Genomic DNA, 55,917 nt, shown 5'->3' on the forward strand with positions numbered 1-55,917 from the left:
CAGCAGGTCGAAGCCGATGAGCATGTCAGCCGCCTCCCATCCGGGTGATGATCATCAAGGGGACCGCGGCGACCGCGGCGATCAAGACCACGATCAGGTACGCCACGCCCAGCACGTTGGCGAGCCGGCCGTTGACCCGGTCGCCGAGATAGCCGCGGTCGTTGGCCACCACGAGGATCGGCAGGTAGGTCAGCGGCAGCGCGACGGCGCTGAACAGCAGCGTGTACTCGGTGAGCTGGATCGGGTCGATCGTGGTGAACAGCACCGCCACCCCCACCAGGATGCCCACGATGACCACGGTGTGAAACCTGGCGGCCTCCCGCGGCCGGCGCAGCTTGCCCCAGTTCCAGCCCAGGTACTGCGCCACCGTGTAGCCGGTGGAGAGCGCGGTCTCCATCGCGGCGCCGAACGTGGCCGCGAAGAACCCGAGGATCGCCACCGCCAGGCCGATCTTGCCGAGCGCGATCGCGGCCGGCATCGCCGCCTGCGACAGCGTGTCCACCGAGGCGCCCAGTGGCTGGAAGACCGCCGCCGAGGTGAGCATCAGGGCGAACGCGAGCAGCCCGCCGAGCGGGAACCCGACGAAGACGTTGACCCGGGAGGTGATCAGATCCTTGCGGGTCCACCTCTCCTCCACCGCGCCCGAGGAGAAGAAGAAGACCTCGTACGGGGTGAGCGCCGACGCGAAGAGGGCGACCGCGAAGAACCAGTAGGTGCCCCAGTCCTCCCCCGGCGGCGGCCCGGGATGCCACAGCTCGCCCGGCGAGACACCCAGCCGGAAATACGCGATCACGAACACCACCAGGGCCAGCCCGGTCAGCCCGAACACGTTCTCCAGCACGCTGAACTTGGCCCGCCACAGCGCCGCCCAGAGCACGAACGCGACCAGCGGCACCCACAGCAGATAGCTCACGCTGGTGGCCAGCTGCAGGGCCAGCCCGACACCGCCGATCTCGGCGCCCAGGGTGAGCACGGTGACCAGCAGCGACCCGGCCAGATTGGCCAGCGCCACCCGCGGCCCGAGCCGCTCCCGCACCAGATCGAAGACCGGACGCCCGCTCACCGCGCTGACCCGGCCGCTCATTTCCGCGTACGCGCAGATGCCCACCACGCCGACCAGCAGCACCCACGCCAGGGCGATGCCGAACCGGGCGCCCGCCTCGGCGTTCGCCACGATGTCGCCGATGTCCACGAAACCGCCGATCGCGGTCAGGATCCCGAGCGCGACGGACAGGAGGCGTTTCATTGCGCGTACGCCGTGAGGAAGTCGTCGAACTTGCCGGCGAGCTCGTCCAACCGCCGCACCCCGTCCCGCAGCGCGGCGTCGTCCGGCGCCTCCGCGGTGTCCCCGAGCGCCACCACGGCCGCGGCCAGCAGCGGGCTCAGCCGGTCACGCAGCCCCGCCGACCGCTCGTCGGGCGGCCCCTGGCTCGCGAACTTCTGCTGCGCCCCCGCGAGAGCCTTGGCCGCGTCGTCGAACGAGGTCCGCGCGAACCACACGGTCACCTTCCCGGCCAGCTCCTGCTCACCGGTGAGCCGCCCGGTCTGCGCCGCGTCGTGCGCCGAACCGGCGACCTGCACCATCGTTCGCTCGTACGAGCGATAGTCGGCGGGTTTTGCCATGTTGTAGGCGAAGCCGGCCCACAGCGCCAGCACGGCGACCCCCGCGACCGCGACCCTGCCACGTCCGTTCACGCCGGCCGTATACCCACGCCTTCAGTGGATCTCACCTGCCGAGCACCGGAGGATCACCCGCGGCCGATTATGCGGGGCGGTCGATGGGTACGGGCAGGGCATGGCCGGCGGAAGCTACCGTACGGTGATCGTCGCGGTGGCCGCCAACCTCGCGATCGCCCTGGCAAAGATCGTGGCGGCGGTGCTGACCGGGTCGGCGTCGATGTGGGCCGAGGCGTTGCACTCGGTCGCCGACACCGGCAACGAGGTGCTTCTCTTCGTCGGGCTGCGCAAGTCGACCAAGGCGGCCGACCCGTCCCGGCCGTTCGGCTACGGGCAGGAACGCTACTTCTGGGCGTTCCTCGCCGCGCTCGGCATCTTCCTGATCGGCGGCGCGCTCTCGGTCGGCGAGGGCATCCGCAGCCTGCTGGTGCCCGAGCCGGTGGAGTCGCTGTGGGTCGGCATCGGCGTGCTGCTGGTGGCCGCCTGCTTCGAGGCGTTCTCCTGGCACACCGCGCGCAAGCAGCTGCGGCAGGAGTCCCGGGAGCGCCGCCGTTCGATGGCGCAACATCTCATCCGGGCCTCCGACCCGAGCGCGACCACGGTGTTCCTGGAGGACACCGCGGCGCTGATCGGCATCGCGCTGGCGCTGGCCGGGCTGGTCCTGCACGCGGTGACCGGCTGGGCGGCCTGGGACGCGATCGGCAGCATCCTGATCGGCGTCCTGCTGATCGCGGTGGCGTTCCTGCTGGCCCGCAAGTCGAAGGGGCTGCTGCTGGAGGAGGCCGCGCCGGAGGACGTGGTCGAGCCGATCCGCCGCCGGGTGGTGGAGACCGACTGGGTCGGCGAGCCGACCACCGTGCACGCCGTCTACGTCGGGCCGTCCAGCCTGCTGGTCAACGTCCTGGTCGCGCCGGTCCGGGACGGCGCCGGGGAGTCGGCGGCCGCGCTGATCGAGAAGGTCGACCGGCTCCGCTCGGAGCTCGAGGCCGACCCCTCGATCACGCAGGTGACGGTGACGGTCACCGCCTCCTGAACCCGACGGCCGAAACCCCGACCGCGGCGAGGGTGAAAGCCGCCGCGAGCAGGCCGTGGTGCTGCGACGCCCACACCTGGACGCTGCTGTCCTTCGCGTTCGCGTCGAACTCTCCGTGCGCGCCGTAGTCGTGCCCGTCCCCGGCGTCCGCGGGGTGCCACAGGTTGCCCGGGTCGTTCGGGTCGTGCGGCTGGTCGGTCTGCTGCGCCTGGAACCCGGTGCGCGCCAGGTACCGGTCGAGGATGCCGGGCGCGACCGCGTTCGCCAGCAGGGTGCCGGCCGTGGATGCGCCGACCCAGTACTCGCGGCGGCCGGGGTGCTCCGAGGCGTACACGATGGCCTTGGCCGCCACCTCGGGCTGGTAGATCGGCGGTACCGGCTGGGCGTGCCGGCGCAGCCGGGAGCGCAGCCAGGTGAACTGAGGGGTGTTCACGGCCGGCAGTTGCACCATCGTGGTGCGCACGGCGCTGTGCTCGTGCAGCAGCTCGCAGCGCAGCGCCTCGTTGAAGCCCTGGATGGCGTGCTTGGCCCCGCAGTACGCGGTCTGCAGCGGGATGCCGCGGTACGCCAGCGCGGAGCCGACCTGCACGATCGTCCCGCGGTTGCGCGGCTTCATCCGGCTCAGCGCGGCGCGCGTGCCGTGCACGTAGCCCAGGTAGCTGACCTCGGTGACCCGGCGGAACTCGCTCGGCTCGATCTGGTCGAACGGCGCGAACACCGAAGAGAACGCGGTGTTGACCCAGACGTCGATCGGGCCCAGCTCGGCCTCCGCCTTGGCCGCGGCCGTGTCGACCGCGTCGAAGTCGGCGACGTCGGCCGGCAGCGGCAGCGCCCGGCCGCCCGCCGCGGTGATCTCGTCGGCGGCGGCCCGGAGGCCCTTCTCACCCCGGGCCACCAGGGCGACACGGTCGCCGCGCGCGCCGAACCGGCGGGCCACCGCCCGGCCGACGCCGCCGCTCGCCCCGGTGACCACCACGACTCGTGCAGCGGACATGATGTTTCCTCCTCATCGGCTCGATGCCCCGGACGTACCCGAGGATTCGGGGTTTCACTCGCCCGCGATACCTCCCGTAGTCGTCCGATTTGCCGTAAATATGTAATAGGCTGCGAATTATGTTGTCAGCGAGTGCCCGGCAGGTCGTCGCCGCCACGCTTCCGGCGGTGGCCGCCAACATCGAAGAGATCGCCATCCGGTTCTACGCGCACATGTTCGCCGCGCATCCAGGGCTGATGGACGGCATGTTCAACCGGGGCAACCAGCGGGAGGGCTCGCAGCCGAAAGCCCTCGCCGGCTCGGTCGCGGTGTTCGCCTCGTCGCTGCTCACCGACCCGCCACAGCTCCCCGACCGGCTGCTGACCCGGATCGCGCACAAGCACGCCTCGCTCGGCCTGCGCGCCGACCAGTACCCGATCGTCCGCGACCACCTGATGTGGGCGATCGGCGACGTGCTCGGCGACGCGGTCACCCCCGAGGTCGCCGCGGCCTGGGAGGAGGTCTACTGGCTGATGGCGTACGCGCTGATCCATCAGGAGCGCGGCCTCTACAGCGCCCGCGGCGTCACCGCCGAGCGGGTCTGGCGCCGCTGGCGGGTGGTGCGCAAGATTCCGGAGACCGACGACGTGGTCACGTTCGTGATGCGCCGGATGGACGATCGCTCGGTGCGCACCTCGCTCCCCGGCCAGTACGTGAGCGTCATGGTTCGCATGCCGGACGGGATCCACCAGGCGCGCCAGTACAGCCTGGTCCGCGCCGACGACGGCGAGCACCGCTACTTCTCGGTCAAGCGGGTGCACGGCGGCGGCAAGCCCGACGGCGAGGTGTCCAATCTGCTGCACGACCACATCCACCACGGCGACGAGCTGACCCTGAGCGTCCCGTACGGCGACGTGACCCTCGACGACTCCGGCCGCCCGGTGGTCTTCGCCAGCGCCGGCATCGGCGTCACCCCGATGGCCGGCATGCTGTCCCACCTGGTCAAGGCCGGCTCGCACCTGGACGTCACGTTCCTGCACGCGGACGTCGAGGAGAAGGCGTTCCCGCTGCGCCGCCAGATCGTCGAGGACCTGGACCACATCCCGAAGTCGCGCCTCTACCTCTGGTACGAGAACGGCGCCGACTCCGATCTCCCGGCCGACGGCGTCTTCTCGGGCACGATCGACCTCGCCCAGGCCGACCTCCCGGACGAGGCGGTGTACTACCTGTGCGGCCCGATGCCGTTCCTGCAGTCGGTGCGCACCACGCTGATCGATCGCGGCGTCGTCCCGGCCGACATCCAGTACGAGATGTTCGGCCCCGACCTGTGGCTGGCCGACCGGGAGTGACCGCGGCGGTGTTCACCGCGGCGGTCAGCGCGCCTCGTACGCGGCCCGGCTCGCCTCGATCCGCGGCACGTGCTCCATCGCCCACCCGGCCAGCCCCAGCGCCGGCCCGAGCAGGCTGCGCCCCATCTCGGTCAGCGCATACTCCACCCGCGGCGGCACCTCGGCGTGCACCGTCCGCGACACCAGCCCGTCCCGCTCGAGGTTGCGCAGCGTCAGGGTCAGCATCCGCTGCGAGATCCCCGGGATCTGCTGGTGCAGCTCGGTGAACCGGATCGTGCTCCGATCGAGCGTCGCCACGATCAGAAGCGTCCACTTGTTGCAGATCTGATCGAGGATCCCGCGGATCGCCTTCCCGCCGTCCCCTCGGATCATGCAGGTGTGCCCGTACTCCTCCACGACAACCCCTTGTGCCTCACGCACATGAATGTGCCTTTTGTACCGCCGCCGACGGTGCCCCATGATGGGGCTGCTTCCGCACGGTAACCGTCCTGGTGAAGGGGCTGTCATGGAGATCGCGTACTGGGTCGTCGGGGGGTTGCTGGCGCTCTTCTACCTCTACGCGGGCGGCCTGAAGGTCACCCGCGGCAAGGAGCAGCTGCGCCCGATGATGGGCTGGGTCGACACCGTCCCGATGCCGCTGGTCCGCGCGATCGGCGTGGTGGAGCTGCTCGGCGCGATCGGCCTGATCCTGCCCCCGCTGACCGGCATCGCACCCGGCCTGGCCCTGGCCGCCGCGATCGGCTTCGTCGTCCTGCAGATCGGCGCCGCGGCCCTGCACCTCTCCCGGGGCGAGGGCCGCCTGATCGGCCTGAACGTCGTCGCCCTGCTGCTGGCCGCGGCGACCGCCTGGCTCGCCACCACCTGGCTCTGAGCGCCGGTCAGCCCTGCGGTGTCCAGTCGGTGTTGGCCCCGCAGATGATCAGGCAGGGCAGGTCACCGGTCACCCGGCCGGCCAGCCACGCCGCGAACGGGACCGCCGCCGCGGGCTCGACCGCGATCCGGAAGTGATCCCACAACAGGTCCCGCGCGACCAGCAGCTCCTTGTCGCTGACCAGCACCGACTCGACCGGCGCCGCGCGCAGGACCTGGTACGGCAGGTGCCCGACCCGGGTGGCGCCCAGCGCCGAGGCGGCGACCGAGTCGACCGGCGCGTCCACCGGCCGGCCCGCGGCGAGGGCTTCGGCCAGGCACCGGCACCCCTCCGGTTCGACCGCGACCGTGGTCCGGGTGCCGGCGGCCAAATCTCCGGCGGCCAGCGCCGTCCCGGCCGCCAGCCCGCCACCGCCGACCGCGACCACGAAGCTGTCCACCTCGGGCGCCTCCTCGACCACCTCGGCGGCAACCGTTCCCTGCCCCGCAATCACGGCCGGATCGTCGTACGCGTGCAGGTAACCGCGGCCGGGCCGGTCCGCGTCCTCGGTCGCCGCCGCGGCCGCCTCCGCGTACGTCGAACCGTGCCGGATCAGCCGCGCCCCGGCCGCCTCGATCCGCCGCGCCTTGCCGGCCGGCACGGTCACCGGCACGAACACCGTGGCCGCCCGGCCCAGCAGCCCCGCCGCCGTGGCCACGCCCAGCCCGTGGTTGCCGCCCGACGCGGTGACCACGTGCTCGCCGTCCGGCCGGGCGAGCAGCGCGTTGAGGGCGCCGCGCAGCTTGAACGACCCGCCCAGCTGCAGGTGCTCCAGCTTGAGCAGCAGCCGCCGGCCGTCGATCCGCGCGTCCAGCAGGGGTGTGTGCCGAATGTACGGGCGGATCGCGCGCGCCGCCCCGGCGATGTCGATCGAGTTCATGCCCTCGATGATGGGAAGCCCGCGGCGTTAAGCGCCAGCGCACAAATCTGGGGCCCGATTAGCATTGCTTAATGGCCTTGGACGTGGGACGGCTGCGGGTGCTGGTCGAGGTGGCGCGGGCGGGCTCGATCGCCGAGGCGGCGCGCCGGATGTCGTACACCCCGTCGGCGGTGTCCCAGCAGCTCAGCAAGCTCGAGGCGGAGCTGCGGGCCCGCCTGGTCGAGCGCAGCGGCACCGGCGTGCGGCTCACCGAGGCCGGCGCCGTCCTGGTCCACCACGGCGAGCGCGTCCTCGGCGAGCTCCGCGAGGCCGAGGCCGCCACCGCCGCCGCGCTCGGCGCCGGACAGCGGCGGATGGCGATCGGCACCTTCGCCACCGCCGGCGCCGCCCTGGTGCCGGCGGCGCTGACCGAGTTCCGCGAGCGCCACCCCGGCGTCCAGCTATCCCTGCGCGACCTGGAACCGCCCGACGGCTACGGCCTGGTCACCTCGGGCGACCTCGACCTGCTGATCACCCACCGCTACCCGGGCGTGCCGTCCGTGCCCACCGCCGGCCTGGTGCGCCGGCCGCTGCTGAAGGACCCGCTGCGCCTGGCCCTGCCGGCCACCCGCCCGGCGAACGCGAGGCTGGACCCGGCCGCCGAGCACTGGATCTCCGGCGGTCCCGGCGTGCCGAACCGCATCTGCCTCGACATGCTCGCCGGGCGACGGGGCTTCGTCCCGCGGATCAGCTACGAGACCGCGGACTACGCCCTGACGCTGGCCCTGGTCCGGGCCGGCCTGGGCATCGCCCTGGTGCCGGCGATGGTCTTGCGCGACCACCCGGGGCTGCGCGTCCGCGAGTGGGGAAGCGCCCGCCCGGCCCGCGAGGTGTGCGTCGTCCATCGCCGGCGCCCCACCCCGCTGGTGACCGAGCTGGTGAACCTGATCGGGCAGGCGGCACAGACCCACTGATCAGCGGTTACGCCACCGGGGCCGGCGCTTTTCGGCGAACGCCGTCAACCCCTCGATCGCGTCCTCGCTGATCATCAGCTCGTCGAGGGCCGGGCTGTGGTGGGTCACCGCGTCGACCACGTCCGGAATGCCGCGGGTCTCCTCCATCACCTGCAGCGAGATCCGCACCGACGTGGGCGAGCCGTCGAGGATCTCGGCGGCCAGCTGCCGCGCGCCGGCCAGCGCCTCGCCCGCCGGCGTCACCCGGTTGACCAGGCCGTGGGCGAGCCCCTCGGCCGCGGTCAGCCGGCGCCCGGTCAGGATCATCTCGTTGGCCAGCTTCGGCGGGAGCATGCGCGGCAGCCGCACCACTCCCCCGGCCCCGGCGATCAGGCCGACCCTGACCTCGCTGAGCGCGAACTTCGCCGTCTCGTCCGCGACCACCAGGTGGCAGGCCAGCGCGATCTCGCACCCGCCGCCCATCGCGAAGCCGTTGACGGCGGCGATGACCGGCTTGGTCATGCCGTGCCGGCTGGTCAGGCCCGCGAACCCGTTCTTGGGCACCCACATCGGCTTGCCGGACGCCGAGTAGATCAGGTCGTTGCCCGCGGAGAACGCCTTGTCCCCGGCCCCGGTCAGGATCGCCACCCACAGGTCGGGGTCGGCGAAGTACGCGGTGAACGCGTGATCGAGCTCGTCGTTCGCCATCGGGTGCAGGCTGTTGCGGGCCTCCGGGCGGTTGATCGTGACTTCCAGGAGGTGCCCGTCGCGGCGTACCAGAATGTGCTCGTATCGCTCGCCCAGCACCGCGGGTGACGCGGGGAAGAGCGCGTCCATCGCCTCCGGGGAGACCGCCACCCGGTTGCCGAAGCCGAACGACCGCACGTAGACCCGCTTGCCGATCGGCTCGTCGGCGCCGAGCAGCTCCACCATCGTGGCATCCCGATCATCAGTACGGGACACGAACCGTCGCCCGTCGGACTCGAGGCGCCCGATCACGATGCCGGTCCGCTTCCCGTCTCGGGCATGCCGGACGGTGTACGTCTCGATGGTCGCCCACCCGTCCGCCTGCCGCGCCTCGACGGGTGCCGGCCACGAGTCGATCTCCCGCTGCAGAGCCGCCGAGTCGTCGGGCCGCCAGGCCGACGGCGTCGTCGTGTAGACGCCGGCGGAGTACTTGCTCATCGTGCCGCCGTTGGCGCCGACGAACCCGTAGCTGCCCGGCGACCGGCGCGCCAGCTGCACGGTCGAGGCGATCGCGTGCATCGAGTAGTTGTTGCCGGCCCCGCCGAAGAACGGCAGCCCACCGGTCACGGTCAGCCCGCGCGGGTCGTCCGCGGCCAGTCCGAACGCGTCCGCGACGGTGAACACCGGCGCCGGGAAACAGCTGTACAGATCGATGGTGGCGACCTCGTCCATGCCGATGCCGGCCACCTCGAGGGCGTGCCGGGCGGCCAGCACCGACGCCGGGCCGGCCGAGAGGTCGGCCCGGTCCATCAGGTCGCGCTCCCGCAGGTCGGCGTGGCCGGGCAGGAACACCCACCGCTCGGCCGGGATGCCCAGTCGCCGCGCCGCGCCGACCGAGGTGAGCAGCACCGCCGCGCCCTGGTTCACCTTTTCCCGGGCGACCACATAGCGGGTGTACGGGTCGGCGATCGGCCGGTTGGCCGCGCTCGGCGTGACCAGCTCCGCCGCGCTGCGCTCGACCGGCGCCGCCGCGTGCGGGTTCGCCGCGGCTACCTTGGTGAACGGCTCGAACAGCGCGCCGATCGACGCCGCGTACTCCTGCCGGGTCTGCTTGAGCCGGGCCCGCCGTGCGTTGTCGAACAGCGCGTACTGGCTCGCCGCGTCGGTCAGCCCGTGCGCGGCCTGATGCATGCTGACCAGCCCGCGCAGCCCGTAGCCGCGGTCCTCCAGATCGCCGTCGACGTGCTCGGTGAAATCGGGCTTCTCCTCGGCCTTGGCGTACCTCTCGATGGTGGAGATCGCCTCCGATCCGAAGAGCAGGACCGCGTCGCAGGACCCCGCGGCGATGGCGGCCGCGAACTCGTTGACCAGGTGCTGCGGGCTCTGCCCACCCGCGACCTCGAGCACGGCACGGCGCGGCGCGACCCCGGCCCGCGCGGCAACCGAGCGCGGGAAGTTGTCCGACCGGCCGAGCGGCGCCCGCGCCATCGGCATCGAGTTCTCGAACTGCCGGGTGCCGGCCACGGTGTCGATCGCGGCGGCCACCGCGGCGGGATCGGCGCCGGTGTCGGCGATCGCCTCCGCGGCGGCGTCGGCGGCCAGCTCCACCGGCGACCGGCGCCGATAGCCGGGCTCGTCGAGGCGCTCGGCGGACTGACCGACGCCTACCACGATCGGTGTCCGCGGGTCGAGGTCGTGCGATGTCACGAAGGTCTCCAATACTGAACGCTTCCCGTTCACTTATCGCGACTGTATCCTGACGGAATCCGTTCAGCAATATGGAGATCGCGAATGACCGCACCGCCAACCGCACCCGGCCGGCCCCGCGACCCCGAGGTCGACCGCCGGATCGCCCGGGCCGCGCTGGACGTCTTCGGCGACACCGGCTGGGCCGGTTTCGCGATGGAGGCCGTCGCGAAGCGGGCCGGCGTCGGCAAGGCCTCGCTCTACCTGCGCTGGAGCAACAAGGAGGCGCTGCTCACCGACGCGCTGACGGCGGGCCTGCCACAGGTCAGCGACGTGGACACCGGCACCCTGCACGGCGACCTGGCCGAGCTCGCGACCCAGATCCTCGACCTCTACCTCGGCCCGGCCAGCCGCGCCGCGATGCGGCTCAACCTGGAAGCGCACACCATCCCCGGCGTCGCCGAGCACTATGAAGCCATGCGTACGGCTCAGGTGCTCGCCGCCCGCGCGATCGTCCGGCGCGGCATCGACCGGGGCGAACTGCCCGGCACGGTCGCGATCACGCTGCTGCTGGACACCCTCGTCGGCGGCGCGATGATGCACGCGATGACCACCCCGGCGGACAAGCGCGCCGCCCTGGCCGGCGACACCGCGTCGCACGCCCGGCGGCTGGTCGACTTCCTGCTGCACTCCGTCACCGCGGGCCGCGCATGATCGTCACCGGAGAGGCCCAGCACTGGGCCTGGCAGCAGCGCGTCCTCCCGCCGGTCGAGCAGGTCCGCCCCGGCGTCTGGTCGATCCCCGTCCCGATCCCGCACAACCCGCTGCGCTACACCCTGTGCTATGCGTTCCTCGACGACACCGGTGTGCTGCTGGTCGACCCGGGCTGGGAGTCCGCCGAGGGCCGCGACGCGGTGACCGCCGGGCTGCGCGCCGCCGGGGCCACGGTCGCCGACGTCACCGGCGCGCTGATCACCCACGTGCACCCCGACCACCACGGGCTCAGCGGGTGGCTGCGCTCGGTGTCCGGCGCCTGGATCGGCATGCACCCGCTGGAGGCCCGCTCGCTGCCCGGCCGGGTCTGGCGCGACCTCGACCCCGCCACCGACCGGGCCTGGCTGCTGCGCCACGGCGTACCGGAGGACGCGGCCGGGGCCCTGACCGTCGATCCGGAGCGGATGAGCCAGCTCCTCGGCATGGCGGAGCCCGACCGTACGTTCGAGGACGGCGACCTGCTGCCGCTGGCCAGGCACGAGCTGCGGGCGGTCTGGACACCCGGGCACACCCCGGGTCACCTCTGCCTGCACGACGCGGCCGCCGGCATCCTGCTCACCGGCGACCACCTGCTCCCCCGGATCAGCCCGAACATCGGCGTGCACCCGGGCGAGGAGGGCAACCCGCTCAGCACCTACCTGGCGTCGCTGGAGCAGACCGCCAAGTTCGCCGACGAGGAGGCGCTGCCCGCGCACGAGTACCGCTTCCGCGGCATCGACGCCCGCGCCGCCGGCCTGATCGCCCACCACGACGACCGCGGCCACGAGATCCTCGCCGTGCTCGGCACCCGCGGCGAGTCGACGGCCTGGGCGATCGCCGCCGAGCTGACCTGGTCGCGCGGCTGGGACGCGCTGCGCGGCATGCTGCGCCGGATGGCCCTCGGCGAGACCCTGGCCCACCTGCGCCACCTGGCCGCCACCGGCGCGGTCCGCTCGGACGGCGGCACCCCGGAGCTCTGGCGCCGCTAGATCTGCAATTCGCCGCGGGACCAGCGCTCGCGGACCGCCTCCACCAGGCCGGTGACCACCCGGTCGGCGACCCGCGCGCCCAGCCAGACCAGCCCGAGGTGGAACGGCGGCCCGTCGGCCAGCGGCACGATCGCGAACGCCGGGTCGTCGAAGATGCGGGCCGAGCCGCCGGTGTCCGGCGCCAGCGTGAAGGTCAGGTCGCCGGTGCGGCGCACGTGCCCGGCCAGCATCGCCGAGTCGGCGCCAGGCAGCATGCGCACCCGGCGCAGGCCGCGGCTCAGCAGCGCGTCCCGCATCTGCTCCATCGCCGCGGGCTGCAGGCTCAGCGGGAACGTCACCACGGTCCGGTCGGCCAGGTCGGCCAGCGACAGTTCGGCCCGCCCGGCCAGCGGGTCGTCCCGGCGCATCGCGACGAAGAAGCGGTACGCCGCCAGCGGCACCGCCTCGACCGCCGGGTCGTCGACCGGCAGGTGCACCACGGCCGCGTCCAGCTCGCCCCGGCTCAGCGCCGGCAGCAGCTCGGACGACGGCGCGAGGGTGACCTCCACGGTCCGGCCGGGGTTGCCCTTCTCCGCGCACTCGACCACCGCGTCCAGGATGGCCGGCGGCGACAGGTGCGAGCCGCCGAGCCGCACCACCCGGCTCTCCCCCGCCGCCACCAGCTGGATCTCGCTGCGCAACCGGTCGAACTCGGCGAGCAGCGGCGGAACGCGGCGGGCCAGCTCGCGCCCGGCCGGGGTGAGCTGGATGTGGTGGTAGCCGCGGACGAACAACTCCGCGCCCAGCTCGCGTTCCAGCTCCTTGACGATGCGGCTGACCGGGGAGGCGGTCATGTGCAGCCGCTCGGCCGCCCGGCCGAAATGCAGCTCCTCGGCGACCGCGAGAAAACAGCGCAGCTGGGCGACCTCCACGCACCCATCCTGCGGTGCACAACGATCACCCGGCAAGAAAGCGGGACGGCCACGTTGCGGCCGGCGGCACGTAACGTGCCGGAAACAGCGATTTACGGCCTTCGGGGCGCCCGGTCATCGTGTGAGCTACCGCACCGCACCCGCCGAGGAGGCCCGCCGTGGACGAGAACCTGCCGCTGACCGGAGTCCGGGTCGTCGAGCGCACCGACGGTCTCGGCGAGACGACCGGGCGGCTGCTCGCCGACCTGGGCGCCGACGTGATCCGGGCGGAGCCGGCCGGCGGCGCGGCGTCCCGGCGTCGGGAGCCGGTCGTCGACGGCGTGAGCCTCTACTACGCCACGCACAACGCCAACAAGCGGGCCGTGGTGGCCGACGGCGACGATCTGCGACGCCTGGTCGACACCGCCGACATCTACCTCACCGACGACGCCTCCTGGCTGCCGCCGCGCCGGCCGGGCCTGGTCATCGTGGCGGTCACCGACTTCGGGCTGACCGGGCCGTACCGGGACTGGCAGGCGACCGAGTGGACCCATCTCGCGCTCGGCGGCGTCCTCTCCCGCTCGGGCCTGCCCGGTCGCGCGCCGTTGCTGCCGCCGGGTTCCCTGGCGTACGAGTCGGCGGCCGCGCAGGCGGCGTGGGCGGCCCTGGTGGCCTACTTCGCCGGCACCGGCGACCTGGTCGACGTGTCCGTCTACGAGGCGACCGCCCAGGTGCTCGACCCCGGTTACGGCATCGGGGGCAGCGCGACCGGCGGCGTCCCGGCCGCCGACGGGCCGCGCGGGCGCCCCGACGCCCGGCACCTCTACCCGATCTTCCGGTGCGCCGACGGCTGGGTGCGCATCTGCGTCCTCGCCCCCCGCCAGTGGCAGGGCATGTTCACCTGGCTGGGCGAGCCGGCCGAGTTCGCCGACCCGGCCCTGGCCAACCTCCGCAAGCGTTTCGCGGCGGCGGGCCGGATCTACCCGGCGATCGGCCGCCTCTTCGCCGGCCGCACCCGGTCCCAGATCGTCGCCGAGGGCCAGCGCTTCGGCGTGCCCACCGCCGCACTGCTGGAGCCGACCGAGGTGTTGCACGCCGAACAGTTCGCCGCCCGCTCGGTCTTCACCGCAATTCCGTCGGTCCCCGGCGCCCTGATGCCCAACGGCTACCTGGAGGTGGACGGCCGCCGGGCCGGCATCCGCTTCCCCGCCCCCTCGCACGGCCAGCACACGGCCGAGGTCCTGGCGGCCGTCCCGGCGGCCCCCGCCGCTCCGGCCGGCCCGGGACGCTCCCGTCCGCTGGCCGGGCTGCGGGTGCTCGACCTCGGCGTCATCGTGGTCGGTGCCGAGCTGGGCCGCCTCTTCGCCGACCTGGGCGCCGAAGTGATCAAGGTGGAGAACAGGGCGTTCCCGGACGGCAGCCGGCAGACCTTCGACGGCTCCGCGCTCAGCCCGTCCTTCGCCTACGGCCATCGCAACAAGCTCGGGCTGGGCCTCGATCTGCGCGCGCCGGAGGGCATCGCGCTCTTCAAGCGGCTCGTCGCGGAGTCCGACGTGGTGCTCTCCAACTTCAAGCCCGGCACGATGGATTCGCTCGGCCTCGGCCACGACGAGCTCGCCGCGATCAACCCCGGCATCGTGGTCGCCGACTCCAGCGCGTTCGGGCCGACCGGCCCGTGGAGCAAGCGGATGGGGTACGGGCCGCTGGTCCGCGCCACCACCGGGCTCAGCGGGCTGTGGCGCTACCCCGGCGACGAGGCCGGGCACAGCGACGCGTCCACGATCTACCCCGACCACATCGCCGCCCGCGTCGAGGCGGTCGCCATCCTGGCCAAGCTGATCGCCCGGCGCCGGACCGGCCGCGGCGGCACGGTCAGCGTGGCCCAGGCCGAGATCATCCTGGGCCAGCTCGCCCACCAGCTCGCCCTCGAATCGGTACGCCCCGGCTCGCTCACCCCGGCCGAGGCCGCCGAGGACGCGCCGCGGGGGCTCTACCCCTGCGCGGGCGACGACGAGTGGTGCGTGGTGACCGTGCGCGGCGACGACGACTGGGTGCGGCTGGACGGCGTACTCGCCAGCGGTCTTGATCTGCCGACGGCCGGCGACCGGATCGCCCGGCGCGACCACCTCGATGCCCTGGTGTCGGCGTGGACGTCGAAGCGCGCGCCGCGCGAGGCGATGGCCGAGCTGCAGGCGGCCGGCGTGCCCGCGGCGATGATGCAGCGCGTCCCGGACCTGCCGCGCGACCCGCACCTGGCCGAGCGCGGCTTCTTCCGCACCATGCACCACCCGCGGATCGCCCAGCCGATGCCCACCGAGAACGCCCCCGCGGTCTTCGCGACCGTGCCGGACCCGACGCTCCACCCGGCCCCGCTCCCCGGTGAGCACTCGCGTGACGTGCTCGCCCGCGTGCTGGGCCTGTCCACCGAGGAGATCGACGCGCTGATCGCCGCCGGCGTGGTCGAGCAGTGGGCCGACGCGGAGTCGGTCAAGGAACGACGGTGACCGGCCAGCGGCCGCACCGGGTCAGCTTGACCGCGAGCGACCCCGCGATCCGGTGCAGCATCTTGCTGGACCGGCCGACGATGACCGCGTCCGGGTGGACCTCCTCGGCCACGTCGAGCAGCTCCGTGTACGGTTCGCCGCTGCGGACCACCAGCTGCACGTCGACGTCGAGGGCCACCACCCGATGCTCGATCGCCGAGCGCAGCTCCTGCTCCACCAGATCCTGGGCGGCGAGCACGGTGCCGGTCGCGCCGGGCACCGGCACCGCGTAGGCGCCCGGCTGCCGCACGTAGACCGCGACCAGCCGGCTGCGCTGCCGCCGCGCCATACCGGCGGCGTAGGCGGCCGCGCGCAGCGACGACGTCGACCCGTCGACGCCGACCAGAATGGTGGCCGGCCCGTCCTTGCACCGCTCGGGGGCGGCCTTGGTGCGCGGCAGCAGCGAGTCGTCAGTCATGCCCGGACCCTCCATTACTGAACGTTCATTGTTCAGCAACGTCCACTTTATGGCGACGGATACCGTTTCGGCAACGCCTCAGGCGCGCTGGACCTCGTGCTCGTAGTCGATCGCGTCCGGCGCCCCGCCGAACTCGTCGGCGACCTCCCCGGCCACGTCGTCGGCGCTGCCGTGCGGGCCGGCCGCCATCGCCGCGTCCGCCGCGGCGAGCGGCTTGTGCCCGGTGGCCAGCACGAGCACGCCCAGCACGACGGCGACCGCGCCGACCACGAACGGGACGTGGATGTTCCAGTGGTCGACCATCCTGCCGGCCGCGTACGGCGCCAGGCCGCCGCCGATGAACCGGACGAAGCCGTACGCGGCCGACGCGACCGGCCGCTCGACCGGCGAGACCAGCATGACGGCCTGCGTGGTGAGCGTGTTGTTGATGCCGGCCACGACACCCGAGGCGACCACGCAGACGATGACCGCCCAGCGGTTGCCGGTGAAGACCCCGATCAGCAGGATCAGGATCGCGAAGACGCTGAGCGCGCCGTACAGCGAGGGCGCGGTGCCGAACCGCCGCTGCAGCCACGGCGCGCCGGTGATCGAGAAGAAGGCGAGCAGCAGGCCCCAGGCGAAGAAGACGAAGCCGAGCTGGATCGCGGTGAGCTCCATCGGGTACGGCGCGAAGCCGAGCATGGTGAAGAAGCCCCAGTTGTACAGCAGCGCCGTGATGCCCATGGTCAGCAGGCTGCGGTGGCGCAGCGCCCGGATCGGGGCGAACAGCGAGGTCTTGCGGGCCGGCTTCGGCGTCTTCTCCAGCAGCGTGACCGTGGCCAGCAGGGCGATCGCCATCAGCACCGCCACGCCGAAGAACGGCCCGCGCCAGCTGATGTCGCCGAGCAGCCCGCCCAGCAGCGGCCCGGCCGCGATGCCGAGGCCGAGGGCCGCCTCGTACAGGACGATCGCGCCGGCGAAACCGCCGGACGCCGACGCCACGATGACGGCCAGGGAGGTGGCGATGAACAGCGCGTTCCCGAGCCCCCAGCCGGCCCGGAAGCCGACGATGCCGTTGATCGAGCCGGACAGCCCCGCCAGCGCGGCGAACACGACGATCAGCGCCAGGCCGGCGATCAGCGTCCGCTTCGGCCCGATCCGGCTGGAGACCCAGCCGGTGAACAGCATCGCCACCGCGGTGACGAGCAGATAGCTGGTGAACAGCAGGCTCACCTGGCTCGGCGTGGCGCTCAGCTGCTTCGACAGCGCCGGCAGGATCGGGTCGACCAGCCCGATGCCCATGAAGCTGACGACACAGGCGAACGCCACCGCGTAGACGGCCTTCGGCTGCTTGAACAGGACATTGCCACCGGTAGCACCGCTCACCGGTCACCTCCGTACGGGAAAAGGTCTGCGCTCATCACAGTAGCTGCATAATGCAGCTATTAAAATGAAGATGAGGTGTGATCGCGTTCTCACCGCGAAAGCTTGCGCAATGCGCAAACTTGGCTGACTCTGGATCCGTGACAAAGAAACTGCGGGCAGTGGGCATCGCAGCGGTGCTGATCCTGCTCGCGGTCGAGTTGGTCCTGGGCTGGCCCTCGCTCGCCGGTGCCCTGCGCCAGCTGCGCACGCCACACCTCGGCTGGCTCGCGCTGGCCACCCTCGTCGAACTGGCCGCGATGAACGCGTACGGCCGGATGCAACGCCAGCTGCTGCGCTCGGCCGGCGTCCGGGCCCCGATGATCGAGCACCTGCGGCTGGCCTACGCCGCCCACTCGCTGAGCGTCACCCTCCCCGGCGGCCCCGCCTTCTCCACCCGCTTCAACTACCAGCAGATGCGCCGCCTGGGCGCCAGCCCCGCCATCGCCTCCTGGGCGATCGTGCTCAGCGGCATCCTCTCCACCTGCGGCCTAGGCGTGGTCACGCTCGGCAGCGCCCTCGCCGCCGGCGGCGCCACCCACTGGCAACACCTGCTCTGGTGGCTGCTCGCGGCGGTCGCCCTGACCCTGGGCGTACGCCACCTGGCCCGCCACCCCGAGGTGCTGGGATCGCCCCTCGCGGTCGTCAACCGCCTGCGCCGCCGCCCCGCCGCGGCCGGCTCCGATCGCCTCAGCGGCTTCCTCGAGCAGCTGCGCGCCGCCCGCCTCACCCCCGGCCGGGGCGGCCTGGCCGCGCTCCTCGCCCTGGCCAACTGGCTGCTGGACGCCCTGTGCCTGTGGCTGTGCTTCCGCGCCGTCGGCGAGCAGCCGGCCCCACTCACCGTGGTCCTGCTCGCCTTCTGCGCCGCGATGGCCGCCGGCACCATCACGATCGTCCCCGGCGGCCTGGGCATCATCGACAGCGCCCTGATCCTCGGCCTGATCGCCGGCGGCGTCCCCACCGCGGCCGCGGTCGCCGCCGTAGTCCTCTACCGCGTGATCAGCTTCGGCTTCATCGTTGCCCTGGGCTGGCTCTCCTGGCTGGGCATGCGCGCCCCGCACGACACCACCGCAACCCCGGTCGCCCCGATCGTCGCCGACGCTCTCGCCTGATCCTCGCGCCGGCCTGTCGCCAACGTCTCCATTCCCCAGGGCGAAGACGAGATGTCGATGTGATGACATGGGATAGCCCCGTGGAACAGTCAGCAGCATCGGAGAAGCGCATGCAGTCGCGTACGGACCTAGTCGAAGACCTGATGGCCCGCTTCCCGCACGTCCCCCGCGAGGCCGTGATCAAGGAAGACCTGCTCCGCGGCGGCCTGGCCTTCGACGACTCCGCGCTGACCGACAACGAGAGCGGCGACGTCAAGCCCAAGTCGTACTTCATCTTCTCGTTCGACCACCGCACCCTGCCCGAGCTGGGCGAGGCCGCACTTCGCCGCCCCCCGGAGGAGATCGTCCTGCTCGGCGGCCCGTACGAGCTGCGCCGGACGGTCGTCTCCGTGCGCACGAACCCCGACTCCCCGTACCGGGTGAAAGCCGACGAAGACGGACAGCTGAAGCTGTTCCTCGACGGCCGCCCGATCGCCGAGGTCGGCCTGCCCCCGATGCCCGACTACTACCGGCACACGCTCGCCAACGGCAAGCAGGTCATGGAGGTGGCCCCGACGATCCAGTGGGGTTACCTCGTCTACCTCACCGTCTACCGGGTCTGCCAGTACTTCGGCGCCTCCGAGGAATGCCAGTACTGCGACATCAACCACAACTTCCGCCAGCACAAGGCGGCCGGGCGGCCATACACCGGGGTCAAGCCGGTCGAGGAGGTCCTCGAAGCGCTCGAACTGATCGACAAGTACGACACGGCCAAGTCCTCGCAGGCGTACACGCTGACCGGTGGCAGCGTCACGCGCAAGGTCGACGGGCTGGCCGAGGCCGACTTCTACGGCCGGTACGCGCAGGCGATCGAGGAGCGCTTCCCGGGCCGGTGGATCGGCAAGGTGGTCGCGCAGGCGCTGCCCCGGGCCGACGTGCAGCGGTTCAAGGACTACGGGATCAGCATCTACCACCCCAACTACGAGGTGTGGGACAAGCGCCTGTTCGAGCTGTACTGCCCGGGCAAGGAGCGCTACGTGGGCCGCGCGGAGTGGCACCGCCGGATCCTGGAGTCGGCCGAGGTGTTCGGCCCGCGCAACGTGATCCCGAACTTCGTGGCGGGTGTGGAGATGGCCGAGCCGTTCGGCTTCCGGACCGTGGACGAGGCGATCGAGTCGACCGCCGAGGGCCTGCAATATTTCATGTCGCGGGGGATCACGCCGCGGTTCACCACCTGGTGCCCCGAGCCGACCACCCCGCTGGGCAGGACGAACCCGAACGGCGCGCCGCTGGAATACCACATCCGCCTGCTCGAGGTGTACCGCGCGACGATGGAGGCGAACGGCCTGTCCAGCCCGCCGGGGTACGGCGAGCCCGGTGCCGGCCGCGCGGTCTTCTCGGTGAGCTCGTTCATGGACAGCCTGCCGCCGAACGACTGACCCGTGGTGTCCGGTGTCCGGCGCGACCGTCGAGATACCGATCGCGCAGCACATCGACGCGCGGTAGGTGGTCAGGGCCACGTCGGCGGCCAGGTTCTCCACGTCCGGCCGCTGGTGCCGGGGCGGCCGTGGCCCTCGGCTACGAGAACGTCGCCCTCCAGCTCCGGGTCCGGTCCGGCACGCTGTCGGCCGGGCAAGTTCATGGGCGTTTCCGTCGCCGGCCATCCACGCGGTCAGCCCGACGACGGACGGCAACCGGTATGCGTTGGTCGCCTGGCTGCATTGACCGGGCGCGGTGGGCACGCAGAGGGGCCGGCGCGATGACGCGCCGGCCCCACGAAGCGGGACGGGTCAGCAGGTGGCCTCGCCGGACTGGGCCGGCACGTTCACCGCGCTCCAGGCGGCCTTCACCGAGTTGAACTGGGTGCAGCTGCCCGGGAACAGGTTCTTCGCGGCCTGCAGCGTCCACTTCCGGTAGTACAGGTAGGACGAGCTGGACGTCTTCAGCAGCATCGCGTTGTACATGATCTTGATGGCGTTCTGGATGCCGACGCCGGTCACCGTGCTGCCGTTGCAGGTCGGGCTGGACGGCTGACCGTTGCCGCTGCTGCCCTGGGCCAGCAGGTAGAACCAGTGGTTGCCGGGCCCGGCCGCGGCGTGCACCTCCTGGTTCGGGGTGCTGGACGAGTAGCAGTTGCTGTCGCCGAGCGCGGACGGGTTGTACATGTTGCGGATCGGGCCGCTGCCGACCAGGTTGACCTCCTCGCCGACCAGGTAGTCCGGCGGGTCGTTCGGGCTGTTGATGTACCACTCGGTCGCCGCGCCGAACGTGTCGGCGACGAACTCCTGGGTGCCCCTCCGGGAGATGCCGCCCGGGGTGTGGTCGTCGATGCCGTGGCCCAGCTCGTGGCCGACGACGTCGGCGGAGGCGATCCACTGACCGGCGGTGTTGTGCCCGATCTGCACCTGGGTGCCGTCGTAGTACGCGTTCTCGTCGTTCAGGCCGATCCGGATCGGCCACGCGCCGCCGGAGCCGTTCTGGCCGTTGCGGCCGAGCCACGAGGAGAGCATCGCGAACTGCTTCTCCGCCACGTAGAGCGCGTCGACGCCGCCGGTCTCCCGGTTGGTGCCGTTCCCGTTGCCCCAGACGTTGTCGGAGCCGCTGAAGGTGGCGTTGTTCGACGCGTTCTGCGCCCGCACGGTGGTGTGCGACGGGTCCTGCAGAAGGTACGTCGAGCCGGACTGGGTGGTGTTCAGCGACACCGAGCCGTACACCCAGCCGGTGCCGGTGCCGGTCGCCTCGGTGACGTGCTCCTCGGTGCTGAGCACCTTGCCGGTGAGCGCGTCGACGTCGACCGTGAGCCGGCTGATGCCCTTGGCGCCGATCCCGTCCACCGTGGTCTCCCACGCCAGCCTGGCGGCCGCGCCCAGATCGGCGAGCACGACCAGCTTGCTGCCCTCGACGCCGCTGACCGACTTGAGCTGCTGACGGGCGGTGGCCTGCGCGGCCCGCTCGGAGATCTTCGGGGTGACCGACAGGGCGCCGATCGCGGTGGTCTGGGCGACCGAGGTGTACCTCGCGACGCCGCTCGCGTCGGTCATCACCACGAAGTCGCCGCCCCGGACCGCCAGGCCCTGGTAGGTGCGGGTGTACGGGACGTAGCTGAAGCCGCCGGAGGTGATCACGGCGTGCCGCTGGAAGGTCTCGGCCGAGCTGACGTGCAGATAGGAGGGTTTCGACGCGACCAACGCATCGGCCGCGGCGGCCGGCGACGCGGCGGTTCGCGCCGGCGCTGCCTGGGCGACGGCCGGCCCGGAAGTCAGCGCGGCGGCAACCGCGGTCGCGGTCCCCACGGCGATGACGAGGGGGATTCGGGACATCTGGTGCACTCCTTCCCCGCCCGAGGGGTGACGGGCGGGCTCGACTCCGGCGCGGCCGGGTAACCGCAACCGGCGTTACAAAATCGACGCTATATATCGACACAGATCTAAGAAATAGGGAAAACCCTTGTCCATCGCATCGCGCCGCATGGTTCCGGAACCCAGAACCCTTGCTCGGCACGACGGACGTCGATGAGACTCGCGAGGGAGAGCGCTCTCTGCCGCCATCCCCAGGCGGCACCATCCCCATCCCCAACGGGAGAGTCCATGCGACAAGCCATCCCCAGGCGTCGCCCCAGGCCACTCACGGCCGTACTCGGCGCCGCACTCGTCCTGCTCACCGCGGCCTACGCGGCGGTGACCGTCACCACCGCGCACGCCGCCGACACCCTGCTCTCGCAGGGCAAGACCGCGACCGCGTCCAGCACCGAGAACGCCACCACCCCGGCCAGTGCCGCGGTCGACGGGAACACCGGAACGCGCTGGTCGAGCGCGTTCGCCGACCCGCAGTGGCTGCAGGTCGACCTCGGCGCCACCGCCACGATCAGCTCCGTGTCGCTGAACTGGGAGGCCGCGTACGCGAGGTCCTTCCAGATCCAGACCTCGGCCAACGGCAGCACGTGGACCACGATCTACACCACGACGACCGGTGCCGGCGGCGTCCAAAACCTGACCGTCAGCGGGTCCGGGCGATATGTCCGGATGTATGCGACCGCCCGAGCCACCGCCTACGGCTACTCACTGTGGGAGTTCCAGGTCTTCGGATCCACCGGCGCGTCGACGACCTGCGGCACGACCGACGCCGCCCAGGGCCGCACCGCCACCGCCTCCAGCAGCGAGAACGCCTCCACACCGGCCGGCGCGGCGGTCGACGGCAACGCCGGTACCCGCTGGTCGAGCGCGTTCAGCGACCCGCAATGGCTGCAGGTCGACCTCGGCTCGACGCAGACCGTCTGCGGGGTCGCGCTCAGCTGGGAGGCGGCCTACGCCACGGTGTACCAGATCCAGGTCTCCACGAACGGCAGCACGTGGACGTCGATCTACAGCACGACCACCGGCACGGGCGGAAACCAAGCGCTGACGGTGAACGGCAGTGGGCGATACGTCCGGATGTACGGTACGGCCCGGGCCACCGCCTACGGCTACTCCCTGTGGTCATTCAGCGTGTTCATCACCGGCACGGTCACCACCCCGCCGACGACCCCGCCGACCAGCACTCCCCCGGGCGGCAGCACGATGCCCGACTCGTTCTGGGGCGACACCAGCAGCATCCCGGCCGCGCAGAACGTCGTCGAGGTCAAGATCCTCAACCGGACCAACGGGAAGTACCCGGACAGCCAGGTCTACTGGAGCTTCAACGGGCAGACGCACTCGATCGCCGAGCAGCAGTACCTCGACATGCCGGCCAACTCGGCCGGCCGGATGTACTTCTACCTCGGCTCGCCGACCAGCCAGTATTTCGACTTCATCGAGTTCACCGTGGGGGCGAGCGTCTTCAACGGCAACACCACCCGGGTGGACGCGTTCGGCCTGAAGATCGCCATGCGGCTGCACGCCAAGGACGGGTACGACGTGCAGGTCGGCGAGGACTACCAGACCTTCACCGAGGATCGGGCGGTCACCTTCCAGAAGTTCTCGGACGAGGTGCCGACCGAGTTCAAGCACCTGGCCACGGCCACCGCGCCGTACCGGATCATGGCGCCGGGCAGCGACGCGGCGTTCCGCTCCGGCGGGCAGTACCAGACCTACATGTCCAGCTACGCGGCGCAGAACGGGATCACGGCCGCCACGTCGGACATCTTCGGCTGCGCGGGCACCCTGGCCGGGCAGCCGCAGCAGTGCGCGGCGCTGAACCGGCACACCATCGACCTGCCGTCGTCGCAGTGGGAGACGGTGTCCAACTTCTACCGCGGCGCGCCGGCGAACTACTACGCGAAGTTCTGGCACGACCACGCCCTCGGCCGGCTGGCCTACGGCTTCCCGTACGACGACGTGGCCGGGCAGAGCTCGTTCGTGTCGCACGGCAGCCCGCAGTACCTACTGGTCGCCGTGGGCTGGTGATTGCCGGAAAGCCGGGATGCGGCCGCCGGCGAGCACCGTCTCGACCTGTCGTGGGGAGAGGCGGTGCCGCGGCCGGATCGTCGTGTCCCGGCTTTCGTTCCGTACGGTGATCTCGTCGCCCCGGCGCAGCTGATCGCCGAGGTCACTGATCACCAGGCGGTCGCCTCGCGACAACGGTGACTCGTCGTACTCGAGCGGCAGTACCCCGAAGTTGACGAGGTTCTGCCAGTGGATGCGGGCGTCGGCGCCGTCCGGACGACGATACGGTGGCGGTCGTGACCACGCTGATCGAAGTCGTCAACTCGTTGTTCGGCGCGCGGGTCTCGGGGTCGCCCGGACGCAGCATGTCGGCGCTCGGCGACGGCGCGATCCACCTCGAGTTCCCGGAGGACGACCACGTCTACCTGGTCACCGTCCGGCAGATCCCGCGGACGGTGCTGCCGCTCGACCGCCCGGTCGCGCTCGGTGAGCTTGCCGGAGTGCCGTTTCAGCTGGTCCGGGTCGCGGTGGCCAACCATGTCGAGGTGACCCTGGACGCCGCGGCCGGTCCCGCCCGCGACGCCGCGCTCGGCGCCTATCAGCAGCTCTTCCGGCAATGGGAGCAGGACGGCGATGTCGACCGGCATCCGCCGGCGTGGCCGGCCGAACAGCTCCGCGCGGTCCCGTCGACGGTCTCCGACGACGTCGGCACGGTCTACCGCTTTCAATCCGGCGAGGCCGGCGGCCCAGGAACCGAGTTCCGCGCACGATCGAACTACCTACCGACCCCGCCCGCCGGGGCGACCGCGCTGAGTTTGCGGTTCACGCCGCGGGACGGTGCGCCGGTCGAGGTAGAGCTCCCGCTGCCGTAATCGGGGCCGCGGCACTTTCGTTACACCCGCTGTGACCGCACCCGCCGCAGACCGCCGGCGACTGCCGGGTCCGCGCACCGCGCCCGCCGGGGAGACCGCCGGCCGGCCGACGCGGCGGCATCCTGCCTGGCGGGTCGTGTGGGCCAGCTGTGTGCTCGTCCCGTTCGTGGTGCTCGCCCCCCTGACCACCCAGGCCCCGTGGGCGGACGACCAGCTCAACGTCTACGGCTACGGCGGCGTCTACCTGGACCGGCCCTGGCGGATCCCGGTCGACGCGTTCGGGGCGGTCCCGTACTTCCTCGGCGTCGGGAACTTCCGGCCGCTCGGCCGCACGTACGAGTGGTCGCAGAACGTCGCGGTCTTCGCCCTGTCCGACCTGTTCGGTGTGCCGGTCGACATCGGACTGCGGCTCGTCGCCCTGGTCGCGGCGATCGCGCTCACCGGCTGCGCCGTGCTGCTCGCCGCGTACGCGACCAGCCGCACCCGCCCGTGGAACGGCGCGCCCGCGGTGCCGGTCGCCCTAGTGCCGTTCGCGATCGGTGGCGGTCTCGTCGCGGCCGGCCGGTCGAGCACGACGGTGCTGTTCAGCGGTCTCTACTTCGCGACCAGCGCCCTGGTCCTGGCGGTGGCGGCGTGGGCGTGCGCGACCGTCGGGCGGCCGCGCCTGCCGCTGTGGCGTGGGCTGCTCGCGGTCGCGGCCGGCGCCGCGATCGCCGGGTTCAACGAGATGGCCTGCCTGGCGGTGCCGCTCGCGGTCGTCGCGGTGGTCCTGCGTGGCCGGCTCGTGTTCGCCGTCCGGTGGCGCGACCTGCCACGGGACGCCGGGGTCCGGTTCGTGCTCCTGCTGTCCGCCGGGTTCGTCCTGGTCATCGTGCCCGTACGGGTGATCGTCGCGCACCGTTGTGCCCGCGGCGGCTGCTACGACGGGTCCGCGGTGTCGCTGTCCGGGGCGGTGACCGCGCTGCCGGTCCGGCTGGTGTCCTGGCTACCGCCGTTGATGTGGCAGTGGGCGGGCGGCCGTGACCGGCCGGCCGGGGCGATTTCCGTCTTCGCCGGGATCGTCCTGCTGGCGGTCGGCTGGCGTGTGCTTCGCACCCTGCCCGGGCTGCCCCGCCTCGACGCCCGGCAGACGTCGGCGCTGGCGGGCACCGCCGCCACCGTCCTGATCCTGGCGGCGGGGATCGCGGCCCTCAACGTGTGGATGCAGCGGGCCGCCGCGGCCGGCCAGTACGGCCTCGGGTGGCGGGACAGCGCCCTGACCACCGCCGGCGGCGGCATGCTCCTGGTCGCCGCGGTGACCGCGCTGCACCGGGCACGCCGGGCCGTGGCCACCGGGCTGCTGACCGTCCTCGCCGGCGTCGCGGTGGTCTCCGCCGCCGCGAACGCCGCCTACCACCGCGACAGCGCCCGCGAACGGTTGCCGTACCTGCACAACCGGATCGCCCAGGAGCTGGCCGATTTCGACCGCACGCCCGACGGGGACGAGCGCCGGTGTGCCCTGCGCGCGCGGCTGCTGTCGACCAAGGCGGCGGCCAACGAGCAGCGCATCGACCTGATCCTGGACGCCGCGGCCCGGCAGATCGCCGGGCGCCGGTTCTGTGGCCTCGCCCCGGACTGGCCCGGCCCGGTACCGCTGTACCGCGCGGCCGGCCGCGATCTCTGACCAGAGGCGATGCAGCGTTCTCTGACCAGAGGCGATCAGGAGCGGACGAACCAGTCCTGCGACTCGTAGTCGGCACGGTTCGGGTCGACGAAATCGGTGCGAATCGCGATCCACAGCTGGCCCGGCCGGAACTGCGACATCGCCACCCAGACCTGCCGCTTCGCGAAGCCCTGGTCGTAGAACGCCGGGATCCTGCCGTTGGCCAGCCGGAACGCGCCGGCCGACCAGCCCCAGTCGCAGTCGGTCGGCGAGCAGGCGCCGAACAGGCGTACGGCCCAGCCGGCGTCGGACGTGGTCGAGCAGACGTCGCCGGTGCAGGTGGTCACCGACTGGCAGTCGCGCACCTGGGCGCGGGTGATGCTGCGGGTGGCCGGGTCGGCGTTGCGCCAGTCGCCGTACTCCGCCGCATGCTGCCCGGAGCAGAGCCGCAGGGCGCCGGCCTGGGACGCCGGGGCGAGTCGTGGGGCACCGGGGAACGGCGCGCGTTCCTGGAACACGGCGGAGGTGCGGGCGGGCGCGGCGGACGCGCCCGCCACCGGGGGTGCGATCAAAGCGGCGGCGATGGTGACGGCGGCGGCAAGCGAACGGACGAACATGGTCGGCTCCTCGTGCGGACGGCTTGCGGGTCAGGGCCGCGGCAAGCTGCCGGCGGCCGAAAGACCGCTTTGGCCTGACAAATGGTGAAAGGTATCCGCCATTTTTCTACACCAGCACGACGAACGAGGTGACGCGAACCCGGCACCGGCCGCCGAGCTCAGCGGCCCGCTGTCCGGCGTGGCCTCGGCCAGTGATTGACCAGCCAGAGCCACGGCGAGCTGCCTCTTCGCGCGGTTTCCGCCTCCGCCTGCCGCGACGCGTCGACCGCGGCGAAGCCGTACTCGCGCATGCTCTGCTCGTAGCCGCCGATCGCCGGGACGAGGTCGGTGCCGCCGGTGAGCGCGGCGCACAGGTTCGCCGCGTCCATCAGTGCCGTGTTCGCGCCGGAGCCGCGGGCCGGGCTCATCGCGTGGATCGCGTCGCCGAGCAGGGTCACCCGGCTCGGCGGCCAGGCCGGGACACGCCGGCTGCTGCGCACCCGGATGAAGAACGTCTCGTCGACGGCCGCCCCGGCGAGAAGGGCGCGCAGGTCGGGATGCCACGTTCGGATCGCCCGGCAGGCGGTCGCGTGCAGGGTCGCGGCGTCCGCGCCAGCCAGTTCCGAGTCGGCCGCCGGGAGCCGGTCGTGCTGCGCCGACAAGCCCCACATCAGGTAGTCCGCGGCCGGGCTGAGCCGTACGCCCGGGGCGAGGGCGGCGGCGGCGTCGGACGGCGAGCGCCGGAACTCGACGAGCCCGGTCGCCAGGCCGAGGTGGCCGCCGGTGACCGCGGTGAACCCGTTGTGCATGGCCGCCGGAACGAGCCGCCGGGCGGCGCCGTCGAGCAGGGTCTTGCCGTAGATGACCCGCGCGCCGGTGTCCACGAGCCGCGCCTCCGGCAGCAGGGCACGACGAACCACCGAACCCACCCCGTCGGCGCCGACGAGCACGTCGGCGCGCTCGGCCGAGCCGTCCGCGAAGCGGAGCGTCACGCCGCCCGCGTCCTGGTCATGCCCGGCGAGCTCGCGGCCGTACCGGATCCGGTCGGCAAGGCCGGCGGCGAGGATCTCGCGGAGGGTCCCGCGGTCGGCCGATGTGGACAGGGTGGCCGGGTCGTCCGGGTCGCGGTCCGGGCCGCCCGGCGTCTCGTGCAGGACGCGCAGCTGGGCGGAGAGCACGGTGACCTTGGTGCCCGGCCGGCCGGTCGTCGCGAGGAACAGCCGGAACAGCCGCGGCGGCAGGCACTTCTGGAGCGAGAGACCGGCCCGGGCGTCCATGTGCAGGCGGTAGCCCTGCCGGCGGGCGGCGAGCCCGGCGTCCCGCTCGTAGACCTGGACGTCCACGCCGGCCCGGACCAGACCCTGCGCGAGGCACAGCCCACCGAGACCGGCGCCGGCGATCGCTACCCGCATTCCGCTCCGCCCTCCTGCCGGGTTTGACCCACTTCGATGAACGCCGGGAACTTCGGAGAGTGCTCGCCGCCCGACCACCGAGTCAACGACCGGTGCCCGAAGTCTGCCCTAACGGTCATCCATATCGCCGTACCTGGATGGCTAGTCTCCGAAGGTTCGCCCAGCGTGGGGCAGGGACGCGCGCCCGCCCACGCCGGACACGGGAAACGAACCCGAGACGAAGGGCAGGGCATGAAACGAATTCTGGCGGCTACCGTCGCCACCACTGCGGGGCTGGTGATGGGCGTCGGCATGATCCCGGCGGCGGCACAGGCCCACAGCGGTTCCCCCGGCTACACGCCGCCCCCGATCGCGTGGGGCACGTGTACGAATCCAACCCTGAAGGCGCGCGGCGCGGAGTGCGGCTTCGTCATCGTCCCGCTGGACTATGCCCGGCCGGGCGGCACCAAGATTCAGATTGCGGTCTCGCGGGTGAAGCACAAGTCCGCGGCCGCCGACTATCAGGGCATCATGCTGGTCAACCCGGGTGGTCCGGGCGGATCCGGCCTGATCTACTCGGTGCTGCAGCCGGCGATCCCGAACAACGTGGGTCTCGACTACGACTGGATCGGGTTCGACCCGCGCGGCGTCGGTTCCAGCGTTCCGTCGCTGGCCTGCGACGGCAACGTCGCCGGCTACAACCGGCCGTACTACGTCCCGGTCACCAAGCAGCTGGAGAAGACCTGGCTGGCCCGGTCCAAGGCCTACGCCCAGGCGTGCGCGAAGGCCGGCGGCGCGCTGCTCGACCACCTGAAGACCACCGACAACGTGGCCGACATGGAGAGCATCCGCAAGGCGCTGGGCCAGAAGCAGATCAACTACTACGGCTTCTCGTACGGCACGTACCTCGGCCAGGTCTACGCCACGCTGCACCCCGGCCAGGTGCGCCGGATGGTCTTCGACGGCGTCGTCGACCCGCGCGGTGTCTGGTACCAGGACAACCTCGACCAGGACGTCCAGTTCGACAAGAACATGGACACGTACTTCACCTGGGTAGCCATGTACGACGCGGTGTACCACCTGGGTACCACCGGCAAGGCCGTGAAGGCCAAGTACTACGCGACGCTGCAGAAGCTCCGCAAGTCGCCGGCCGAAGGCAAGATCGGCCCGGACGAGTGGAACGACATCTTCGTCTCGGCCGGTTACTACGTGTACGGCTGGGAGGACGTGGCCTCCGCGTTCTCGGCGTTCGTCAACGACGGCGACCCGTCCGGCCTGCTGGCGCTCTACCCGGAGCCCGGCCCCGGCTCGGACAACGGCTACGCGATCTACCTGGGCACCCAGTGCACCGACGTGCAGTGGCCGCTCAACTGGAACAAGTGGCAGCGGGACAACTGGCGGCTCTACGCGAAGTACCCGTTCATCACCTGGAACAACGCGTGGTTCAACGCGCCCTGCCGGGACTGGCAGGGTGACGTCGGCAAGCCGGTCAACGTCACCGGCCGCAACGCCCCGCCGATCCTGCTGATCAGCGAGACCAACGACGCGGCCACGCCGTACCCGGGCAGCCTCGAGATCCGTAAGCGGTTCCCCCGTTCGGTCCTCATCGAGGGCGTCGGCGGCACCACCCACGCCGGCTCGCTGAGCGGCATCGCCTGCACCGACGACACGATCGCGGCGTACCTGGACAACGGCGCCCTGCCGAACCGGGTGCACGGCAACCGGTCCGACAAGCAGTGCGACCCGGTCCCGCAGCCCAACCCGACGGAAGCGGCGGCCAAGACGCTCGCAACCACCGGCAACGGCAGCCTCATGGCGACGCTGCGAAAGGCATCGCCCGCCGTGCGCTGACGCACGCACCGCGCCGACGGCCCGGGAGTCCACGACGGACTCCCGGGCCGTTCGTCACGCAAGGGCCGGTGGCCGCCGGTTGCTACGCTGCGACACAAGTCGATGGCCGGGAGGAACCGTGACGGCGCGGCCGAGAAGCCGTGGCGGCGGCGACGACCCCGAGCCGCCACATCGGGGTGACGGCGACGAACCCTCGCCACGCCCGCGCCCACCGGCCTCGAACGTAGCCGAGGGCGAGCAGCACATCCAGCAGGTACTGGGCGGCGGACACCCCAGAACGGCCGGCACCGCGCGGGAGCCGGGCCCCGAGGATCCGGAAGTCGCGCACGCGATGCGGATATACGACCAGCTCGGCCCCGACCCGCCGAAAATCCATGTCGCCCGCAACGACGCGAACCATGCCCGTGCGCACACGATCGAGCGGCATGGCCCCGACCTCCCACTACGGCAGCAGGCCGGCGTGCAGACGATCGAAGGCCGCATCTACGGTGACCACGGTTGGGAGGACCCGGAGAACCAGTCCTTCAAGTGGGACAACGCGACGGTCATGACCCGCGAGATCAACGAGTACGTCCAACGCAACTGGGAGAACATCCGAAGCGACCTGGCGTTGAAGGGCTTTCACCAGGCCGGGTACAACACCGGCCACCGAGTCGGTGAAGGGTTCCTCAACGGTGGCATCTATGGCTTGGGCGCGCGCCAGGCGGAGTACATGTCGACCGGCCTGGTAAAGATCCGCATCAGGCTCGTGCCGGACGCGGATCCCGCACGATCCTTTCTCGTGAGCGCCTTCCCGGCCGGGATACTCTGACGCGATGGACCCTTCCCGGACTCGCGACACGCTGCGGGCGCGCATGGCGGAACTGGACGCCCGCCCGCCGCTGGAGAAGGTCCGCGACCTGCTGAACGGCCATGTGGTGGACACCGACGGGTGGGGCGAGATCCGCGATGAGCTACGCATGACCGTGCGGCACAGCGCGCGGCCGCTCCGGCAGGGCCTCGACGCCATCGACGCCGTGCTGGCCGCGGAGTTGCCGCCCGGCACGCTGCTGCGCATGGTCGCCGGTGAGGCCGGGAAGTCGCTCGACCACGATCCGACCGATGCCGGTGCCGCCGCCTTCCTCCGAGAGCTGGCCGCCCTGATCCGATCCGTGCTGGACGAGGCGGCGTAGGCGCCTCGCCGCTGCGGAAGGCAGCACCCACCGTGCGCTGACGCTTGTTCCACGCTGAGCCCGGGAGTCCTCGCCGGATTCCCGGGCCGTTCACTGCCGCCGGACCGTCAGGACCGGCTCGAGGTGCGGCGGCGCGGCATTCTCGTCACAACCCCAGGTAGTTACGCAATGCGTCGTCGACGCGGGACAGCGTGGTACGGGACAGCCGTCCGACGCGAGCGCCGACATTGTCGGGAACCACCGGCCGCAATCTGGTGACGTCGATGGTGCCGCGCGCCGGGTCGGCCGGTGCCATCGGAACGAGCGAAGGCGACGGCGGCGTGGGGGTGTCCGGGCCGAGGATCACCACGAAGGTCGCCCGGCGGGGGTTGTACGGCGCCGCGGAAACGATCGCGATGCGGGCGCGTGCGTTGCCGATCGTGTACTCGTAGACGTCGCCGCGAGTCACCCGGCATCGAGGTCGTGCCGGTCGGCGGCGTCGAGTGCGGCAAGGACGGCTTGGTCGTCTGGCGGCAGGGTGGCTTCCCACTCGGCGATGACATCCACGTCACCGCGTGCGGCCTCGTTGCGGATCGCTCGGTCGAGCCAGCGGCCGACGTCCAGCCCTTCGGCCTCGGCGCGGGAGCGCGCAAGAGGAATACTGTCCTCGTCAAGCGTCAGTGATGTCTTCTTTCGCATACCGCTAAGCATACCGCTCATCGTGCCGCCGGCAGGGGGGCCGGCGACGGCACGCGCGAGGTCGCCGCCCAGCCGGTGGCGATCAGGAACAGGGCCGCCGAGTACGTGGCCATCACCAGCACGTCGTGCGCCGGCAGGTGGCGGCCGGCCGCGCCCATCCCGATCATCAGGTCGGAGACCACGAACAGGGCGCCGCCGATCGCCAGCCGGCGGCTGACGGCGGTCGCGGCGGTGGCCATCGCGGTCAGGGCGAGGCTGTAGGCCAGCACCGGGAGCCGCAGCGTGCCGAGATGTGGCCACAGCAGAGCGTTGGCGGCCGCCCAGACCACGGCGTACGCAATGATCGTGGGTTTGGTCGGTTTTGCCCGCCGCAGGAAGGCGACCGTCAGGCAGACCTGGCAGCCGAGGAAGAACACCATCCCGATCAGGAACGCGCCGGGAACCAGCAGCGCGATGTCGCCGGCTGTGGCGAAGCAGAGCGCCAGCACGACCAGGTCGCGGCGGGCCAGATACCAGATCAGCAGCGGAGCGAGCAGCGGCTTGGCGACCCACTGCAGCGGGGTGAGATCCGCGGCCACGGCGATCAGCTCGGCGACCGCCGCGGCCACGAAGAGATAGAGCTTCACGCGGACGGCTGCCAGCCGGGGTGGCCGAACAGGTAGCCGGCCCGGTGCCGCCACCGGCGCGCGCCGCGGACGTCGCGCCAGATCGCCGCGTACTCGTGGGTCGCGACCTTCAGCGGGTTGAAGGTTTGGATGTTCGTGGTGAGGCCGTAGCTGACCGGCGCCCCCTCGGGCTCGAAGCTGCGGAACAGCCGGTCCCAGATGATCAGGATGCCGCCGTAGTTGCGGTCCAGGTAGGGATCGTTCGAGCCGTGGTGCACCCGGTGGTGCGACGGCGTGTTGAAGAACCACTCGATCGGCCGCCACATCCGGTCGACCCGCTCGGTGTGCAGGAAGAACTGGTAGAAGAGGCTGATCGACTGCTGCAGGAAGATCATCCACGGCGGCAGGCCGAGCAGCGCCAGCGGCAGCCAGAACGGCAGCGACGTCATCGGCGTCCAGCTCTGCCGCAGCGCCGTCGACAGGTTGAAGAACTGGCTCGAGTGGTGCACGACGTGCCCGGCCCACAGCACCCGCACCTCGTGGTGCAGCCGGTGGAACCAGTAGTACGCGAGGTCGTCGGCGAAGAACAGCAGCACCCACACCCACCAGTGGCTCGGCGAGAGCTTGATCGGGCTGAGCACGTAGAGGCCGGCGTAGGCGACCGCGGTGAACAGCTTCCACGGGAAGCCGATCACCTGGCTGCCGACGCCCATGGAGAGGCTGGTGGCGGTGTCGCGGGCCTCGTACCCGCGCTCCTCGTCGTCGGGCAGGAACTTGAAGGAGAGCGCCTCGAGCACGATGAGCAGCAGGAACGCGGGAACGGCGTAGAGCACGGCGGGAATCATGGGCGAGCGGATCCCTTCGGCTGGGCGGCGGGGACGGCGAGCAGGGTGCGCGCGACGCGCTCGGCACCCTCGGCATCGCCTGCGGCGATCAGGGCGGCCAGGTTGCGGTGGGCGGTGACGTCGAGCAGTTCCGCCGTACGCCGCGGCAGCGGCATGTGCCCGACGGCCACATCGCCCGCCGTCAGGCTGTTGTAGGCCAGCAGGTACGCGACGTTGCCCGAGCCCTCGATGATCCGCCGCCACAGGTCGCGGTCGGCGGCGCCCATCGCGGCGAGATCGGGGGCAGCCGCCGCATAGGCCTCGACGGCGGCGACCACTGCCCGGCGCGCCTGGTCGCCGGCGCGCTGGGCGCAGAGCCGGGCCGCGTCGGCGCCGATGCAGGCGCGCATCTCCAGCACGTCGCGGATCAGCGTCTCGACCGGCAGCACGTCCTCGGAGCCGGCCAGGGTCATCGCGAGATCCAGGCCGGCGGTGGCGCGCCAGTCGAGGACCCGGGTCGCGCCGCCCTGACTGACCCGGACCAGGCCGAGCTGCTGGAGGCGGCGCAGCGCCTCCCGGATGGCGTGCCGGTTGACGCCGAAGGCGGTGGCCAGCTCACGCTCGCTGGGCAGCGAGTCGCCGGACGGGTAGCGGCCGCTCACGATCGCGTCGCGCAGGCGGCCGAACACCTGATCGGAGACCGAGTGCCGGGACAGCGGCTCGAAAGTCATGCCGAGCAGTGTGCCCCGCACCACATCAACCCGTCAACTGGTTGGACCAGTCCTGTCACGTTCCCGCTCATTCCGGAACATTTGCGCGGCTCGAGCCGTGGTGTTGCGCTCATGTGACCGAAGCGGGGCTGCGCCGTCGCCGCCGAGCCTGCAAGATCCCTACGGTCGAGGCGACGATCGAAGGGGCACCCGATGCTGCACTACCTGATGCCACTGATCTCGTCGCCGTGGCTCTACGTGATCATCTTCCTGCTGGTGGCGGTCGACGGCTTCATCCCGGTCGCCATGTCGGAAGCCGTCATCATCGGCCTCGGCGCCATCTCCGCGACCGGCTCCCCCGACCTCGCCGTGCTGGCCGGCTCCGCCGTCGCGGGCGGGATAGCCGGCGACCGGATCTCCTACCACGTCGGCCGCACGGCGATCGCCCGGATCCGCAACGGCAAGCTGGCGGCGGCGCGGGCGCGGGCCGAGCAGACCCTGCTGCGACAGGGCGGCGCCGCCATCGTGATCGGCCGGTTCATCCCGTACGGGCGCACCGCCACCACCCTGACGGCCGGGTCGGTCTCGCTGGCGATGGGCCCGTTCTACGTCGGCAGCGTCGTGTCGAGCCTGCTCTGGGTCGCCTACTCGATCGGCCTGGGCCGGCTGGGCGGGGTGGCCTTCGCCGACTCGCCGGTGCTGGCCGCCGCCTTCGGCATCGCCCTCGGCTTCCTCCTGGCCGGCCTGCACAGCGCCGGCAAACGCCTGCTGCCCCGGCTGGCCGCGATCCTCGGCCGCGTCCGCTTCCGCCGGCCCACCGGCCCCGATCTCACCGACCAGGTCCCGCCGAGGAAGCCTGAAAGTGAAAGGCCTCCCGTGACCATTCAGTCAGGGGCGAGTTAGTCGGTCAGCCGACCCTGCACGGCGGACACCACCGATCTTGGCGGCCGCGTCAGCACGGGGTCCAGACCCCGCACGCTCACACTGTCGTCAACAACGACAGTCCGAGGAGGCATCGGTGCCCGCAGGAACAACAGTCGCGCGTCTGGCGGACGAGTTCGTCGCCACGCTGTACCAGCACGGCATCGTCATCGACCGGCAGTGCGTCGAGCAGGAGATGCACGAGCGGATCGCCGACATCGCCGAGCGACTGGGCACCTCGCCGGAGACGGTCCTGCGCGAGCACGCCTGCCAGGAGTGGGGACGGCAGATGGCCTCGGGAGTGATCGCCCAGATCCGCAACGGCGGCGATCTCACCCGGTCGAACTGACCGCGCTCACCCGGTCGAACTGACCGCGCCCATCCGGTCGAACTGACCGCGCTCACCCGGTCGAACTGACCGCGCCCATCCGATCGAACCGGCCGCTGCCGGGCCCCTCGCGAGGCCCGGCAGCACCGGTATCAGTGCTGGTGGCCGAAGTCGATCGCCTCGATGACGCGGGGCCGCAGCTCGGCGGCGCGGATCACCGCGTCGACCGAGCCGACCTCGACGGCACGCTGGATACTGTGCTTGCGGTCGAACTCGGCGGCCACCTCGTTGAGCTTCTCGGTGCGGACCGTGGCCCGCAGCTCCTCCAGCTCGGCGGCGAGCGAGCCGCGCCCGGCGCCGGACGCCGCAGCGACCCGCGCCGCCAGCTCGGTGACCCGCGGGTCGGCCGCGGTGCGCCGGTTGACGTCCGCGGTGAAGACCACCGCGGCCGCCGGGGCGCCGCCGAGCACCGAGGCGAACGAGCCCTCGAGCGCGAGCACGGTCATGTTCGGGTTGAGCCGCTTGGAGAAGACCACGAACGCGCCGCCGTGGTAGCGGGAGATCACCACGAAGACGATCGGGCCGCGGAAGTTGACGATCGCGCGGCCGATCTCGGCACCGTACTCCAGCTGCAGCTTGCGCATCGACTCCGGCGAGCCGTCGAAGCCGGACAGGTTGGCCAGCACGACCAGCGGGCGGTTGCCGCTGGCCGCGTTGATCGCCCGGGCCGCCTTCTTCGACGAGCGGGGGAAGAACGTTCCCGCCGTGTACGCGTCGGGGCCGTCGGTGGGCGGGAACCCGCGCCGGGTCACCGACTTCGACTCGATGCCGAGCAGGCAGACCGGGATGCCGCCGAGGTGCACGTCCTGCACCACGGCGGTCTCCGCGTCGGCCATGCCGGCCCACCGCTCCAGCACCGGGTGGTCCTGGTCGGCGAGGGCGCGCATCACCGTACGGATGTCGAACGGCTTCTTGCGATCGGGGTTCGCGGTGGCCGAGAAGATCTCGCCGACCGTGGTGAAGTCGCTGCCGGCCGCGGTGTGCGGGAAGCTCGACACGTCCCGGTCGATCGGGTCGGTGGTGGCGATCCGCCGGGGCGCCTGCTCGCCCGGCACCACGTACGTGTGCTCGTAGTGCGCCATCAGCACGTCCCGGGCCGCGGCCAGGTTCGGCGCCCAGTACTGGGCCTGCCCGTTCGGGCCCATCACCCGGTCGTACCCGCCGATGCCGAAGTTGTCCTCGGCGGAGACGCCGCCGGAGAAGTCCAGCGCCTGCTTGCCGGTCAGCACCATCGCCGAGTCGGGGGTCATCACCAGGATGCCCTTGGTGTGCATGAGCATCGTGGCCTCGGCGTTCCAGTACGGCTGGGCGCCGACGTTGATGCCCGCGACCACGATGTTGATCTCGCCGCCGTCCTGGGTGAACTCGACGATCCGCTTGAGCGCGGCGGCCACCCAGTCCATGTTCTCGGTGCCGGAGTCCATCGAGATCTTCGCGCCGGAGGAGAGCGTGTACCACTCCAGCGGGACGCCGAGGCGCTCGGCGAGGTCCAGGCCCGCGATCACCCGACGGCACTCCGGCTCGGCGAGCGAGCCCAGCGACTTGGTCGGGTCGCCGAGCAGCACCACCCGGGCGATGCCCTCCGGGTGCCGGGCGGTCGTGCTGGTGACCACGCCGGCGACGATGGCCGCGCTGTTCTGCCCCTTGGGCCGGTCCACCGGGACGAGCTCGTTCTCCGCGGAGAGGTCGTGTTCGACGAAATCGCCGAGCATGCCGGTGATCTCGTACGGGTAGACGGTGTTGCGGCTCGCGGCCCGCAGCACCTTCTGCCGGTACCCGTCCAGCGGCTCGACCGGCTCGTCGGTCGGGGCGCCGATGGTCAGCGTCGCCCCGTCGGCGATGTCGAAGGCGATCCGGACCGCAACCTTGACCAGCTTGCCGTCGACGGTCCGCTGCCGCGCGATGAACAGGATCTCCTCGAGGCCCGCGCCGGCCACGGTCGGCGCGACCCGGCGGGCGATCATCTCCATCTCCTCGCGGGTCAGCGAGACCGGCGGCCAGACGTAGATGACGATCCGGTTCGTGTTGAACCGCTTGTCCGAGGGGCGGCTCGACTGCTGCCGGCGGATCGAGTCGAGGCAGGTGGCGATCGTCTCCTCGGTGGTGGGCAGGGCCACCAGCCGGCCGTCGTGCTCGCGCAGTTCGGCCAGGTCGCGTACCTGGGCAAACGCCACAAGCCGGTCGTCGGCCGGGTTGTCCCGGGCGACGCAGCGGAAGAGGTAGACCTCCTCGTCCGAGGACGGCACCCGGGTCAGGTCGAACTTGCGCAGCCGCTGGAGCTGCATCCGCTGGGCGATGTGCGGGTGCAGGCCGCGGATCAGCCGTTCCTCGGTCATCCCGGTGGTGGACCGGCGGAAGGTGAAGTGGTGGTGCATGACCGCGCCGCCCCGGCCGGCGACCGCCACGGTGAGCCGCTGCACCTGCCGCGGCAGCGGGTGCGCGCTGATCACCTCGTAGAGCGCGGTGGCCATGTCGTCGGAGTCGGCCGGCTGGCCCTCCCAGGACAGGTAGAGGTCGGCGTCGATCGCGATCTCGCCGGTCGCCAGCGTGGCCAGCCCGTCGAGCGTGGCGCCGAACCGGCCGAACTTCACCGCGGCGGTGACCAGCCGGGACCCGGCCCGCTCGGCGACCACGTAGGAGCAGCCGGCGGCCTCGACCGTACGGAGGTCGGCCAGGTCCTTGTTGCCGTAGTAGCGCCGGGACAGCACCTCGAGCATGACCGAGTTGTCGAGGTTGTCGCGGACCAGGCGCTGGCCGAGCACCCGGACCAGCGGCTCGGTGCTGCGCACCATCTCGGCGATCCGGCTCTCCCGGTCCGGCGCGTCCGGGTGGGCGTCCAGGTGCCGCAGGTCCTTGCGGACCTCGACGTACACCCGGGCGCGGTTGCGCAGCAGCAGGGGCTGGCCGAACCAGGTGAACACCACGCCACGGGCCAGGTCGGCGAGCGCCGGGAAGCGCACCTGGGTGGCCGAGATCAGCCGTTCCAGGGCGAGACCGGACGGCTCGCGCAGGGTGTCGTCCGGCGGCGGCTCGCCCAGCCAGGCGCGCAGCAGCGCGGCGACGGTGGCGGCATCCGCGGCGGCCCGCTGCTGGGCCAGGAAGATGCGGAACACCGCGGCCTCGAGCTCGGGGGTGCGCTCGAAGTCGGTGACGCCGTAGTGGCCCAGCGCCTTGGCCAGCCGGGTCTGGAACCGTTCGGGCAGGCCGGCCCGCTCGACGTCGAGGCTCTGCAGGTACGCGTGGAAGTACTCGCGCGGGCTGTGCACGTGGGTGTCGCCGGCGCCGTCCTCGCCGGCCGGCCGGTTGCGGCTCAGCTCGGCCAGGTCGGCGAAGGCCTCCAGCAGCCGCACCTCGCCCGCGAGGGGGCGCTGCCCGGCCTCGGCGGCGGCCCGGCGGGCGTCGAGGTAGTCGTTGAGCACCCGGCGCTCGTCGTGCGGGTCGGTGTCGAAGCCGAGCAGCAGGGCGCGCAGGTCTTCCTGGCCGCGGGCCGCGCGCTGCCGGGCCGGCACCTCGGCCGGCTCGGCGGGCAGGTCGATCTCGACGTGCTCGGCCGCCGCGACGGCCTCGGCCTCGGCGTCGCCGATCGGCTCGAGCCGCAGCAGCGCCGCGCCCGCGTCGACCTTGGTGCCGACCACGACCAGGCACTCCTTGACCCGGGCCTTGAACGGCGCACGGAGCACCGCCTCCATCTTCATGGCTTCCAGCACGAGGACCGGCGCGCCCGCCTCGACCTCGGCGCCGGCGGCCAGGGGGGTGGCCACCACCAGGGCGGGCATCGGCGAGCGCAGTACGCCGCCCTCGTCCCGGGTGATCCGGTGCGCGACGCCGTCGACCTCGACCAGGTGGATGGCGCCGTGCGCGCCGGTCATCAGGCGGTGCCGCTCGCCGTTGACGACGATCCAGCCGGTGTGCTCGTCGAAGCGGTGGATCTCGACGTCGGCCGCGCGCATGCTGTCGCCGGCCTCGATGCTGACCCGGAACCGGTGCGCGCCGATCCGGGCGACCCGCACCCGGTAGCCGTTGCCGCGCAGCTTGAGGTCGAGCGGGCGGCCGCTCTCGTGCCGCACCTGCGGGCGGCCGCCGAAGGCGGTGGACAGCAGGCGCTCCTCCTCGACCCGCTCGTCCTCCTCGTACGCCTCGATCGCCGCCGCCGCGAGCGCGACCCCGGAGTGCCGCTGGGAGACCAGCCGGCCCTCGCCGCGGACCCGGTCGATCCAGCCGGTGTCGGCCGACGCGTCGATCACCTCGGGCTGGGCGAGCAGGTCGAGCACGAAGCTCTTGTTGGTGGCGCCGCCCTCGATGACGACCGTGGTCTCGGCCATCGCCCGGCGCAGCCGCCCGAGCGCCTCGTCCCGGTCCTTCCCGTACGCGATGATCTTGGCAATCATCGAGTCGAAGTCGCCCGGAATGGTGTCGCCCTCGCCCACCCCGGTGTCCACCCGGATGCCCGGGCCGGCCGGGAAGACCAGGCGCGCGATGCGGCCCGGCGAGGGGGCGAAGTCGCGGTCAGGGTCCTCGGCGTTCAGCCGGGCCTCGATCGCGTGCCCGCGCTCGGCCGGCGGGGCGCCCTCGAGCCGGCCGCCGGACGCCACGTGCAGCTGGGCCTTGACCAGGTCGAACCCGGTGGTCGACTCGGTGATCGGGTGCTCCACCTGGAGCCGGGTGTTGACCTCGAGGAAGGCCAGCAGGTCGTCGCCCGGGTGGTAGAGGAACTCGACGGTGGCCGCGCCGCGGTAACCGACCGCGATCGCCAGCCGCTCGGCCGACGCCTTCAACTCGGCGGCCCGCTCGGCGCTGAGCACCGGGGACGCCGACTCCTCGATCACCTTCTGGTTGCGGCGCTGCACCGAGCAGTCGCGCACGCCCAGCGCCCATGCGGTGCCCTGGCCGTCGGCGATGACCTGCACCTCGACGTGCCGGGCGCCGGTGACCAGGCGCTCCAGGAAGACGATGCCGCTGCCGAAGGCCCGGGCCGCCTCCTGGCTGGTGCGCTCGTACGCGTCACTGAGCTGCTCGGCGTCGCGCACCACCCGGATGCCGCGCCCGCCGCCGCCGGCGGTCGCCTTGAGCATCAGCGGGTAGCCGATCCGGTCGGCCTCGGCGATGGCGGCGTCGAGGGTCTCGACCGGGCCGCGGCTCCACGGCGCGACCGGGACGCCGACCTCCTCGGCGATCAGCTTGGCGCCGATCTTGTCGCCGAGCTTGCGCATGGCCTCGGGGCTGGGCCCGATGAAGGTGACCCCGACCCGCTCGCACAGCTCGGCGAAGGCCGGGTCCTCGGCGACGAAGCCCCAGCCCACCCAGGCGGCGTCGGCGCCGGTGTCGATCAGCGCCCGCTCGAGCGTCTTCAGGTCGAGGTAGGGCCGGGCCGCCGCCGCGCCCAGGTCGTACGCGATGTCGGCCTCGCGCACGAACATCGCGCCCCGGTCGACGTCGGTGTAGAGGGCCACGGTCTCGATCCGGGCGCCGGTCTCGGCGGACAGGTCACGGACGGCGTGGATGAGCCGCATGGCGGCCTCGCCCCGGTTGACGATCGCGATTCGCTTGAACACCAGACCCTGCCCTGCCTCAGCTCTAGGTAACTCTGAGGGGAGGCTACAGGCCCGGCGCTGATCATGAAGAGTAGGTGAGATCCATCGTGTCGACATGCCCGGACCACGACAGGGTCAGCCGCCAGCAGCCGGGCCTGGGCAGATCGATGATCGACGGCCCGGGCGCGGGGTCGACCTTCGGTCGGACCGTTTCGCCGGTCCCGACCAGATTCGCGACGATCGAGAAGTCGCTGGGCGTGGAGACCGGCGGCTTCGACACCCAGAGGATCTTGTTGCTGTGATCCGCGGCCGGCGGCGCGCTGAGCGGGGTGCCGAACAGTACGCCGACCATGTCGCCGTTCTTGCTGAACACGTGCGGGTTGCCGGAGCCGTCGCCGCTGAAGCCGATGCGCGCCCACTCCGGCAGCGCACCCGTCTCGATCTTGGAGACGCACGGCGCCGGCGAGGCTTGCGGCTCCGCGCGGCAAGCACCGAGCATGAGTACGGGGATCAGCGCCACGGCCGACCGCTTCATCGAACACTCCTCAGGCTCAGTAGTCCGTCGACCGGGACACGCCCCCGGGTGGCGCCGGCCGCATCGACCCAGCGCACCTCGTCCGCCCCGCCGCAGTACACCCGCCGGCCGTCGCGGCTGACGGCCAGGCCCCGGACGTCGGCCGGCATCGACCACCGCGCGCGCACGGTGCCGCCGTGGTCGAGGGTGCTGATCGTCCGCCCGGCCCCGGCGAACAGGCGGGCCCCCTCCGGGGAGTAGGCCAGGCTCGCGGCGGCGCCCGGTGCCGCGGGCGCGGGGACGACCCCGGAAACGGCGAGGGCGGTCGTCCCGGCGTACGCGATCTGCCCGGAAGTGATGTCCAGCACGGCGAGTTCCCGGCCGTCCGCGGGCACCGCCATCGCGTGCCCGTCCGGCGGTCCCTCGCCGAACGGGTGCGGCAGGTCTATGCAGTACGCCCAGCGCTGGGTCAGGTGCAGGACGTGCACGAACGCGTGCGCGTTGCCGGGGCGGCCGGACAGCAGGTCGCGGGTGTGCCGGTGGCCGGGCTGGTGGGTGTAGAGCGTGTAGAGCACCTGCCCGTCCGGGGACGGCGCCTGCTGCCGGCGCTCGCCGCGCATCTCCTCCTCGGCGCCGGCCGGCACGGCGCTCTTGTCCCGGGTGAGCAGCGGGCCGATCGTTCCGGAGGCGAGATCCAGCAGGCGTACGCGGTAATGGTCCGGATTGGCGGCCGGAAGCCAGTCGAGTACGAAGAGTCCGTCGTTGCCGGTGGTGAACGCGTCCGGCTCGATCGCGCCGGGCAGGCGGTACTCGCGCGAGCGGCCGTCGCGGACCACCAGGAGCTCGGTGGTGGCGCGCGGGTCCGGCGTCCGGGTGAGGGCACAGGCGGTGCCGTCGGTGGAGACCACCCGGGGCAGCCACCCGCCCCCGAGCGTGGCGCTCCGGGTGGACATCCCGCTTCCGGGGTCGAATCGGACCAGGTCTTGGCCGCTGATCGCGTAGATGACGCGGCTGTCGGCGCTGGCGGCGGCGTCCGTGCCGGGCCGTACGCTGCCGAGCACCACCAATCCGGTACGGGTGTCGGCCAGCACGGTCTCCGGCGGCTCGTCACCTTTTTCCGGTTTACCGGATTTATCCGGTAGATCGCAGGCGGCTACCAGGGCGGCGCCGGTGAGCGTCAGGATCGTTCGCCGTGTGGTCATGCCCTGCTGACACCGCCGGGGCGGGATCGGTTCCCGAACTTTTGTCATACCCGGGCCGTAAGTTCTGGGCATGGCACAACTGGGCAGCGTGTTTCTGCCGGTCACGTCCCCGCGGGCCGCGGCAGCGTGGTTTTCGGCGGCGTTCGGCCTCGCGGTGTCCAGCCTCCAGGAGCATGCGGCCGTCCTCGACTCCCCCGACCGCGAGTTCCGCCTGACGCTGATGGGGCCGGAGAGCGGCATCGCGGCCCGCCCCGGGCTGACCTGGGCGACGTTCAGCCTGCTGGTCGACGACCTGGAGGCGGCGCGCAAGGGCCTGGCCGATCGCAGCCCGGGCCCGATCAGCGGGGACGAGCGCACGTGCCTGTGGTTCACCGTGACCGACCCGGACGGCAACACGCTCCTGGTCTGCGACCGCTGAGCTGAGCCGGCTGCCTCCGCGGGCTCCGCGCCCGTCGCCGCCGCCGCGGCGCCCGGGCGCTGGGGCGCCACCTGCGGTGACTTCGGTGGTCTACGGGCGGCGCCGTGCGGTCGGACACTGCGGCCCCGCCCGGTGACTTCGGCGGCCTGCACGCGGAGCGGCGTGCCCGGCCTGCGGCGCCACGTACGGTGACTCCCGTGGCCTACGCGCCACGTGCGGTGACTCCCGTGGCCTACGCGCGGCGCCGTGCGGCCGGGCGCTGCGGCGCTCGGCGCCTCGCCCGGTGGCCTCCGCGTCGGCCCGCGGCTCCCGCATCCGTGGCAGGTCGGCGCGCAGTTCGGGTTTCGGGCGGGCCAGCCAGAGAAGGTTCCCGCCCGAAACCCCAGCCCCGCCCGGACCCCCACCCGACTCCGTATTTCGGGGTGCCCCATATCAGGGAACGACCCGCGATCGCCCCGCCGATGAGCGGGCAGTCGATTTCCGACACCGCAAACCCCGCGGCGGCGGAAATCGACTGCCCGCTCATCGGCCTGAAAGGGGCGATCGCCCGCGGAGCGAAGCGGAGCCAGCCAGCTCAGCCCGCGGAGCGAAGCGGAGCCAGCCAGCTCAGCACCCGGGAACCTTTTTTCGGCGGGCGGTGTCGATGATGTGTTCGACGGTGGCGGAGCGGGCGGGGGTGTCGGGGCTGGAACGGGCGACCGAGCTCGATGACGCGACCGCGGTGGCGCGGGCGCGGGCGGGCGACCTGGACGCGTACGAGGTCCTGGTCGCGCACTACACCGCGGCCGCGCACCGGGCCGCGGTGCTGCTCGGCGCCGGTGCCGACGCGGACGATGTGGTGCAGGAGGCGCTGGTCAAGGCGTATCGGCAGCTGTCGCGATATCGGGGGGAGTCGGGTTTCCGGCCCTGGCTGCTGGCGATCGTGGCGAACGAGACCCGCAACCTGCACCGCTCGCGCGGCCGGCGCGACGGCGTGCTGCTGCGCGCGGCACAGCAGGAGATGCCCGCGCTCGCGCCGGATCCGGCCGACACCGCCGAGGCGAACGAGCGCCGGCAACGCCTGGTCGACCAGCTGAAGCGGCTCGATCGGCGGGACCGCGAGGTGCTGGTCTGCCGGTACCTGCTGGACCTGTCCGAGGCGGAAACCGCAGTCGCGCTGGGCTGGCCGAAGGGCACGGTCAAGTCGCGGACCGCGCGGGCGCTGGGCCGGCTGCGCGAACACCTGACCGGGCAGCGGGACCACCCGGCCAACGAACGGGAACACCGGACCGGCGAGCGGGAACACCCGGCCACTGAACGGGAACACCCGACCGGGGAGCGGGACCACCCAGCCAGCGAGCGGGAACACCGGAGCGGGGAGGAGGACACCGATGACTGACCGGCACGACGATCTGATCGCGGAGCTGCGTGCGCTCGGCGACTTCCTCGACGTACCCGCGGCAAGAGACCAACGGGCCGCCGTGCGGGCCGGCATCGCCCGGCGCAAGGCGACGCGGCGCTGGCGGCTGTGGTTGATCGGCATCCTGGTGGCGGTGGCCGGGGCGACCGGCGCCGTCGCGCCGGCCCGGGCCGCGGTGGTCTCGGCCGTCGACGGCCTGCTGCGGGTGGCCGGTATCGCCGTGCGCACCGGTCCGTCCCGCCCGGTGGCGCTGCCGGCGAGCCCCGGCCCGCTGCCGTCCGGGCAGGTCGCCAGCGTGGCCGAGGCCCGGCGCGCGGCCCGGTTCCCGATCCGGATCCCGGCCACGCTCGGCGACCCGCCGGCGGTGACGGTCGCCGACCAGGCGCGGGTAGTGACGTTCGAATACCGCAACGGGCGGGTGCGCCTCGACCAGTGCGACGGCACGATCGACCCGATCTTCATGAAGCAGGCGCCGAACGCCCAGTGGGTGGATGTCGGCGCGGACACCGCGCTCTGGCTGCCCGCACCGCACGAGGTGACCTATGTGGACCGCAACGGGGTGGAGCGCACGGTCACGGCGCGGCTGGCCGGACCGACGCTGGTCTGGTCGCACGGCGCGGTGACCTACCGCCTCGAGGGGATCGCCACCTTGGACGAGGCGCTGAAGGTGGCCCGCTCGATGGCGTGAAGCGCTTTCTTGCCTCGACCATCTTCCAGTTCCGGAACCACCTCGAACTCATTGACAAGCTTCGAAAACGGCTGGACTGTCGTGAGAGAGCGCTTCCCCGGGCGCTCCCCCGCTTCTTCCCCCAAGAGGAGCACACATGTCCATCCCCAGACGATGGGCGTCGCTGATCGGCGCCCTGTTGCTCGTCTCGATCGTCCTGATCGCGCCGAGCGCGCACGCCGCGCTCACGCTGCTGTCGCAGGGCAAGCCGACCACCGCGTCGTCCACCGAGAACGCCGGGACGCCGGCCGGTTCGGCGACCGACGGCAACGACGGGACGCGGTGGTCGTCCGCGTTCGCCGACCCGCAGTGGCTGCAGGTGGACCTGGGTTCGTCCCAGGCCGTCACCCAGGTCTCGCTGCACTGGGAGACCGCGCGCGCCGCCACCTTCAAGATTCAGGTGTCCGCCGACGGCAGCACGTGGACCGACGCCACACCGGTCACCAACGGCGTGGACGGCACGCAGGTCGTCGCGCTGTCGGCCAACGGGCGATATATCAGGATGTACGGGCTGACCCGCACCACGCAGTACGGCTACTCGCTCTGGGAGTTCCAGGTCTTCGGCGGGTCCGCGGCGACCGCCTGCTCGACCGGAAACAGCGCGGCCGGCCGGCCCACCACCGCCTCGTCGGCCGAGAATGCCGGCACCCCGGCCACGTCGGCGACCGACGGGAACGACGGGACGCGCTGGTCGTCAGCCTTCGCCGACCCGCAGTGGCTCCAGGTGGATCTCGGCTCCACGCAGCAGATCTGCGGCGCCGACCTGCATTGGGAGACCGCCCGAGCGGCCACCTTCAAGATCCAGGTATCCGCCGACGGCACCACGTGGACCGACGCCACGCCGGTGACCAACGGCGCCGACGGGACGCAAAGCCTGACTTTGTCAGCTTCAGCACGATATATCAGGATGTATGGGTTGACTCGGACCACTCAGTACGGCTACTCGCTCTGGGAGTTCATCGTCCACACCGTGGGCGGTCCGACGACCACTCCCCCGACCGGCGGCACCGGCTGCCCGTGGGTCGGCTCGACCGCGCCGGTCGCCGACCGGGTCGCGCAGGTCCTCGCCCGGATGACGATCGATCAGAAGGTGCAGATCCTGCACGGGAACAACAACGCCTCGCCGTACATCGGCAACGTCACCGGCATCCCCGCGCTCTGCATCCCGAACCTTGGCCTGCAGGACGGCCCGGCCGGCGTCGGCGACGGCGTCGACGGGGTCACCCAGATGCCGTCCGGCACCGCCACCGCGGCCACCTTCGACCCCGACTACGCGCAGCAGTACGGCTCGGCGATCGGCGCCGAGTTCGCCGGCAAGGGCGCCAACGTGGCCCTCGGCCCGACCGTCAACATCGTGCGCGACCCGCGCTGGGGACGCGCCTTCGAGACGTACGGCGAAGATCCTTATCTCTCCGGCCGGATGGCGGCCGCCGACGTGCGCGGCCTGCAGAGCCAGGGCGTGATGGCCTCGGTCAAGCACGCGGCGGTGTACAACATCGAGCACCCGGCCGGCACGGTCGTCGTCGACGAGCGGACCCTGCAGGAGATCTACCTGCCCGCGTTCCAGACCGCGATCCAGGACGCCGCACCCGCCTCGGTGATGTGCGCGTACAGCGTGGTCAACTCGGTACCCGCCTGCCAGCATCCGGCCCTGCTCAACGCCGGGCTCTACCAGCAGGCCGGCTTCGGCGGCTTCGTCGAGTCGGACTGGGGCGGCACGCACTCCACGGTGGAGTCGGCCAACGCCGGGCTCACCATGGAGATGCCGAACGGCTACTTCTTCGCCGACTTCCTCAAGCAGGCCGTGCAGGCCGGCACGGTCAGCACCCAGACCCTCGACACGATGGTCGGCCGGGTGCTCACCCAGATGTTCGCGTTCGGCCTCTTCGACAGGGCGCCCAGCGGCTCGCTCGGCGCCACCGTCACCACGCCGGCGCACGTCGCGGTCGCCCTGCGCGGCGCCCAGGAGGGCACGGTCCTGCTCAAGAACACCGGCATTCTCCCGCTGTCGACCACCGGCCTCACCTCGATCGCGGTGATCGGCGTGGACGGCGGCGCCGGCACCCAGACCATCGGCGGCGGCTCGGCCACGGTCCGCAGCGGCGCGACGGTCTGGCCGTTGACGGGCATTCAAAATCGAGTTGCGGGTATGGGCGTAACCGTCGCGTACGACGAGGGCAGCAACCAGTCGTCGGCGGTCGCGCTCGCCCAGCGCAGCAGCGTCGCGGTCGTCTTCGCCAGCGACAACTACGGCAACGAGGAACACGACAGCGCCGACCTGACGCTGCCGAACAACCAGGACGCCCTGATCTCGGCGGTGGTCGCGGCCAATCCGCGTACGGTCGTGGTGCTGAACAACAACGCCGCGATCAACATGCCGTGGCTGTCCCAGGTCCCCGCAGTCTTCGAGGGCTTCTACGACGGCCAGCAGTGGGGCACCGCAATCGCCGGCCTGCTCTTCGGCGACGTCAACCCGTCCGGCAAGCTCCCGATGACGTTCCCCACGTCGCTGTCCGCCGTTCCGGCCTCCACCGCGGCGCAGTGGCCGGGCGTCAGCGGCCAGGTTCAGTACAGCGAGGGCCTGAACGTCGGCTACCGCTGGTACGACGCCCGGAACGTGACCCCGCTCTTCCCGTTCGGCTTCGGCCTGTCGTACACCTCGTTCGTGTTCAGCGGTTTGCAGGTGGGCGCGATGACCAACGGCGTGGCCACGGTCACCGCGACGGTGCGCAACTCGGGCTCGCGGGCCGGCACCGAGGTGGCCCAGCTGTACGTGGCCAACCCGGCCGCCGACGGCGAGCCGCCGCACCAGCTCAAGGGCTTCCAGCGGATCACGCTCGCGGCCGGGGCGTCGGGCACGGTGACCTTCCCGGTGCGGTCGCGGGACCTCGCGCACTGGGACACGGCCACGCACGCGTGGCGGACGACCGCCGGGACGTACGGGATCTCGATCGGGAACTCGAGCCGTAACCTGCCGCTGAGCGGAACCCTCACGGCGCCGGCCGCACTGGCCGCCGCCGCGCCGACGCCCGCCGCGGTGGTGCACCCGCACGGCATGAGCTCACCGGCGGGCAAGGCGGTGAGCTGGTCGCTCGGGACCGGGCAATGGTCGGCCACCGGCCTGCCCGCGGGCCTGACGATGTCGGCGGCCGGCCTGGTCACCGGCACGCCGACGACGCGCGGCACCTCCACGGTGCGGGTGACCGTGGACGGCACGACCGAGATGACCTTCGTCTGGACGGTCACCTGACCGTCTCCGCGCCGAAGCCGGGCCGCCACCGCGTCGGTGGCGGCCCGGCCGCTCACTACTGCCCGGTCACGCGCCCATCAGCTTGCGGAACTTCGCGGGCATCTCGATGACCTGCGAGGCCGGCGGCTTCTGCACGTCGACCGACGTGCCGAAGTCGCTGTACTCGGTGGTCATCTTGCCGGCGCTGGGCACCACCGACCCGAGGTCGAAGACCAGCTTGACGATCCGGCCCTGGTCGTCGGTCTCGGCGGTGAACGGGACCGCCTTGAACGCCGAGCCGAGGCCGGCGGCCGCCGTCGAGTTGAACGCCGGAGACTTGGTCATGTCGACCTTGCCGCTGAACGAGTGGGCACCGGTCTTGGTCACGTCGCTGCTGTCGGCCAGCACCTTCGCGGTGGCCTTGGGGTCGTTGTTGGCCATGTTGAGCGCGCTCTTGCTCGGCACCTTGGACATGTCGATGTGCATCCACTTGCCGGACGGACCGCCGATCGCCGAGGCCAGCGCACCGGACGCCTTCACGTAGAGGTCGGTGCCGTCCTCCCGGATCTCCATGCTGCCGGCCGAGCCCATGGCGGTGGTCATCTCCGCCTTGTGGTTCTGCGCGTCGATCGCGCCGGTGATGGCGCCGCCGCCCACCGTGGTCATCTTGAGCTTGACCGGCTGGTCGCCGACCTTGGCGGCGGCCGCCGCGAACTCGTCCCGCGGGTTCGCCGCGGCGGTGGTCGCGGTGGTCGCGGCCGGGCCGCCGCCGGCCGCCGCCGGGTGGTCCGCGGAACTGGACTTCGGGTCGCACCCGGCGAGCCCCATCATCACGGTCGCCGCCGCGCCGACGACCGCCAACTGCCGCACCTTCATGTGCACTCCCCGTAGTCGATTTCGATCTGCGGCGCACACGGTAGCGAAGGGAAGCGACCTCAGGTGCGGGCCAGTTCCGCGGACAGGACCTGCATCACGTCGCCCACCTCGTGCGCCCGTTCGTAGAGGTCGGCCGGCAGCGCGGTGGGCGGCCCGTGGTGGGCACGGTCCTCCACGTCCGCGCAGAGGGCGGCGAAGCGGTTGGCGCCCAGCGTGGCCGACGAGCCCTTGAGGCCGTGCGCGAGCCGGGCCAGGTTGCGGCTGTCGCCGTCGCGGGCGGCGCGTTCCATCCTGCCCAGCACATCGGGCAGGCGGTCGGCGAAGTTGTGCAGGATCTCGGCGAGCTTGACGTGGTCGCCGCCGGTGGCCTCGGCCATGTCGCCGATGCAGGCGCGGATGCTCGCCGCCTCGGTGTCGTGGACGACGGCCGGCACCTCGGCGCGGGCGGCGCCGGCCAGCACCGCGTCGAGCTCGGCCTCGCGGATCGGCTTGGCCAGGAAGCCGTCCATCCCGGCGCGGTGGCTGGCGGCGCGGTCGTCGACCATCGCGTTCGCGGTGAGCGCGATGATCCGGGGGCGGCCGTGCGAGGGCGGACGCGCGCGGATCCGTTCGGTGGCGGCCAGCCCGTCCAGCACCGGCATCTGCACATCCATCAACACCAGGTCGTATGGCGTACGGTGGACCGCCGCCACCGCCTCGGTGCCGTCCGCGGCCAGCTCGACGCGATGGCCGCGCCGTTCCAGCAGCAGCTGCATGACGCGCTGGTTCACCGGGTTGTCCTCGGCGACCAGCACGTGCAGCGAGCGGCCGGCCGGCGCGGGCAGGTCCGGCGTCTCCGGCGGCACCCCGGCGGCGGCCGCCAGGCGTACGGTCACGGTGAAGGTCGAACCCTGGCCGGGTGCGCTGTCCACGGTGATCCCGCCACCCATCGCCTCGGCCAGCCGCTGACTGATCACCAGCCCGAGCCCGGTGCCGCCGTAGCTGCGCGCCACCGACGCGTCGACCTGGCTGAACGGCAGGAACAACCGATCGAGGCGGTCGTGCGGGATGCCGATGCCGGTGTCCCGTACGGCAAATTGGATCTCGCCCTCGGCGGGCGCGGACGCGGTCACCGTGACCGCGCCGTGGTCGGTGAACTTGACCGCGTTGCCGATCAGGTTGACCAGGATCTGCCGCAGCCGGCTCTCGTCGCCGACCACCGCCTCGGGGCAGCCGTCGGCGAGGTGGCCGGAGAGATGCAGGCCCTTGGCGTCGGCGGTGAGCGCGACCAGGCTGATCGCCCGTTGCAGGCACGAGCGCAGCCCGAACGGCCGCTCGTCCAGGGTCAGCTCGCCCGCCTCGATCTTGGAGAAGTCCAGGATGTCGTTGATGATCACGAGCAGCGTCTCGCCGCTGGCGCGCACGGTGTCGACCAGCTCCCGCTGCCGGGCGTCCAGGTCGGTGTCGGCCAGCAGCCCGGTCATGCCGATCACCGCGTTCATCGGGGTCCGGATCTCGTGGCTCATCGTCGCCAGGAACGCCGACTTCGCCGCGGCGGCCGCCACCGCCTCGTCCCGGGCGGTGACCATCTCGGTCATCGACGCGTTCACGGCGCGGGCCATCTGGGCCAGTTCCGGCGGGCCGCTGACTTCGGCCCGCCGGCTCAGGTCGCCCTCGGCCACCCGCTGGGCCGCGGCGGTGACCTGCCGGACCGGCGCGGTGATCCGCCGGGTGATCCAGCGCCCGCCCAGCGCGACCAGCGCCGCGGTGGCCACCGACACCCAGAGGATCAGCTGCCGGGTGCGCCGGGCGCTGGAGTCGCTCACCCGCAGCTGTTCGGCCAGGCGCTGCTCCTCGTGCGTGTGCATCTCGCTGATCAGCGACTGCACCTGCGCCATGTCCGCGTTGGTCAGAGCGGGTTTCCGCTGGTCGGCGGCGGCCCGGTCGGCGGCGATGCGGCTGTCCAGCATCGGCTGCAGCCGATCGAGGATGCCCTGGGACACCGGGTCGTCGCGGCTTTCCGCGCGGACCCGGTCGAGCCGGGCGTCGACGTCGGCGGTGACGGTACGCAACGCCTGGGCCCACATCGGGTCGCCGGTCTCGCGGTACTCGCGGGCGGCGCGATCCATGGCGTTCACCGCGTCGCCGAGCCGGCCGACCTCGCCCAGCAGCAGGTGCGACTGCTGGAGCGGGACCTGGCTGTGCATCAGGGCGCCGATCCGCACGTACGCGCTGGCGCCCACCACGGCCAGCGCCAGCAGCGCGAGCAGGATGCCGAACGCCAGCATGCGCCCGACCGTCCACCACGCGATCCGCTCACCCCGCTCCCCCACTCCAGCTACTCTAGGTAGCGTCGGAGGGGGAAGCGGTGACTTCTGTCCTGGTGGTCGACGACGACCCGACGATGCTGGAGATCGTCCGTACGGTGCTGAGTTCCGGCGGGCTCGACGTGTCCACCAGCACCACCGGCCGGGACGGCCTGCGCGCCGCGCACGAGCGTCCCCCCGACTGCGCCGTGCTGGACGTGGCGATGCCGGACATGAGCGGCCTCGAGGTGTGCCGGGCGCTGCGCGACGACGACGCGACCGCGGACATCCCGATCATTCTGCTCACGGGCCTCGGCCAGTGGCTGGACGTGGCCTCCGGTTTCGACGCGGGCGCCGACGACTACCTGGTCAAACCGTTCACCGCGCAGGAGCTGCTCAGCCGGGTCGACGCGCTGACCGGGGCAGGCTGACCACCAGGTACGGCGTGCCCTCGGTGCTCTGCACGCCGACCATCCCGCCGTGCCGCCCGATCACCGCGCGGGCCAGCATCAGCGCGGTCGCGTTGCCGCCCGCCTCCGAGTCGGTGAAGAGCCGGTCGCCGCCCTGGCCCGGGGGCAGCCGCAGCGCGATCCGCCACCAGTCGCCGCGCGCCTCGGCCGTCCCCGGGTCGTCCCCGCCCAGCGCCCGCACGGCCGCGACCAGCCGGCCGAACACCTCGGCGAGCCGCGCCCGGTCCCCGATCAGCGTCTCCGGCTCGGCCAGCACCACGAAGCCGTGCTCGGCCAGCAGCGTCGGCAGGTCGAACGCGTCGCTCTCGAGCGGCACCGACCCGTTCTCGATCCCGCTGACGGTGGCGATCTCCGCGGTCGCCGCCCCGATCCGCCGGACGTTGCGCACGATCAGCTCGATCGCCTGGTCGAGTGCCGGGTCGCCGGTGGTGTCCGGCAGCAGGTCGGCCATCGCCAGGCTGGACGCGAGCGGGGTGCGCAGCTCGTGCAGCAGCGCCGAGACCAGCTCCGACTTGGTGGCGACCAGCTCGGCGAGGGCCCGGTTGTGGGCGCGCAGGCTTCCCCGGACGCGGGTCTCGGCGGTGAGGTCGGTGACCACCGCGGCGAGCAGCTCGTCGCTGTCGTCGGCGGGCAGCCGGTGCCACCGCACCTCGACCACCCGATCGCCGGGCAGATGGCAGCGGCGGCGCCGGCCGGGCACGTCGTGGCGGGCGGCCCACAGCCCGGGGGCGGCCCGGAACGGCTCGCGGGCCGCGACCTCGTCGAGCCGCTCCCCAACCGGCGAGCTCAGGAAGGCGTCGAACAGCCCGAGGAACTCGTCGTTGGCCACCACCACGATGTCGTCGGCGGCCAGCAGCACACCGGTGCCGACACACTGCGCCAGCGCCACGACCACCCGCGGGACAACGATCACCACTCCAAAGATAGGCACCAAACACCCCCGCCGGACCCGGACCGCACTTACCCGAGGCGAAGGACCGCCAGCAGCGAGGCCGCGGCGACGAGGCACGCCACCGCGACGGCGGCGAACACCGCGCCGTAGCCGCCCGTGGCCGCCAGCCATGCCGCGCCCAGCGGGGCGGCGGCCTTGGCGATGGTGACCGGGACGACCATCGCGCCGGCGATGGTGGCGTAGCGCCGGGTGTCGAACCGCTCGGCGAGCAGCACCGGCTTGGCGATCGTGGCGACGCCGAAACCGAGCCCGAAGCCGACGACCGCGAGGACCGCAAGGGTGCTGTTGCGGCCGGCCGGCGGGAGCATCGCGGCGGCCGAGCCCTGCACCGCGAAGACCGCCGCCACCACCGGAATCGTGCGGAAACGGCGTTGCAGTCCGGTGGTGACCAGCCGGCCGGTGACCGACAGCAGGCCGAAGAGCCCGGCGGTCGTGGCCGCGAAGACGGCGGGGTGGCCCCAGCCGATGAGCGCGGCGACCAGGTGCACGGTGACCACCGCGATCGCCGCGGTGTTCGCGGTGAAGGCGACCGTGAGCAGCCAGAAGGAACGGTCGGTGAGGACCCGGCGCAGCGGGACCGGGGGCCGCCGCGACCGCGCCGGGTGGGGCGGCGCGGGGCGGAGCACGGCGGCGTGCAGCGGGACGGTGAGGCCGGCCTGCAGGGCGGCGAGCACCAGCAGCGCGGTACGCCACCCGTGAGCCTGGACGAGCCATCCGGTCACCGGCAGGAAGACGGTGCTGGCGAAGCCGGCGACCACGGTCAGCGTCAGCAACGCGGGCGAGCGTCGCCGCGGCCCGTGCCAGGCGATGATCACGGCGAACGCCGCCTCGTAGAGGCTGGCCGCCGCGGCGATCCCGAGGCCGGCCTGCACCAGGTACAGCTGCCACAGCGCGTGCACCTGCGACCAGGCGACCAGCAGGATCGCGCCGAGCATCGAGCCGGCGGTCATCAGCGCCCGGCCGCCGTACCGATCGAGCCAGCGCCCCACCGGCACGGCGAGCAGCGCGGAGGTCAGCACGGAGGCGGTGAAGGCCCCGGTGATCGCGCCGGTGGAGGCGTGCAGGCCGGCGGCCATCGGCACCAGGAACACGGCGAACGCGTAGTAGAGGGTGCCGTAGCCGACGGTTTGGGTGACCGCGAGGGCGCGGACGATGGCTCTCGCCCTTCCCCGGTCGGCTTCATCCGGCCGGGATGCCATGCCGCGTCAGGAGCAGCAGCCGGCGTCGGTACTGAGGATCGGGTCGCTGTTGCAGACGCCGGTCTCGGGCAGGTCGAGCCGCACGTCGCGGGCGGCGGTCCAGTCGCCGTCGAGGGCGGCGACGATCGAGCGGGCCTGCTCGTATCCGGTCGCGAGCAGGAAGGTCGGCGCCCGGCCGTAGGACTTGACGCCGATCGCGTAGTAGCCGGGCTCGGGCTGGCTCAGCTCGTCGACGCCGTGCGGCGGGACCGTGCCGCAGGAGTGCTCGTTGGGGTCGATCAGCGGGGCGAGCGCCCGGGTGGCGCCCAGGATCGGGTCGAGGTCGAGGCGCAGCTCGGACACGATGCGGTGGTCGGGCCGGAACCCGGTCGCCGAGACGATCCGGTCCACGACCACGCTCCGCCGGCCGTCGGACACCTCGACACCGTCCTCGACCTCGGTGAGCCGCTGGACGCCGAAGCCGGTGAGCAGGGTGATCGCGCCGGACTCGACGTGCTCGCGCAGCCGGCTGCCCAGCGCGCCGCGGGCGGGCAGCGCGTCGTCGGCCTCGCCGCCGTAGGTGCGAAACGGCGAGCCCGAGCGGATCGCCCAGGTGACCGGCGTGCCGGGCAGCTGGGCCAGCGACAGCAGCGTATTCGCGGCCGAATGCCCCGCGCCCACGACCAGGACGCGCCGACCGGCGAACCGGTCACGGTCGCGGCCCAAGACGTCCGGGAGAGCCTTGCCGACGTACGCCTCGGCGGAGTCCTCGCCGTGCGCGGGGATGCCCGAGGCGCCCAGCACGTTCGGGGTGTACCAGGTTCCCGACGCGTCGATCACCGCGCGGGCCAGGACGTCCTCGCCGGTGGTGAGCCGGATCAGGAACGGTGTGTCCGGGCGGCCGGCGGTACGCAGCCGGTCGAGGCCGGCCCGGGTGACCGCGGCGACGCGGGCGCCGTAGCGGAGGTGCGGCCGGAGTGCGGGCAGGTCGGCGAGGGGCTGCAGGTAGTCGTCGGCGAGCTGGGCGCCGGTCGGCAGCAGGTCGTCGTCGGGCCGCTGCCAGCCGGCGTCGGCGAGCAGCTTCGCGGCGGCGGTGTCGATGTTGTAGCGCCAGGGCGAGAACAGCCGGACGTGTCCCCACTCACGAACCGCGGCGGCGGCGCGGTCGCCGGCTTCGAGGACGACGAAGGGCAGGCCGCGCCCGGCGAGGTGGGCGGCGGCGGCCAGGCCGACCGGACCGGCCCCGATGACGGCAATGGGCAAGGTGGACATACGTAGCTCCCGATTCAGTCGACGAGCGGGCTGCGGCGTTCGATGAACACGACGTCGCGCCAGCGGTTGCCTTGCGTGGTATGCCGCCCCACCCGCTCGCGGACGCCGACGGTGCGGAACCCGGCGGCCCGGTGCAGGGCGAGACTGGCGGTGTTCTCGGGGAAGACGCCGGACTGGATGGTCCAGATCCCGGCCTGTTCGGTGGATTCGATGAGCGCGTCGAGCAGCGCCCGGCCGACCCCGCACCCCCGTGCCGCGGGGTCGACGTAGACGGAATGCTCGACCACGCCCGCGTAGACGGCCCGGCCGGAGACGGCCGAGATCGCGACCCAGCCGAGGACCGCGTCGTGGTCGTCGACGGCGACCAGGCGGTGCCCGGGCAACTTGCTCGCGTCGAACGCCGTCCAGGTCGGTGCGGTGTGCTCGAAGCTGGCGTTCCCGCCGTCCATCCCGGCCTGATAAATGGCCAGGACCGCGGGCGCGTCGGCGGCGGTCATCGGGCGGATCCTCACGCGCAGCCCCCGGTCGTGCTCGGCGCCGGGCGGCCCATGACCACGTCGGCCGCGGACGGGAAGCACGCGATGCAGTTGGTGTTGATCCGGTAGTGCCGGGCGTTGCCGACCGCCTCGACCAGCACGAACC

At 72.2% G+C, this 55,917-nt stretch carries 51 protein-coding genes (2 of these 51 running past the window's edge); 22 read left to right on the top strand and 29 right to left on the bottom strand.

Features of this window, described 5'->3' with window-relative positions; genetic code table 11:
• The 3 genes in view from ODJ79_RS21315 to ODJ79_RS21325 are tightly spaced (at most 1 nt apart) and all read right to left on the bottom strand, a layout consistent with a single transcriptional unit that may run on beyond the window.
• Positions 1-24: the beginning of a PRC-barrel domain-containing protein gene (locus ODJ79_RS21315; protein ID WP_263025279.1), read on the bottom strand. Its footprint begins 345 nt before the window's first position; 24 of the gene's 369 nt are visible here — the first part of the coding sequence; the start codon lies at positions 22-24; the stop codon falls past the left edge of the window.
• A gap of 1 nt (position 25) precedes the next feature.
• Positions 26-1,246, bottom strand: coding sequence for an NRAMP family divalent metal transporter (locus ODJ79_RS21320; RefSeq protein WP_263025280.1), 1,221 nt, complete (start codon positions 1,244-1,246; stop codon positions 26-28).
• On the bottom strand, positions 1,243-1,695 hold the full coding sequence (locus ODJ79_RS21325; RefSeq protein ID WP_263025281.1) for a hypothetical protein: 453 nt from the start codon (positions 1,693-1,695) through the stop codon (positions 1,243-1,245). The genes ODJ79_RS21320 and ODJ79_RS21325 overlap by 4 nt, the downstream gene beginning before the upstream one ends.
• A gap of 100 nt (positions 1,696-1,795) precedes the next feature.
• Between ODJ79_RS21325 and ODJ79_RS21330 the strand changes: the two genes are divergently transcribed.
• Entirely contained in the window at positions 1,796-2,710 is a 915-nt protein-coding gene (locus ODJ79_RS21330) for a cation diffusion facilitator family transporter (RefSeq protein ID WP_263025282.1), read from the top strand.
• Here the strand turns inward: ODJ79_RS21330 and ODJ79_RS21335 are convergent.
• Entirely contained in the window at positions 2,697-3,704 is a 1,008-nt protein-coding gene (locus tag ODJ79_RS21335; RefSeq protein WP_263025283.1) for an SDR family oxidoreductase, read from the bottom strand. The two genes, ODJ79_RS21330 and ODJ79_RS21335, sit on opposite strands and share 14 nt — an antisense overlap.
• A 119-nt stretch (positions 3,705-3,823) precedes the next feature.
• Between ODJ79_RS21335 and ODJ79_RS21340 the strand changes: the two genes are divergently transcribed.
• Positions 3,824-5,032 (top strand): globin domain-containing protein, encoded by a 1,209-nt coding sequence (locus ODJ79_RS21340; RefSeq protein ID WP_263025284.1) that lies wholly within the window; start codon positions 3,824-3,826, stop codon positions 5,030-5,032.
• Between the two features lie 24 nt (positions 5,033-5,056).
• Here ODJ79_RS21340 and ODJ79_RS21345 read toward each other — a convergent pair whose 3' ends face one another.
• On the bottom strand, positions 5,057-5,428 hold the full coding sequence (locus ODJ79_RS21345) for a winged helix-turn-helix transcriptional regulator (protein ID WP_263025285.1): 372 nt from the start codon (positions 5,426-5,428) through the stop codon (positions 5,057-5,059).
• Positions 5,429-5,537: 109 nt separating this feature from the next.
• Between ODJ79_RS21345 and ODJ79_RS21350 the strand changes: the two genes are divergently transcribed.
• Entirely contained in the window at positions 5,538-5,903 is a 366-nt protein-coding gene (locus ODJ79_RS21350) for a DoxX family protein (protein ID WP_263025286.1), read from the top strand.
• A 7-nt stretch (positions 5,904-5,910) separates the two neighbouring features.
• On the opposite strand, the gene ODJ79_RS21355 is transcribed toward ODJ79_RS21350, so the two are convergent.
• Positions 5,911-6,822: a serine/threonine dehydratase gene (locus ODJ79_RS21355; protein ID WP_263025287.1), complete on the bottom strand. Its 912-nt coding sequence runs from the start codon at positions 6,820-6,822 to the stop codon at positions 5,911-5,913.
• A gap of 71 nt (positions 6,823-6,893) precedes the next feature.
• Between ODJ79_RS21355 and ODJ79_RS21360 the strand changes: the two genes are divergently transcribed.
• The gene (locus ODJ79_RS21360; protein ID WP_263025288.1) at positions 6,894-7,775 is read left to right on the top strand and encodes a LysR family transcriptional regulator; all 882 of its coding nucleotides are present in this window, start codon (positions 6,894-6,896) and stop codon (positions 7,773-7,775) included.
• On the opposite strand, the gene ODJ79_RS21365 is transcribed toward ODJ79_RS21360, so the two are convergent.
• Positions 7,776-10,148: an acetyl-CoA acetyltransferase gene (locus ODJ79_RS21365; protein ID WP_263025289.1), complete on the bottom strand. Its 2,373-nt coding sequence runs from the start codon at positions 10,146-10,148 to the stop codon at positions 7,776-7,778.
• Positions 10,149-10,232: 84 nt separating this feature from the next.
• On the opposite strand from ODJ79_RS21365, the gene ODJ79_RS21370 reads away from it, so the two are divergent.
• Together ODJ79_RS21370 and ODJ79_RS21375 are read left to right on the top strand one after the other, a co-directional pair.
• On the top strand, positions 10,233-10,841 hold the full coding sequence (locus tag ODJ79_RS21370; RefSeq protein WP_263025290.1) for a TetR/AcrR family transcriptional regulator: 609 nt from the start codon (positions 10,233-10,235) through the stop codon (positions 10,839-10,841).
• Positions 10,838-11,869, top strand: coding sequence for an MBL fold metallo-hydrolase (locus ODJ79_RS21375; RefSeq protein ID WP_263025291.1), 1,032 nt, complete (start codon positions 10,838-10,840; stop codon positions 11,867-11,869). Before ODJ79_RS21370 ends, ODJ79_RS21375 begins: the two co-directional genes overlap by 4 nt.
• Here ODJ79_RS21375 and ODJ79_RS21380 read toward each other — a convergent pair.
• On the bottom strand, positions 11,866-12,780 hold the full coding sequence (locus ODJ79_RS21380; RefSeq protein ID WP_263025292.1) for a LysR family transcriptional regulator: 915 nt from the start codon (positions 12,778-12,780) through the stop codon (positions 11,866-11,868). The genes ODJ79_RS21375 and ODJ79_RS21380 overlap by 4 nt on opposite strands.
• A 158-nt stretch (positions 12,781-12,938) precedes the next feature.
• Between ODJ79_RS21380 and ODJ79_RS21385 the strand changes: the two genes are divergently transcribed.
• A complete protein-coding gene (locus ODJ79_RS21385) occupies positions 12,939-15,263 on the top strand; it encodes a CaiB/BaiF CoA-transferase family protein (RefSeq protein WP_263025293.1) in 2,325 nt (774 codons plus the stop codon).
• Here ODJ79_RS21385 and ODJ79_RS21390 read toward each other — a convergent pair.
• Together ODJ79_RS21390 and ODJ79_RS21395 are read right to left on the bottom strand one after the other, a co-directional pair.
• Positions 15,247-15,720, bottom strand: coding sequence for a universal stress protein (locus ODJ79_RS21390; RefSeq protein WP_263025294.1), 474 nt, complete (start codon positions 15,718-15,720; stop codon positions 15,247-15,249). The genes ODJ79_RS21385 and ODJ79_RS21390 overlap by 17 nt on opposite strands.
• Positions 15,721-15,798: 78 nt before the next feature.
• Positions 15,799-17,085 (bottom strand): MFS transporter, encoded by a 1,287-nt coding sequence (locus ODJ79_RS21395; RefSeq protein WP_263025295.1) that lies wholly within the window; start codon positions 17,083-17,085, stop codon positions 15,799-15,801.
• A gap of 158 nt (positions 17,086-17,243) precedes the next feature.
• On the opposite strand from ODJ79_RS21395, the gene ODJ79_RS21400 reads away from it, so the two are divergent.
• Positions 17,244-18,233: a YbhN family protein gene (locus ODJ79_RS21400; RefSeq protein ID WP_263025296.1), complete on the top strand. Its 990-nt coding sequence runs from the start codon at positions 17,244-17,246 to the stop codon at positions 18,231-18,233.
• A 110-nt stretch (positions 18,234-18,343) separates the two neighbouring features.
• Positions 18,344-19,651, top strand: coding sequence for a radical SAM protein (locus tag ODJ79_RS21405; protein ID WP_263025297.1), 1,308 nt, complete (start codon positions 18,344-18,346; stop codon positions 19,649-19,651).
• A 351-nt stretch (positions 19,652-20,002) separates the two neighbouring features.
• Here ODJ79_RS21405 and ODJ79_RS21410 read toward each other — a convergent pair whose 3' ends face one another.
• Positions 20,003-21,532 (bottom strand): M4 family metallopeptidase, encoded by a 1,530-nt coding sequence (locus ODJ79_RS21410; protein WP_263025298.1) that lies wholly within the window; start codon positions 21,530-21,532, stop codon positions 20,003-20,005.
• A gap of 267 nt (positions 21,533-21,799) precedes the next feature.
• On the opposite strand from ODJ79_RS21410, the gene ODJ79_RS21415 reads away from it, so the two are divergent.
• Positions 21,800-23,593, top strand: coding sequence for a discoidin domain-containing protein (locus ODJ79_RS21415; RefSeq protein WP_263025299.1), 1,794 nt, complete (start codon positions 21,800-21,802; stop codon positions 23,591-23,593).
• Here ODJ79_RS21415 and ODJ79_RS21420 read toward each other — a convergent pair.
• Positions 23,570-23,767 carry a hypothetical protein gene (locus ODJ79_RS21420; protein ID WP_263025300.1) on the bottom strand — a complete coding sequence of 66 codons (198 nt, stop codon included), beginning with the start codon at positions 23,765-23,767 and terminating at the stop codon, positions 23,570-23,572. The genes ODJ79_RS21415 and ODJ79_RS21420 overlap by 24 nt on opposite strands.
• A 101-nt stretch (positions 23,768-23,868) precedes the next feature.
• Here ODJ79_RS21420 and ODJ79_RS21425 point away from each other — a divergent pair, with 101 nt between their 5' ends.
• Positions 23,869-24,444, top strand: coding sequence for a hypothetical protein (locus ODJ79_RS21425; protein ID WP_263025301.1), 576 nt, complete (start codon positions 23,869-23,871; stop codon positions 24,442-24,444).
• A gap of 136 nt (positions 24,445-24,580) precedes the next feature.
• Positions 24,581-26,107 (top strand): hypothetical protein, encoded by a 1,527-nt coding sequence (locus ODJ79_RS21430; RefSeq protein ID WP_263025302.1) that lies wholly within the window; start codon positions 24,581-24,583, stop codon positions 26,105-26,107.
• A 35-nt stretch (positions 26,108-26,142) separates the two neighbouring features.
• Here ODJ79_RS21430 and ODJ79_RS21435 read toward each other — a convergent pair whose 3' ends face one another.
• Both ODJ79_RS21435 and ODJ79_RS21440 read right to left on the bottom strand, forming a co-directional pair.
• Positions 26,143-26,703, bottom strand: a complete 561-nt coding sequence (locus ODJ79_RS21435; RefSeq protein ID WP_263025303.1) for a hypothetical protein — start codon at positions 26,701-26,703, stop codon at positions 26,143-26,145.
• Between the two features lie 158 nt (positions 26,704-26,861).
• The gene (locus tag ODJ79_RS21440) at positions 26,862-28,094 is read right to left on the bottom strand and encodes an FAD-dependent oxidoreductase (protein ID WP_263025304.1); all 1,233 of its coding nucleotides are present in this window, start codon (positions 28,092-28,094) and stop codon (positions 26,862-26,864) included.
• Positions 28,095-28,325: 231 nt separating this feature from the next.
• On the opposite strand from ODJ79_RS21440, the gene ODJ79_RS21445 reads away from it, so the two are divergent.
• From ODJ79_RS21445 to ODJ79_RS21455, 3 genes are all read left to right on the top strand, one after another.
• Positions 28,326-29,924 carry an alpha/beta hydrolase gene (locus ODJ79_RS21445; protein ID WP_263025305.1) on the top strand — a complete coding sequence of 533 codons (1,599 nt, stop codon included), beginning with the start codon at positions 28,326-28,328 and terminating at the stop codon, positions 29,922-29,924.
• A gap of 118 nt (positions 29,925-30,042) precedes the next feature.
• Complete coding sequence (locus tag ODJ79_RS21450) at positions 30,043-30,735, top strand: hypothetical protein (protein WP_263025306.1); 693 nt, start codon at positions 30,043-30,045, stop codon at positions 30,733-30,735.
• 4 nt (positions 30,736-30,739) lie between these two features.
• A complete protein-coding gene (locus ODJ79_RS21455; protein WP_263025307.1) occupies positions 30,740-31,096 on the top strand; it encodes a hypothetical protein in 357 nt (118 codons plus the stop codon).
• A 145-nt stretch (positions 31,097-31,241) separates the two neighbouring features.
• On the opposite strand, the gene ODJ79_RS21460 is transcribed toward ODJ79_RS21455, so the two are convergent.
• The 5 genes from ODJ79_RS21460 to ODJ79_RS21480 are packed head-to-tail and all read right to left on the bottom strand — an operon-like array spanning position 31,242 to position 33,934.
• On the bottom strand, positions 31,242-31,544 hold the full coding sequence (locus ODJ79_RS21460; protein ID WP_263025308.1) for a hypothetical protein: 303 nt from the start codon (positions 31,542-31,544) through the stop codon (positions 31,242-31,244).
• A complete protein-coding gene (locus ODJ79_RS21465; protein WP_263025309.1) occupies positions 31,541-31,774 on the bottom strand; it encodes a hypothetical protein in 234 nt (77 codons plus the stop codon). Before ODJ79_RS21465 ends, ODJ79_RS21460 begins: the two co-directional genes overlap by 4 nt.
• A gap of 17 nt (positions 31,775-31,791) precedes the next feature.
• Positions 31,792-32,400 (bottom strand): lysoplasmalogenase, encoded by a 609-nt coding sequence (locus tag ODJ79_RS21470; protein ID WP_263025310.1) that lies wholly within the window; start codon positions 32,398-32,400, stop codon positions 31,792-31,794.
• Complete coding sequence (locus tag ODJ79_RS21475) at positions 32,397-33,224, bottom strand: sterol desaturase family protein (RefSeq protein WP_263025311.1); 828 nt, start codon at positions 33,222-33,224, stop codon at positions 32,397-32,399. Before ODJ79_RS21475 ends, ODJ79_RS21470 begins: the two co-directional genes overlap by 4 nt.
• On the bottom strand, positions 33,221-33,934 hold the full coding sequence (locus ODJ79_RS21480; protein ID WP_263025312.1) for a FadR/GntR family transcriptional regulator: 714 nt from the start codon (positions 33,932-33,934) through the stop codon (positions 33,221-33,223). The genes ODJ79_RS21475 and ODJ79_RS21480 overlap by 4 nt, the downstream gene beginning before the upstream one ends.
• A 192-nt stretch (positions 33,935-34,126) precedes the next feature.
• Between ODJ79_RS21480 and ODJ79_RS21485 the strand changes: the two genes are divergently transcribed.
• A complete protein-coding gene (locus ODJ79_RS21485) occupies positions 34,127-34,816 on the top strand; it encodes a DedA family protein (RefSeq protein WP_263025313.1) in 690 nt (229 codons plus the stop codon).
• A gap of 115 nt (positions 34,817-34,931) precedes the next feature.
• Positions 34,932-35,183 carry a hypothetical protein gene (locus ODJ79_RS21490; protein ID WP_263025314.1) on the top strand — a complete coding sequence of 84 codons (252 nt, stop codon included), beginning with the start codon at positions 34,932-34,934 and terminating at the stop codon, positions 35,181-35,183.
• A 131-nt stretch (positions 35,184-35,314) separates the two neighbouring features.
• Here ODJ79_RS21490 and ODJ79_RS21495 read toward each other — a convergent pair whose 3' ends face one another.
• The 3 genes from ODJ79_RS21495 to ODJ79_RS21505 all read right to left on the bottom strand — a co-directional run bounded on the left by ODJ79_RS21495 (position 35,315) and on the right by ODJ79_RS21505 (position 42,469).
• Complete coding sequence (locus ODJ79_RS21495; protein ID WP_263025315.1) at positions 35,315-40,774, bottom strand: carboxyl transferase domain-containing protein; 5,460 nt, start codon at positions 40,772-40,774, stop codon at positions 35,315-35,317.
• Between the two features lie 61 nt (positions 40,775-40,835).
• A complete protein-coding gene (locus ODJ79_RS21500) occupies positions 40,836-41,288 on the bottom strand; it encodes a hypothetical protein (protein WP_263025316.1) in 453 nt (150 codons plus the stop codon).
• Entirely contained in the window at positions 41,285-42,469 is a 1,185-nt protein-coding gene (locus ODJ79_RS21505) for a hypothetical protein (protein ID WP_263025317.1), read from the bottom strand. Before ODJ79_RS21505 ends, ODJ79_RS21500 begins: the two co-directional genes overlap by 4 nt.
• Before the next feature lie 70 nt (positions 42,470-42,539).
• Here ODJ79_RS21505 and ODJ79_RS21510 point away from each other — a divergent pair, with 70 nt between their 5' ends.
• The 4 genes from ODJ79_RS21510 (at position 42,540) to ODJ79_RS21525 (ending at position 48,263) form a co-directional block, all read left to right on the top strand.
• Positions 42,540-42,887: a VOC family protein gene (locus ODJ79_RS21510; RefSeq protein WP_263025318.1), complete on the top strand. Its 348-nt coding sequence runs from the start codon at positions 42,540-42,542 to the stop codon at positions 42,885-42,887.
• A 646-nt stretch (positions 42,888-43,533) separates the two neighbouring features.
• Positions 43,534-44,265: an RNA polymerase sigma factor gene (locus ODJ79_RS21515; protein ID WP_263025319.1), complete on the top strand. Its 732-nt coding sequence runs from the start codon at positions 43,534-43,536 to the stop codon at positions 44,263-44,265.
• A complete protein-coding gene (locus tag ODJ79_RS21520; protein WP_263025320.1) occupies positions 44,258-44,974 on the top strand; it encodes a hypothetical protein in 717 nt (238 codons plus the stop codon). The genes ODJ79_RS21515 and ODJ79_RS21520 overlap by 8 nt, the downstream gene beginning before the upstream one ends.
• 136 nt (positions 44,975-45,110) lie before the next feature.
• Entirely contained in the window at positions 45,111-48,263 is a 3,153-nt protein-coding gene (locus tag ODJ79_RS21525; protein WP_263025321.1) for a glycoside hydrolase family 3 C-terminal domain-containing protein, read from the top strand.
• 66 nt (positions 48,264-48,329) lie between these two features.
• Here the strand turns inward: ODJ79_RS21525 and ODJ79_RS21530 are convergent, their stop codons facing one another.
• Together ODJ79_RS21530 and ODJ79_RS21535 are read right to left on the bottom strand one after the other, a co-directional pair.
• Positions 48,330-49,118 carry a hypothetical protein gene (locus ODJ79_RS21530; RefSeq protein ID WP_263025322.1) on the bottom strand — a complete coding sequence of 263 codons (789 nt, stop codon included), beginning with the start codon at positions 49,116-49,118 and terminating at the stop codon, positions 48,330-48,332.
• Between the two features lie 59 nt (positions 49,119-49,177).
• Entirely contained in the window at positions 49,178-51,430 is a 2,253-nt protein-coding gene (locus tag ODJ79_RS21535; protein WP_263025323.1) for an ATP-binding protein, read from the bottom strand.
• A 35-nt stretch (positions 51,431-51,465) separates the two neighbouring features.
• Here ODJ79_RS21535 and ODJ79_RS21540 point away from each other — a divergent pair, with 35 nt between their 5' ends.
• On the top strand, positions 51,466-51,834 hold the full coding sequence (locus tag ODJ79_RS21540) for a response regulator transcription factor (RefSeq protein WP_263025324.1): 369 nt from the start codon (positions 51,466-51,468) through the stop codon (positions 51,832-51,834).
• Here ODJ79_RS21540 and ODJ79_RS21545 read toward each other — a convergent pair.
• The 5 genes in view from ODJ79_RS21545 to ODJ79_RS21565 are tightly spaced (at most 47 nt apart) and all read right to left on the bottom strand, a layout consistent with a single transcriptional unit that may run on beyond the window.
• Positions 51,800-52,786 (bottom strand): sensor histidine kinase, encoded by a 987-nt coding sequence (locus tag ODJ79_RS21545; RefSeq protein WP_263025325.1) that lies wholly within the window; start codon positions 52,784-52,786, stop codon positions 51,800-51,802. The two genes, ODJ79_RS21540 and ODJ79_RS21545, sit on opposite strands and share 35 nt — an antisense overlap.
• A 47-nt stretch (positions 52,787-52,833) precedes the next feature.
• The gene (locus ODJ79_RS21550) at positions 52,834-54,024 is read right to left on the bottom strand and encodes an MFS transporter (protein ID WP_263025326.1); all 1,191 of its coding nucleotides are present in this window, start codon (positions 54,022-54,024) and stop codon (positions 52,834-52,836) included.
• 6 nt (positions 54,025-54,030) lie between these two features.
• The gene (locus tag ODJ79_RS21555; protein WP_263025327.1) at positions 54,031-55,275 is read right to left on the bottom strand and encodes an NAD(P)-binding domain-containing protein; all 1,245 of its coding nucleotides are present in this window, start codon (positions 55,273-55,275) and stop codon (positions 54,031-54,033) included.
• 14 nt (positions 55,276-55,289) lie between these two features.
• Positions 55,290-55,772 (bottom strand): GNAT family N-acetyltransferase, encoded by a 483-nt coding sequence (locus ODJ79_RS21560; RefSeq protein ID WP_263025328.1) that lies wholly within the window; start codon positions 55,770-55,772, stop codon positions 55,290-55,292.
• Positions 55,773-55,783: 11 nt separating this feature from the next.
• Positions 55,784-55,917, bottom strand: the end of a protein-coding gene (locus ODJ79_RS21565) for an ArsR/SmtB family transcription factor (RefSeq protein WP_263025335.1). The gene runs 196 nt beyond the window's last position; only the last 134 of its 330 coding nucleotides appear in the window; the start codon falls outside the window, past its right edge; the stop codon is at positions 55,784-55,786.

Source organism: Actinoplanes sp. KI2 (assembly GCF_025630775.1).
Classification (GTDB): Bacteria; Actinomycetota; Actinomycetes; order Mycobacteriales; family Micromonosporaceae; genus Actinoplanes.

Coding starts and splice junctions, on each gene's coding strand:
- ODJ79_RS21320 (WP_263025280.1), bottom strand. CDS start 1,246: ATGAAACGCCTCCTGTCCGTCGCGCTCGGGATCCTGACCGCGATCGGC.
- ODJ79_RS21330 (WP_263025282.1), top strand. CDS start 1,796: ATGGCCGGCGGAAGCTACCGTACGGTGATCGTCGCGGTGGCCGCCAAC.
- ODJ79_RS21335 (WP_263025283.1), bottom strand. CDS start 3,704: ATGTCCGCTGCACGAGTCGTGGTGGTCACCGGGGCGAGCGGCGGCGTC.
- ODJ79_RS21340 (WP_263025284.1), top strand. CDS start 3,824: ATGTTGTCAGCGAGTGCCCGGCAGGTCGTCGCCGCCACGCTTCCGGCG.
- ODJ79_RS21350 (WP_263025286.1), top strand. CDS start 5,538: ATGGAGATCGCGTACTGGGTCGTCGGGGGGTTGCTGGCGCTCTTCTAC.
- ODJ79_RS21355 (WP_263025287.1), bottom strand. CDS start 6,822: ATGAACTCGATCGACATCGCCGGGGCGGCGCGCGCGATCCGCCCGTAC.
- ODJ79_RS21360 (WP_263025288.1), top strand. CDS start 6,894: ATGGCCTTGGACGTGGGACGGCTGCGGGTGCTGGTCGAGGTGGCGCGG.
- ODJ79_RS21370 (WP_263025290.1), top strand. CDS start 10,233: ATGACCGCACCGCCAACCGCACCCGGCCGGCCCCGCGACCCCGAGGTC.
- ODJ79_RS21375 (WP_263025291.1), top strand. CDS start 10,838: ATGATCGTCACCGGAGAGGCCCAGCACTGGGCCTGGCAGCAGCGCGTC.
- ODJ79_RS21390 (WP_263025294.1), bottom strand. CDS start 15,720: ATGACTGACGACTCGCTGCTGCCGCGCACCAAGGCCGCCCCCGAGCGG.
- ODJ79_RS21405 (WP_263025297.1), top strand. CDS start 18,344: ATGCAGTCGCGTACGGACCTAGTCGAAGACCTGATGGCCCGCTTCCCG.
- ODJ79_RS21410 (WP_263025298.1), bottom strand. CDS start 21,532: ATGTCCCGAATCCCCCTCGTCATCGCCGTGGGGACCGCGACCGCGGTT.
- ODJ79_RS21415 (WP_263025299.1), top strand. CDS start 21,800: ATGCGACAAGCCATCCCCAGGCGTCGCCCCAGGCCACTCACGGCCGTA.
- ODJ79_RS21435 (WP_263025303.1), bottom strand. CDS start 26,703: ATGTTCGTCCGTTCGCTTGCCGCCGCCGTCACCATCGCCGCCGCTTTG.
- ODJ79_RS21440 (WP_263025304.1), bottom strand. CDS start 28,094: ATGCGGGTAGCGATCGCCGGCGCCGGTCTCGGTGGGCTGTGCCTCGCG.
- ODJ79_RS21445 (WP_263025305.1), top strand. CDS start 28,326: ATGAAACGAATTCTGGCGGCTACCGTCGCCACCACTGCGGGGCTGGTG.
- ODJ79_RS21455 (WP_263025307.1), top strand. CDS start 30,740: ATGGACCCTTCCCGGACTCGCGACACGCTGCGGGCGCGCATGGCGGAA.
- ODJ79_RS21465 (WP_263025309.1), bottom strand. CDS start 31,774: ATGCGAAAGAAGACATCACTGACGCTTGACGAGGACAGTATTCCTCTT.
- ODJ79_RS21475 (WP_263025311.1), bottom strand. CDS start 33,224: ATGATTCCCGCCGTGCTCTACGCCGTTCCCGCGTTCCTGCTGCTCATC.
- ODJ79_RS21480 (WP_263025312.1), bottom strand. CDS start 33,934: ATGACTTTCGAGCCGCTGTCCCGGCACTCGGTCTCCGATCAGGTGTTC.
- ODJ79_RS21485 (WP_263025313.1), top strand. CDS start 34,127: ATGCTGCACTACCTGATGCCACTGATCTCGTCGCCGTGGCTCTACGTG.
- ODJ79_RS21500 (WP_263025316.1), bottom strand. CDS start 41,288: ATGAAGCGGTCGGCCGTGGCGCTGATCCCCGTACTCATGCTCGGTGCT.
- ODJ79_RS21505 (WP_263025317.1), bottom strand. CDS start 42,469: ATGACCACACGGCGAACGATCCTGACGCTCACCGGCGCCGCCCTGGTA.
- ODJ79_RS21510 (WP_263025318.1), top strand. CDS start 42,540: ATGGCACAACTGGGCAGCGTGTTTCTGCCGGTCACGTCCCCGCGGGCC.
- ODJ79_RS21515 (WP_263025319.1), top strand. CDS start 43,534: ATGTGTTCGACGGTGGCGGAGCGGGCGGGGGTGTCGGGGCTGGAACGG.
- ODJ79_RS21520 (WP_263025320.1), top strand. CDS start 44,258: ATGACTGACCGGCACGACGATCTGATCGCGGAGCTGCGTGCGCTCGGC.
- ODJ79_RS21525 (WP_263025321.1), top strand. CDS start 45,111: ATGTCCATCCCCAGACGATGGGCGTCGCTGATCGGCGCCCTGTTGCTC.
- ODJ79_RS21530 (WP_263025322.1), bottom strand. CDS start 49,118: ATGAAGGTGCGGCAGTTGGCGGTCGTCGGCGCGGCGGCGACCGTGATG.
- ODJ79_RS21550 (WP_263025326.1), bottom strand. CDS start 54,024: ATGGCATCCCGGCCGGATGAAGCCGACCGGGGAAGGGCGAGAGCCATC.
- ODJ79_RS21555 (WP_263025327.1), bottom strand. CDS start 55,275: ATGTCCACCTTGCCCATTGCCGTCATCGGGGCCGGTCCGGTCGGCCTG.
- ODJ79_RS21560 (WP_263025328.1), bottom strand. CDS start 55,772: ATGACCGCCGCCGACGCGCCCGCGGTCCTGGCCATTTATCAGGCCGGG.